We start from the raw sequence: 55,360 nt of genomic DNA, 5'->3' as shown, positions 1-55,360 counted from the left end.
GGCCGTGCTTCAACTCGCCGGCGGCGTAGCCCTCGGCGTGAATGTAGCTGATCTCCTTGAGCTTCAGCGCGCCCTCCATCGCCAGGGGGAACATGGCGCCCCGCCCCAGGAAAAGGACGTCGCGCGCGCGCGACAGATCGTGCGCCACGGCGCGGATCTGACCATCCATCTGCAAAGCCTCGGCGATCAGGCGCGGCGCCTCGAACAGGGCCCTGACCAGTTCGGCCTCCTGCACGGCGTCGATGCGCCCGCGGGCCACACCGGCGGCGACCGCCAGGGCGAGAAGAGCGGACACCTGGGCCGTGAAGGCCTTGGTCGAGGCGACGCCGATTTCGGGACCGGCATGGGTCGGCCACAGCAGTTCGGCCTCGCGCGCCATGGATGAGGTGTGGACATTGACCACGGCGGCCGTCTTCAGCCCCTGCGCCTTGCACCAGGTCAGGCTGGCCAAGGTATCCGCGGTCTCGCCGGACTGGCTGACCGCGACGGCCAGCGTGCCGGGCGTCAGGGCCGGGGAGCGGTAGCGGAACTCCGATGCGATCTCGACGTCGCACGGCAGGCCGGCGTATCGCTCGAACGCATAGCGGCCGATCTGGCCAGCGTAGAAGGCGGTGCCGCAGGCGACGATCTGGATGCGGTCGATCGTGGCGAAGTCGACCTCCTGAGCCTTGGCGCGAGCCGTCACCAGATCCAGGTAGTGCGACAGGGTGTGCTGGACGCTGTCGGGCTGTTCATGGATTTCCTTTTCCATGAAGTGGCGATAGGCGCCCTTCTCGACCATGGCGGCAGAGGCCGAGACCTGAACGATCGGCCGGTCGGCCAGTGCGCCGGCGGCGTCGAACAGGGTCGCGCCCTCGCGGGTCAGGGCGACGAAATCACCCTCTTCCAGATAGCTGATCTTCTGGGTGAAGGGGCCGACGGCCAGGGCGTCGGAGCCCAGATACATTTCGCCCTCGCCCCAGCCGACGACCAGGGGGCTGCCGCGCCGCGCGCCCAGGATCAGCCCATCCTCGCCCTCGATCAGCACGGCCAGCGCATAGGCTCCGGTCAACCGGTCCAGAGTGGCCTTGAACGCCGCCAGCGGGGCAAGACCCGCAGCCAGCTGGTGATCCAGCAGATGGGCGACGACCTCGGTGTCCGTCTGGCTTTCGAACACACGCCCCTCGACCTCCAGCTCGGTCTTGAGCTCGGCGAAGTTCTCGATGATGCCGTTGTGGACCAGACACACGCGGCCCGCCTTGTGCGGGTGGGCGTTGGGCACGGTCGGCGCGCCGTGAGTGGCCCAGCGGGTGTGGCCGATGCCGACGGTCCCTTCCAGCGGCTCGGCCCTCAGCACCGCCTCCAGGGCCGCGATCTTGCCCTTCGCGCGACGGCGCTCGATCCGACCGCCCATGACGGCGGCGACGCCGGCTGAATCATAGCCGCGATACTCCAGCCGTTTCAGGCTTTCGATCAGACGGGGAACGGCCGGTCCCTGGCCGGTGACGCCGATGATGCCGCACATGGGAAGGCTCCTGGACTGACCCGCGACGCTTTCCGCAGGCTCACTGACGGTCTATGCCGACGTTGAACCCCGCGCTGTAGGAGAAGTCGGCTTCCCGCGCACTTGAAAAGGGGTTTCGCAAGGTTTCCCGGCCAAGAGGATCATCGATGGGCGAGCGCAAATATTTCGGCACCGACGGCATTCGCGGCCGCGCCAACGCCCATCCGATGACCGCCGAAGTGGCGCTGCGCGTCGGTCTGGCCGCAGGCAAGCTGTTCAGCACGGCGGATGACCGCCGCCACCTGGTCGTGATCGGCAAGGACACCCGCCTGTCGGGCTATATGATCGAGCCGGCCCTGGTGGCCGGTTTCGCCTCGGTCGGCATGGACGTGCTGACGTTTGGCCCCGTGCCGACACCGGGGGTAGCGATGCTGACCCGCTCTATGCGCGCCGACCTGGGCGTGATGATCTCGGCCTCGCACAACAACTACGCCGACAACGGCATCAAGCTGTTCGGCCCCGACGGCTACAAGCTGTCGGACGAGATCGAGATGAAGATCGAAGCCATGATGGACCAGGCCCTGGGCCAGGGGCTGGCGCCGTCCGATGGGCTGGGCCGGGTCAAGCGGATCGATGACGCCCAGGCGCGCTATATCGAAATCGCTAAACAGGCCTTCCCCAAGGGGCTTAGCCTCAAGGGCCTGCGCATCGCCATCGATTGCGCCAACGGCGCGGGCTACAAGGTCGCCCCCACCACCCTGTATGAACTGGGGGCCGAGGTCTGTTCCGTCGGCGTAGAGCCGAACGGGCTGAATATCAACGCCGACTGCGGCTCGACCCATCCGACGACCCTGATCGATGCTGTGAAACGCTATCGCGCGGACATCGGCATCGCCCTGGACGGCGACGCGGACCGGGTCATCATCTGCGACGAGAAGGGTCAGATCGTGGACGGCGATCAGATCATGGCCCTGGTCGGCCTGGACTGGGCTCGGCAGGGCCGTCTGGCCGGCGGGGGCGTGGTCGCCACCGTCATGTCCAACCTGGGCCTGGAGCGCAAACTCAAGGGCGAGGGGCTGACGCTGGAGCGCACCAAGGTCGGCGACCGCTATGTCATGGAGCGGATGCGTCAGGGCGGCTTCAACATCGGCGGCGAACAGTCGGGACACATCATCCTGCACGATCACGCCACGACCGGCGACGGCCTGATGGCGGCGCTGCAGGTGCTGGCCGTGCTGGTGGAGTCCGGCCAGCCGATGAGCGAGCTGGCGCGCCAATTCGACCCGGTGCCGCAGCGGCTGGAGAATGTGCGCTACACAGCCGGCAAGCCGCTGGAGGACGCGACCGTCAAGGCCGCCATCGCCGACGCCGAAGCCGCGTTGAACGGCTCGGGCCGACTGCTGGTGCGGCCCTCAGGCACGGAGAAGCTGATCCGCGTCATGGCCGAGGGCGACGACGCGGGTCTGGTCAAGCGGGTGGTTTCGGACGTGGCGGCAGCGGTGAAGGCGGCGGGCTGACCCGCCGCCCCAGCCTTTTAGATCTTCGACAGAATCAGCGTGCCGTTGGTGCCGCCGAAGCCGAAGCTGTTCGACATGACGTGCTTCAGCTCGCCGTCGTGGCGCTCGCGCAGGATCGGCATGCCCTCGAACTCTGGGTCCAGGTTTTCGATGTGCGCGCTTTCGGCCGCGAAGCCGTGGTTCATCATCAGCAGGCAATAGATCGCCTCCTGAACGCCCGCGGCGCCCAGGGAATGGCCCGTCAGCGACTTGGTCGAGGAGATCATCGGCAGGTCGTCGCCGAAGACGTTGCGCACCGCGCCCATCTCCTTGCTGTCGCCGACCGGCGTCGAGGTGCCGTGCGGGTTCAGATAGTCGATGCGCGGATTGCCGGCCATTTCCAGCGCGATCTTCATGCAGCGCTCGGCGCCTTCGCCCGACGGGGCGACCATGTCGTAGCCGTCCGAGTTGGCGCCGTATCCGGTGACTTCGGCGTAGATGGTCGCGCCGCGCGCCTTGGCCCGCTCGTATTCTTCCAGCACCACGATGCCCGCGCCGCCGGCGATGACGAAGCCGTCGCGGTCCTTGTCATAGGCGCGCGAGGCCTTGGCGGGCGTGTCGTTGAAGTTTGAGGACATGGCGCCCATCGCGTCGAACATGTTCGACATGGACCAGTCGATGTCCTCGCAGCCGCCGGCGAAGACCACGTCCTGCTTGCCCCAGGCGATCTGCTCGGCCGCCGCGCCGATGCAGTGGGCCGAGGTCGCGCAGGCCGAGGAGATCGAATAGTTGATCCCCTTCAGCTGGAACCAGGTCGCCAGCACGGCCGAGGGGCCGGACGCCATGGCCTTGGGCACCGCGAACGGGCCGATGCGCTTGGGCGAGCCCTTGTCGATCGTGGTCTGGGCCGCCTGCAGGATGACCTGGGTCGAGGGGCCGCCCTCGCCGACGATCAAGCCGATGCGTTCGTCCTTGATCTCCTCGGCGGACAGGCCCGAATCCTTCAGCGCCTCTTCGAAGGCGATGTGGCCCCAGGCGGTGCCGTTGGCCAGGAAGCGGGCGGCGCGGCGGTCGACCTTGTCGGCCCAATCTGCGGCCGTGGCGCCCATCGACGGCGGCGCCCAGACCTGGGAGCGGAAGCCATGCTGGATGTGATCGGGCGCGGCCTGCACGCCCGACTTGGCGTCGCGCAGAGACGCAGCCACCTCGTCGGCGCCCGTGCCGATGGAAGAGACGATACCCAGACCGGTGACGACGACACGCCGCATGCGGTTTCCTTCAGACCTAGTGAAACAGGACCCGCGTTGGCCGCGGTGTTGTGTTGACGTCAGCCGCCGGCTTGCTCGGACGCGTCCTTGGAGGCGCCGAACAGGCCAACGCGCATGTCGTTCGCGGTATAGATGGGGACGCCGTCGGCTTCGAGAACCCCATCGGCGATTCCCATGACCAGGCGGCGGTTGATGACCCGCTTCAGATGGACCTTATAGACCACCTTCTTGACCTCCGGTTGGACCTGGCCGGTGAACTTGACCTCGCCGACGCCCAGCGCCCGGCCCTTGCCGGGGCCGCCGATCCAGCCGAGGTAGAAGCCCACCAACTGCCACATGGCGTCCAGGCCCAGGCAGCCCGGCATCACCGGATCGCCGATGAAGTGGCACTGGAAGAACCAGAGGTCGGGATGGATGTCGAGTTCGGCCTCGACATAGCCCTTGCCGTGGTCGCCGCCGTCCGCGTTGATCGTGACGATGCGGTCGAACATCAGCATCGGCGGCGCCGGCAACTGGGCGTTGCCCGGCCCGAACAGCTCGCCGCGGCCCGACGCCAGAAGCGCCTCATGATCAAACGACGAGGGGTATTTCGACTGGCTCACGCGGGTTCGGCTCCGGCAGGTGTAGCGGCCGGGTTACACTAGCGCGCGCAGGGGCTCAACCGGGTTGCCGGCTTCAGCGGGCGGCCAGCAGGCGGCCCGGGCCGGCGGGGCGGGCGGCGTCGCACAGGGCGCGGTCCTGGCTGCCGATGACGCGCGAGGCCTGAACCCAGCCGTTCAGCTTCCGCGCCCGGACCCGGCACCAGCCGTCCTCGCACTCGTCCAGGCTGACGATCGAGCGGGGCTGTAGGCGGGCGCGCACGCCCGATCCCTCCGACCGGCCGGAATGCACGGCTAGAGGCTCCGGCGACGGATTGAAGACGCTGCGGCGGCCTGAGGCGACGGTGCGGTGGATCCAGGCCACCGCACCGTCGGGATCGCAGATCTTGCGCCATTCGCGGGTCTCGGCGATCACCTGCACCGGCAGGTTGGCGGCGCGGTATTCCCACAGGATTTCATAGTCCAGGCCCGGCCCCTGACGCGCGCGCACCTGGGACGATTTAAGAGTGATCCAGCGCGGCACCTCAAGCCCCGTGGGCGTCGGCCGGCCGTCAGGCATGACCGCCTGGCCGCCGGCGCCGGCCATGATCGCGCCGCCCGAAACGACGGCGATGACCGCCAGCCTTTTGAAGATCAACGCTGCTTTGCTAGACACCCGGAACGACCCGTCGCAGTCGGGCGCTCGCCCGCTTCAGCCAAGGCCCGCAATGTCCGCCCGCAAGCTTAAGGTCGTGTTAACCAGACGCCTGCCCGACGCGGTCGAGACGCGCATGCGCGAGCTGTTCGACGCCGAGTTGAACCTGACCGACCGGCCTATGGATCGCGCCGCCCTGAGTGCCGCCGTTCAGCGCGCTGAGGTGCTGGTCCCCACCATCACCGACGTGATCGACGCCGAGCTGATCGCCTCGGCCGGGGATCAGCTGCGCATGATCGCCAACTTCGGGGCCGGCATCGACCATATCGACGTGGAAGCCGCGACCGCGAGAGGGATCATCGTGACCAATACGCCCGGCGTCCTGACCGAGGACACCGCCGATCTGGCCATGAGCCTGATCCTGGCCGTCAGCCGCCGCATCGTCGAGGGCGCGCAGGTTGTGGCGGAGGGCAAGTTCGAGGGCTGGACGCCCACCTGGATGTGCGGGCGCAAGCTGTGGGGCAAGCGGCTGGGAATCGTCGGCATGGGCCGCATCGGCCAGGCCCTGGCCCGACGCGCTCGCGCCTTCGGTCTGCAGGTCCACTATCACAACCGCAAACCCGTCTCGGACCTGATCGCCGAGGAGCTGGGCGCGACCTATTGGGATGACCTGGACCAGATGCTGTCGCGCATGGACATCATCTCGCTGAACTGCCCGGCGACGCCCCATACGCGCCACCTGCTGAACGCCGAGCGCCTGGCCCGGCTTCAGCCCCACGCCATCGTGGTCAACACCGCGCGCGGCGAACTGATCGAAGAGGCCGCCCTATCCGAGGCGGTGCGCGCCCGCGCCCTGGCCGGCGTCGGTCTGGACGTCTTCGAGCACGAACCGGCTATCCATCCGGGCCTGCTGAACCAGCCCAATGTCGTGCTGCTGCCCCACCTCGGCTCGGCCACGCTCGAAGCGCGCCAGGACATGGGTGACCGCGTCATCCTGAACCTGATGACGCTCCAGAACGGCCACCGCCCGCCGGACCGCGTGATCCCGGCGATGCTCTAGGCGCGTCCGCGCCACCTCCGCCGAGCCGTGAACCCCGCAAAAGACGCGAGGCTGGCCGGGATGGACAGAAGCGCGAGCAGGCCCACGCCGACCAGCATGAGCGGCCCGACGCCGGATTGGACCGCGATCACCGGCAGCTGGCCGAACATGACCAGCACGCCCCAGGCCCAGGGCTTGTCGTCGAAGATCCAGCCCGCGACCCCCGACAATGCGATCGCCGCCAAGCACCACCATGGGTAGGCGGGCGCATCCCACGGCTCCGGCGCAGCCATCGCCACACTGGCGGCTGCCCAGAAGACCACGCTCAGCGCGAACACGCCTGCGTATCGAGCGGCGTTTCTGAATGCGCTCATTGGCCCGCGCTGCACACTTCGCACGCCGGATCCGCCGCCACTCTGACTGTCCGGCTGGTTCCCGCCAGGCCATCGTAGATCAGCAGCCGTCCGGCCAGCGGCTCGCCCGCGCCGGTGATGAGCTTGATCGCCTCCAGCGCCGCCATGGACCCGATCACGCCGGCCAGGGCGCCGACCACGCCGACGCGGGCGCAGGTCTCGGCGTCGGGAGGAACCTCGGGAACCAGGCACTGATAGCAAGGGCGGCCGGTGAAGACGCCGACCTGGCCGGTCCAGCGGCCCAAGGCGCCCGACACCAGCGGCCGGCCCGTCGCCACGCAAGCGGCGTTGACCGCGTGGCGCGTGGCGAAATCATCGGTGCCGTCCAGCACCAGATCGAAGGCGGCGACGCGTTCGGCGGCGTTGTCGGGCGTCAGCCGCTCGGTGAAGGTCTCGACGGCGACATGGGGATTTAGGGCTGTCAGGCGGTCGCGCGCCGCCTCGACCTTGGTCCGTCCGATGTCGGCGGTCGTGAACAGCACCTGGCGCTGCAGGTTCGACAAAGCGACCGCGTCGTCGTCGATCAGGCCGAGCGTCCCGACGCCCGCCGCCGCCAGATACAGGGCCGCCGGCGCGCCGACGCCGCCGGCCCCCACGATCAGCACCCGCGCGCGTTTCAGAGCCTGTTGGCCCGGCCCGCCGATCTCGGCCAGCACCAGATGTCGGGCGTAGCGTTCGACCTCGTCGTCGGAAAAGGCCGGCGTGCTCCCCACCCCTAGAAGGCGCTCTGACCGGTGATGGCGCGGCCCAGGATCAGGGCATGGACGTCGTGCGCGCCCTCGTAGGTATTGACCGTCTCCAGGTTCATGGCGTGGCGCATGACGTGCATTTCGCCGGTGATGCCGGCGCCGCCGTGCATGTCGCGAGCCTCGCGCGCGATGCTCAATGCTTTGCCGCAGTTGTTGCGTTTCATCATCGAGATGGCCTCGGGCACCCAGGCGCCCGTGTCCAGAAGCCGGCCCAGCGCATAGGCGCCTTCCAGCCCCAGGAAGATCTCGGTCTGCATGTCGGCCAGCTTCTTCTGCACCAGCTGGCGCGACGACAGCGGACGGCCGAACAGCATGCGCTCGCCGACATAATCCCGCGAGGCGTGGAAGCAGAACTCCGCCGCGCCCATCGCGCCCCAGGCGATGCCGTAGCGCGCCTTGTTCAGGCAGCTGAAAGGACCGCGCAGGCCCGACACGCCCGGCAGCAGATTCTCTTCGGGCACCAGCACGTCGTTTAGGCCGATGTCGCCGGTGATCGAGGCGCGAAGGCTCAGCTTGCCGTCGATCTTGTCGGTGGTGAAACCGTCCATGCCGCGCTCGACGATGAAGCCGCGGATCTTGTCGTCCAACTTGGCCCAGACCACCGCCAGGTCGCAGATCGGCGAGTTGGTGATCCAGTATTTGGCCCCGTTCAGGCGATATCCGCCCTCGACCTTTTCGGCGCGGGTCTTCATCGAGGCGGGGTCGGACCCGCCGTCGGCCTCGGTCAGGCCGAAGCAGCCGATCAGTTCGCCGGCCGCCATGCGGGGCAGAAAGCGCATCTTCTGCTCCTCGGAGCCGAAGGCGTAGATCGGATACATGGCCAGCGACGACTGCACCGACATGGCGGAGCGATAGCCGCTGTCGACCGCCTCGATCTCGCGCGCGATCAGGCCATAGGCGACGTGGCTGGCGGCCGAGCCGCCGTACTGTTCGGGCAGCATGGCACCCAGGAAGCCCATCTCGCCCATCTCGGTCATGATTTCGCGATCGAACCGCTGATCCTCGAACGCCGAGACGACGCGCGGCAGCAGCTTGTCGCGAGCATAGGCGCGCGCGGAGTCGCGGATCATGGTCTCGTCGTCGGTCAGCCGGCCGTCCAGGCCCAGCGGGTCGTCCCAACGGAAGGTCTGGGCGGAGGCGGCGCCGTCGGCCATGGGCTCAAGTCCTTGATCTGCGGGGGCTCGCGGGCGCGTCACGCAGGCGTGACGATCAGCCCCCTGTTTCGTGGGCGGGTTTAGGCCAAAATGCGCGGGCGGGGTAGAGCCGAGGCCTCGCGCGGATTAAGCTTCGCCATGCGCCGAACCCTGTCCCGCCTGTTCGCCGACCACCCCAGAGAGGTGGGCGAAACCTATGTCGAGCACATGGGCGTGGCGGCCGGCACAGGGTTCAAGTTACTGCGGCTGGCGGGCGCCGCCTTCGTCCACGCCGTCGTGCCGGGCCTGTGCAAGACCACCGTTTCGGACGAGATAAAGGGCATGGCCCACAAGATGGGCGGCCGCGCCGATGAAGCCCGCGAATGCCGCATGCGCGACGCCGGCGCCTGGGATCCGGGCCTCTAGTCCGACGTCGGCGCCGGCTTGGTGTCGTCGCCGTAGGTCAGGGCCAGGAAGACGTCTTCCAGGTCCGGGTCCTCGGTGGTGATGTCGGCAATGGTCACGCCGGCGGCGCGCACGGCGGCCAGCACCTGTTCAACCGACGCCTGGCCCTTGCGATAGGTGACGACGAAGGCGCCGTTGGGCCGAGCCACGGCCTCGAACCCGTCCAGCGTCGGCAGACGGTCCAGCTCGCCTTCCGGCGTCACCACGACGTTGCGCGTGTCCAGCCGGCGCAGCAACTGGGTGGTCGGCTCGCAGGCCACGACCTCGCCACGGTTTACGATGGCGATGGTGTCGCAGAGCTCCTGCGCCTCTTCCAGATAGTGGGTCGTCAGCACGATGGTGACGCCCTCGGCGTTGATGCGGCGCACGTACTCCCACAGCTGGCGGCGCAGTTCGACGTCCACGCCGGCCGTCGGCTCGTCCAGGATCAGGATGGGCGGATTGTGGACCAGGGCCTTGGCCACCATCAGGCGGCGCTTCATGCCGCCCGACAGGGCGCGCACATAGGCGTTGGCCTTGTCCGATAGGCCCAGCGCGGCCAGCAGTTCGTCGGACCGCCGCTCGTCGGCCGGCACGCCATAGAAACCGGCTTGCACCTCCAGCGACTCGCGCGGGGTGAAGAAGACGTCGGCCACGATCTCCTGAGGCACGACGCCCAGCGCGGCGCGGGCGTCGCGCGGCTGGCGGTCGATGTCGCGGCCCCAGATCGAGACCTGGCCCTCGGACTTGTTCACCACGCCCGCAAGAATATTGATCAGCGTCGACTTGCCGGCGCCGTTGGGGCCCAGCAGGCCGAACATCGAGCCGCGCGGGATGATCAGGTCCACGCCCTTCAGCGCGGTCTTGGCGGGCGACTTCTTGGACGCGGCGTAGGTCTTCTTCAGCCCCCGGACCTCGATGGCGTTGTCAGGCAGGGCGGCGGCGTCGAACATCGGCGGGCGTCTCGGCTTGGAATGGAGGCGCGGCGGTTTGACCCGGTCCCGCGCGCGGCATAGGTATGCCCCCAACCCGTCAACGCCAAGGCCGCGTCACCGAAAATGCCGACCCGCTCCGCGCCCGTCCCCGCTCAGGCCCTCATTCCGCCGCCCGAGCGGATCGTCGTTCCCACCAAGCGCGTGGCCTGCGACGGCGGCGGCGGCGCCCTGGGTCATCCGCTGGTCTATATAGACATGGGCGAGGATGACTTCGTCGAATGCGGCTATTGCGACCGCCGCTTCGTGCTGGCCGCCGACGCGCATTCCGAGGACGAGTATCACGACCCCGCGGCGCGTCCGCCCGAGGCGCACTGAGCCGCGTCTGACGCAGCCGTTACGACATTTGAGCCCGCGTTTTCCGGGCGGCGCCGTATAGAACTGTCTCGTCGCCCCCTCCCCGGCCGGAGACTTCTCCATGCGCTATCTGCACACCATGGTCCGCGTGACGGACATCGACGCCTCGTTGCGCTTCTACTGCGACCTGCTGGGTCTTCAGGAAGTGCGGCGCATGGACAATGAGGCCGGGCGTTTCACCCTGGTCTTCCTGGCGGCGCCCAAGGATCTGAACCGGTCAGCCGCCGAGCGGTCGCCCGAGGTGGAGCTGACCTTCAACTGGGATCCCGAAACCTATTCCGGCGGCCGCAACTTCGGCCACCTGGCCTACAAGGTCGACGACATCTACGCCGCCTGCGAGCGGTTGATGGACGGCGGCGTCACGATCAACCGTCCGCCGCGCGACGGCCGCATGGCCTTCGTGCGTTCGCCGGACGGCATTTCGGTCGAGCTGCTGCAGGAAGGCGAACCTTTGGCTCCGGCCGAGCCGTGGGCGTCCATGGCCAATACGGGCGAATGGTGAGCATGCGTCGCCTCCTGCTGCTGGCGCCGCTGGCCGTGCTGGCGGCCTGCGCCTCGACGACCGAGACCCACCCGTCGAGGACCGCGACCGAACAGCTGCTGACGGCACGCGCCGCAGACCGCGCGGTCGAGGGCCTGACCATCCCGGCGCCCATCTCGGCTCGCGTCTTTGTCGACGACGCCTTTTTCCGCGCCGAGAACGCAGCCTACGCCGTCAGCGCCATCCGCGGCGCGCTTTCGGAGGCCGGCTATTCCCTGGCCAACAACCGCGACCAGGCCGACGTCATCTTCGAACTGCGCGCCGGCGCCCTTTCGCTGGAGCAGATGCGGCGCGTCTTCGGCATTCCCGAGATGCGGGTGCCGATCAACGACAGCTTCAACATCGTCTCCCTGCCCGAGCTGTCGATCTACAGCCAGCGCGACCGGGTCGGCGTCGCCGAATTCTCAGGCTTCATCTACGAGGCGCGCACGGGCGCTCCGCTGGGGGCCGTCACGCCGATGATCGGCCGCTACCGCATCCGCAGCCACAAGGTGCTGATGATGATCTCGTTCGGTCAGCAGCAGGCCCAGCCCGGAGAGCGGGAACCCGGATCGAGTTGGAAAGAGTTCTGATCGAAGGCGGCTGACGCGAGGCTTCCAGCCTCCTAGAGCGAAATCGGTTCAGATGCGATCGCATCTGTACTCAGATATTCGCTCTAAGCATTGATAATGGAGCATTTATCTGAGTTCGGATTGATTCAATCCGAACCGATAATGCTCTATGTTCGCCGCCATGACCGACGCCGCATCCGAATCCGCTGACCGCACCCTGACACAGGACGGCCCGCCGCTGCGGTTGTGGATGATCGACGCCTCGGCCTACATCTTCCGCGCTTATCACGCCCTGCCGCCCCTGACGCGCAAGTCCGACGGCCTGCCGGTCGGCGCTGTCCAGGGCTACTGCAACATGCTGTGGAAGCTGCTCAAGGACATGAAGGGCGAGGATGGACCGACCCATCTGGTCGCCATCTTCGACCATTCCGAAAAGACGTTCCGCAACACGCTGTACGACCAGTACAAGGCCCACCGCCCGCCGCCGCCCGAGGACCTGGTGCCGCAGTTCCCGCTGGTGCGAGAGGCGACGGCGGCCTTTGGCGTCCATTGCGTTGAACTGCCCGGCTATGAGGCCGACGACCTGATCGCCACCTATGCCTGCAAGGCCCGCGACGCCGGCGGCGAGGCCGTCATCGTCTCGTCCGACAAGGACCTGATGCAGCTGATCGGGCCGACGGTGGTCATGTACGACCCGATGAAGGACCGTCGCCTGGGCGAAGAGGCGGTGATGGAGAAGTTCGGCGTGACGCCGGACAAGATGGTCGATCTGCAGGCCCTGATCGGCGACAGCGTGGACAACGTGCCCGGCGCGCCCGGCATCGGCCCCAAGACCGCCGCCCAACTGCTGGACGAATACGGCGACCTCGATACGCTGCTGGCGCGCGCCGAAGAGATCAAGCAGCCCAAGCGGCGTCAGACCCTGATCGACTTCGCCGACCAGATCCGTCTGTCGCGCGAGCTGGTGCGCTTGACCTGCGACGCGCCGGCGCCGGAGGCCATCGACGACTTTGTCGTGCGCGACCCCGATCCCGAGACCCTGGGCGCCTTCCTGGAAAAGATGGAGTTCCGGGGGCTCAGCCGCCGGGTGGGCGACGGCAAGGCGCCGGCGCGCGAGGGCTCGGCCTTTGTGCGTCAGCCGACGGCCCCGGTTCTGACCCCACGCTACGCCCCCGCCGAGGTGGCGACGCCGGCCGAGCCGCAGTCGTTCGACCACGACGCCTATGAGTGCGTGCAGACCCTCGAGGCGCTGGACGCCTGGATCGAGCGGGCGCGGGCGTCGGGCGTGGTCGGCTTCGACACCGAGACCGACGCCCTGTCGGCCACCCACGCCGGCCTGTGCGGCGTGTCCCTGGCCGTCGGGCCCAACCAGGCCTGCTACATCCCCCTGACCCACGAGGCCGAGCCGACCGGCGACGGCGGCCTGGACTTCGGCGGGGACGTCAACGCGGACGGCGGCGGCTGCGCGGCGGTCCTGACCCAGATCGACAAGGCCGAGGCCCTGGCCCGGCTCAAGACCCTGCTGGAGGATCCGTCGGTCCTGAAGGTGGGTCAGAACATCAAATACGACCTCGCCGTCATGGCCCGGCGCGGCATCCGCGTGTCGCCGATCGAGGACACCATGCTGGTGTCCTATGTGCTGGAGGGTGGGCTGCACGGTCACGGCATGGACGAGCTGGCGCGCCTGCACCTGGGCCACGAGCCGATCACCTTCAAATCCGTGGCCGGAACCGGCAAGAGCCAGAAGAGCTTCAAGCACGTCGAGCTGAAGCCGGCGACGGGCTACGCCGCCGAGGACGCCGACGTGACCCTGCGCCTGTGGCGGCTCCTGCGGCCGCGCCTGGCCGCCGAGGGCCTGACCACCGTCTATGAGACGCTGGAGCGGGGAATGCCCGCCGTCCTGTCGGACATGGAGCTGGCCGGCATCCGAGTGGACCCCGAGCGTCTGCGCCGCCTGTCGTCGGAGTTTGGGCTGAAGATGGCCGAGCTGGAGGCCAAGGCCCACGAACTGGCCGGTCGGCCGTTCAACGTCGGCTCGCCGCGCCAGATCGGCGAGATTCTGTTCGGCGAGCTGAGCCTGCCCGGCGGCAAGAAGACCGCCTCCGGCCAGTGGGGCACCGACGCCTCGGTGCTGGAAGATCTGGCCCTGACCCACGACCTGCCGCGCGCCATCCTGGACTGGCGCCAGCTGTCCAAGCTGAAAGGCACTTACACAGACGCCCTGTCGGCCGCCGCCGATCCCAAGACCGACCGGGTCCACACCTCCTATCAGCTGGCGGCCGCCACGACGGGCCGCCTGGCCTCGTCTGATCCCAACCTTCAGAACATTCCGATCCGCACCGAGACGGGCCGTCAGATCCGCCAGGCCTTCATCGCCGCGCCCGGCCATGTGCTGATCTCGGCCGACTACAGCCAGATCGAGCTGCGCCTTCTGGCGCACATCGGCGACATCCCCGAGCTGAAGCGCGCCTTCAAGGCAGGGCTCGACATTCACGCCGCAACCGCCAGCGAGATGTTCGGCGTGCCGGTCGAGGGCATGCCCGCCGAGACGCGCCGACGCGCCAAGGCCATCAACTTCGGCATCGTCTACGGCATCTCCGCCTTCGGCCTGGCCAACCAGCTGGGCATCGATCAGGGCGAGGCCGGGGCCTATATCAAGACCTATTTCGAGCGCTTCCCCGGCATCCGAGAATACATGGACCGCACCCGCGCCGAGGTGCGTCAGGCGGGCTTCGTCTCGACCCTGTTCGGCCGCAAAATCCACATTCCGGCGATACACTCCAAGTCGGGCGCTGAGCGTCAATTCGGCGAGCGGGCGGCCATCAACGCCCCGATCCAGGGGGCGGCCGCCGACATCATCCGCCGCGCCATGATCCGCATGCCCGGCGCGCTGCGGGACTCGGGCCTTGAGACGCGCATGCTGCTTCAGGTCCACGACGAACTGGTGTTCGAGGCCCCCGAGACCGAGGCCGAGGCGGCGCGCGTGTTGATCCGCTGCGTCATGGAAACCGCCGCCGAGCCGGCCGTGGCGCTCAGCGTGCCGCTGGAAGTCGAAGCCAAGGCCGCCGCCAACTGGGACGAGGCCCACTGACGCGTCGGCGAACTGCAATCAGGGCGTGAGCGCCTAGTTGGTCAGCCGCGTGGGCCCGCCGCCGGTCGCCCGATTGCCCACGCCTCCGGGCACGGGAACCGAGGAAGAGGCGTAGTCGGCGTTGATCGCGAGGCGACGCCCGCCTTCGACGCGCAGCTCGCGCGACACCACCACCGTCCACGGCGTGGTGTCGTTGGAGTTCTGCCCACCCGGCACGATCAGGCGCGTGCCTGGCGCATAGACCACGCCCTCGAGCCGCTCGATATTGTTGAAGTCCAGCTTGAAATCTTCCGTCCGCGCGGGATCGATAGCCAGCACGAAGCCCGCCCAGCCCTGAAGCTCCAACAGGCCGCCCTGATTGCCGGTCAGCGACAGCCGATCAACACGGCCGTCGGAGAAGTCCACCTTCATGTTTTTCCAGATCACCAGGGTGACGTTGTCGCCCTCGATCTTGGCGTTCTTTTTCAACTGAAGCTCGCCGGACTTGAAGTGATGGACCCCCGGCATGAAGCGCAGCGTGCCGTTCTCGATGTCGAACTTGCGGCAGTGGACGCCCGGCAGAACCGGCCAGACTTGCCCCGCCTTGTCCACTTTCACATCCGTCACCCCGGTGCACAGGGCCGGCGCGCCTCCGGCGAAGACGCCGGCCAGGGGATCGGGCACCAGAGGCGCGTTCGATCCGGTCTGCCCCGAGGCCCCGCCGCCCTTGATGTTGCCCGACGCCTGCACGGCGGCCGCGTCGATCAGGCCCTTGGGATCGAGTTGAATGTCGCGATTGGAATGGGTCAGGCAGGAGCGCGCGATGATCTCGCCGTCCTTCATGTGCAGGGCGTTGCCGCTGCTCTCGCTCAGCATCAGCACGCACAGCGGCGTTGCGCCCAGCTGCTCGGCGATCGCCTCGGCCTTGATGACGAATCCGCCGGGCGGCAGCAGGTTGCCGAAGAAGGACGTGCGGCGAGCCACCAGATTCACCTTGACGCCCGATCGCCCGTCGCGCGCCTCGATGAACCGAAAGTCGGCGGTTTCCAGCTTGGCCGTCAGGTCGTCGGCCTGTTCCACGACGCCCGCGCGCGCGCGCGTCAGCAGCTGTTGGTTGGCGCCGATGCGCATCTGGCCGGCGGTGTTCAGGGCGGCGGTGTCGGCCAGTTCCTGGAGGCGGCCGCGGTCGTTCGTCAATGAGCGAAGTTCCACGGCCACCAGCACGATCAGGATGACGGCGGGCACCGACAGGCCGAAGATCAGCGCGACCGAACCCTCGGTGCGACGGCAGAGGCGACACAGGAGGGCGGCGAGATGGCTCGTCATCGGCATCCGACGCTTACAGGAACTGGAACTCTTCTAAGCCGTGGAAAATGAACAATTCCCTCCCGCCTGACCGAAACTTGACCGAATTCGGGCGTCGTGCGCTAAGGGCGCGATGAAGCCTCAGATCCTGGATGTGCTGGTCGTCGGCGCCGGCGCGGCCGGCATGATGTGCGCCATAGAGGCGGCTCGTCGCGGCCGGCGCGTGCGCATTGTCGATCACGCCCGCGCGCCGGGCGAGAAGATCCGCATCTCGGGCGGCGGCCGCTGCAACTTCACCAATCTGGGCACGGGGCCGGCCAACTTTCTGGGCGAGAACCCCCGTTTCGCCACATCGGCGCTGCGCCGCTACACGCCGCGCGACTTCATCGCTCGCTTGGATAAGGCCGGCATCGCCTGGCACGAGAAGACGCTGGGTCAGTTGTTCTGCGACGACAGCGCGCGCCAGATCGTCGACCTGCTGGTTGGCGACCTGAAGCAGGCGGGCGCCACGCTCAGCCTGTCGACCGGCGTGCACTCGCTGGAGCGGCGCGGCGAGGGCTGGCGCACCACTCTTTCCGACGGCTCGACCGTCGAGGCCGCGTCTCTCGTCATCGCCACCGGCGGCAAGTCGATCCCCAAGATGGGCGCCACCGGCTGGGCCTATGACACGGCGCGCGCCCTGGGCCTGCGGGTCACCGAGACACGGCCGGCGCTGGTTCCGCTGACATTCGAGCCCGGCCTGCTGGAGCAGACGCGCGAGTTGGCCGGCGTCTCGGTCGACGCCGTCACCGGCCACGGCAAGACCCGCTTCCGCGAAGGCCTGCTGTTCACCCACCGCGGCCTCAGCGGGCCGTCGATCCTGCAGATCTCCAGCTACTGGCGCGAGGGCGAGGCCATCACGGTCAGCCTGGGGCCTGACGCCGCTGTGTTTGATGCGCTTCGCGCCGCTAAGGCCAGCAACGGCCGACAGGCCGTGCACACCGTCCTCGCCGGCCTCGTGCCCCGCCGCCTGGCGGAATGGATCGTCCAGCGCGAGGGCGTGGCCGGAAATCTGGCGGATCAGTCAGACAAGACGCTGCGTCGGCTGGACGAGGCGGTGAACGGCTGGACGCTGAAGCCCGTCGGGTCCGAAGGCTATCGCACGGCCGAGGTGACGCTGGGCGGGGTGGCGGTGGACGAGTTGGATCAGCAGACCATGCAGTCGCGTCATCAGCCAGGCCTGTTCGTTATCGGCGAGGCCGTCGACATCACCGGCTGGCTGGGCGGCTATAACTTCCAGTGGGCCTGGGCTTCGGGCTGGGCGGCCGGCCAGGCCTGCTGAGCCGCGGCCTTCTGACGCGCGCGCTAATGTCTGCTTGATGCATGACGGCGCGGCCGTTCTATCTGAGCGTGCACCTTGATCGGCGACGGAGCTTCCTGCCTGACCCGAGCTCGGAGCCGGGCGCGCCCCGGCCGTCACGCTGGCCCAATCCGGCTGGTCGCGGGCCGCCCACCTCCCTCACGCAACTTGCGACGCCACGACGCATTTTCGCCGCTGGAGCCAGGCCTCATCTGCGAGGCTTAAGCCACGGAAAGGCGACCCATGCCCCTGTTGATGTGTCCCAACGACAATGCGCCGATGCAGACCCTGGATCGATCCGGGGTCCAATTCGACATGTGCCCGACCTGCCGCGGGGTCTGGCTGGATCGCGGCGAACTGGAAAAGCTGATGGCCTCGGCGACCGAGGAAGGCCGCGCCTCGGCGCCGGCCGCTCAGCCCGCGCCCCAGCCGGCCCCGGCGCCCTACCCGCCGGTGCAGCCCCACGCTCAGCCGTGGGGGCAGCCTCAGGGCTATCGCGACGACCGCCGCTACAAGGACGAGCGTTATCGGGACGACGACTACCGCTACAAGAAGAAGAAGCGCGACAGCATCTTCGACATCTTCGACTGACGGGTCGCGGATGCAAAAAGGGCCCCGGCGGATCGCCGGGGCCCTTTTCGTTTGCGGATCGCGCCGCGCCTATTCGCGCTGGCCCAAGAAGGCCAGGAGGAATTGGAACAGGTTGATGAAGTTGATGAACAGGCTCAGCGCGCCGAAGCCGGTCGCCACGCCCATCGCCGCCTGGTCGCCGCCCAGGGCGTAGTAGGTCATCTTCAGACGCTGGGTGTCATAGGCGATCAGGCCCGAGAAAAGCAGCACGCCCACGCCCGAGATGATCAGGTACATGACGCCCGACTGGATGAACATGTTGACCACCATGGCGATGACCAGACCGATCACGCCCATGATCAGGAAGGTGCCCATGCCCGTCAGGTTCTTCTTGGTCGTGTAACCAAACAGGCTGAGGCCGCCGAAGGCCGCCGCCGTCACCAGGAAGGTCGAAGCCACCGAGGCGCCCGTATAGCGCAGGAAGACGATGCCCAGGCCCGCGCCGATCGTAGCGACCACGGCCCAGTACAGCAGGTTCACCCCGCCGGCCGTCGGATTCTTCATGAAGAACATGGAGCCGAACAGCATGACCAGCGGCGAGAACTGCACGATCATGCCCAGCGGCGTCAGGGCCACCCGGCCATCCGGCGCCAGGGCGAACAGATACTGCTGCACCGCGGGCACATTGCCGGTCAGATAGGCCAGGCCGGCGGCAACCAGCAGGCCTAGCGCCAGCTTGTTGTAGATGCCCAGCATGAAGGCGCGCAGGCCCGCGTCCACAGACATGTCGGCGGTCTGCGGAAGCGGCCGGGCGTAGCCGTTGTTGAAGTCGCTCATGGCGATATCCGTCTCCTTGGCCGGAGCAACCTCCGGTCTTGGCGCAAATATCGGGGTCTGTGCGTCCCCGTGCAAGCGCAACGGCCCTTCCGGCCTCCGGTTTCCGCCGCTACCAAGGGTCGCATGGTGCGATTGTTCACGGCTCTCGAAATCCCGCCCGACGTCGCCGAGACCCTGGCGCGTCGCCAATCCGGCCTGCCCGGCGCCCGCTGGCGGCCGGCCGAGGCGCTGCACGTGACCCTGGCCTTTTATGGCGAGGTGTCCGAACACACGGCCGATGATCTGGCGGCGGAGCTGTCGCGCATCCCCGCCGGCCGGTTCGACATCACCCTGAAGGGCGTCGGCGCCTTCGGCGACGCCCACCGCAGCCACACCCTGTGGGCCGGGCTGGAGCGCAGCGAGCCCTTGGCGACCCTCGCGGCGCGCTGTCGGGCGGCCGGAAAACGGGCTGGCATAGAGATGGACGCCCGCGATTACCGCCCTCATGTGACGCTGGCCTATCTGAAGCCTCAGACCAACCCAGACCGGATCGGCGCCTGGATCACGGGCCATAACCTGTTGGCCTCGCCGCCGATTCCGGTGCTGCGGTTCGGCCTGTATTCCAGCGTGCTGACATCGGACGGCAGCCAGTACGCGCTCGAGAGGGAGTATCCGCTTTGATCGCGCCTGGCCCCACGCTTGAGACCGAACGCCTGATCCTGCGCCCCACGGCGATAGAGGACTTTCCGCGCTGGGCGGAGTCCATGGCGGATGAGAGCGCCCGTTTCATCGGCGGACCAATGGGGCCCGAGGCCGCCTGGCGCGGCTTCATGACCATGGCCGGCGCCTGGGCGCTGACCGGCGTGTCGATGTTCTCGATGATCGACAAGGCGTCCGGACTGTGGATAGGCCGCATCGGACCGTGGCGTCCCGAAGGCTGGCCGGGCAACGAAGTCGGGTACGGCGTCCATCCCGAGGCCCGGGGCAAGGGCCTGGCTTTCGAGGCGGCCGTGGCGGCGATGGACTACGCCTTCGAGGTGCTGGACTGGCGCGACGTCATCCACTGCATCGACCCGGCCAACGTCGCGTCCCAGGCGCTGGCCAGGCGTCTGGGGTCCTCACTGATCGGGCCGACGAAACTGCCGCCGCCCTACGATCATGTCCCGTCCGACATGTGGGGCCAGACGCGAGAGCAGTGGCGCGCCCGCCGCTCCGCTTGATCAGAGAACGGAGCCGGAACATAAGAGCGGCATGCCCGCCGCCGCCGTCCATCTGGAACTTGTCTTCTCGCGCCCCGAAACCACGCTGGGCGTGACGCGCGGCGCCGCGCGGCTGCTGATGGACATGGGCTATGCGCCGCTGACCGAGGTCTGTCTGCCCAATGGACGGCGCGCGGACGTCATGGCGATCGGCAGGCGCGGCGACATCGTGATCTGCGAGGTGAAGTCCGGGGTCGAGGACTATCGCGTTGATCGCAAGTGGCCCGAATATGCGCCCTTCTGCGACGCCTTCTTCTTCGCGGTCGCGCCCGAGTTTCCCGAGGGCGTCCTGCCTGACGAGCCGGGCCTGATCGTGGCCGACGGGTTCGGCGGCGCGGTCGTGCGGGAAGCGCCGGTCAACGCCCTGACGCCGGCGCGCCGCAAGGCCCTGACTCTGGCCTTCGCCCGCCTGAGCGCCCTGCGCGCGATGCGCTGCGACTGAACGAAAAGGGCCCCCCGCAGAAGCGAGAGGCCCTGACCTTGTCGGCGCTGCGCGCGGTTTCAGACCGCGACGACTTCCGAGGCTTCCTCGGCCAGGATGGTCAGGCCCTGGGCGTTCACGTCGGCGAAGCCGCCCTTGACCGCGAAGACGCGGCGAGCCGCGCCTTCATAGATGGTGACCGCGCCTTCGCGCAGGGTGGTCATGAAGGGCGCGTGGCCCGGCAGGACGCCGAAGTCACCCTCGACGCCCGGCGCATCGACCTGGTCCACGAGGCCGGTGAAGACCTCGCGTTCCGGGGCGACCAGCGAGAAGTTAAGTTTTCCGGCCATCAGGCTTCCGACGCCATCTTCTGAGCCTTCTCGACGGCCTCTTCGATCGCGCCGACCATGTAGAAGGCGGCTTCCGGCAGGTGGTCGTATTCACCGGCGACGATGCCCTTGAACGAGCGGATCGTGTCTTCCAGCGAGACGAACTTGCCGGGCGAGTTGGTGAACTGCTCGGCCACGAAGAACGGCTGCGACAGGAAGCGGCTGATCTTGCGGGCGCGCGAGACGACCAGCTTGTCCTCTTCCGACAGCTCGTCCATGCCCAGGATGGCGATGATGTCCTTCAGGCCCTTGTAGGACTGCAGGACTTCCTGGACCGAGCGGGCCACCTGATAGTGTTCTTCACCGATGACCAGCGGGTCCATGATCCGCGAGGTCGAGTCCAGCGGGTCCACGGCCGGGAAGATGGCCTGGGCGGCGATGTCGCGGCTCAGAACGGTCTTCGCGTCCAAGTGGGCGAACGAGGCGGCGGGCGCCGGGTCGGTCAGGTCGTCGGCGGGGACGTAGATGGCCTGGATCGAGGTGATCGAGCCCTTCTTGGTCGAGGTGATGCGCTCCTGCAGGTTGCCCATCTCGGTGGCCAGTGTGGGCTGATAGCCCACGGCCGAGGGGATGCGGCCCAGCAGAGCCGACATTTCCGAGCCGGCCTGGGTGAAGCGGAAGATGTTGTCGACGAACAGCAGCACGTCCTTGCCTTCCTCGTCGCGGAAGTATTCGGCCTGGGCCAGTCCGGTCAGGGCGACGCGGGCGCGAGCGCCGGGGGGCTCGTTCATCTGGCCGTAGACCAGGGCGCACTTGGAGCCTTCGGTCGAGCCGCCGTTCTTGGTCGGGTCCACGTTCACGTTGGACTCGATCATCTCGTGATACAGGTCGTTGCCCTCGCGGGTGCGCTCACCCACGCCGGCCAGAACCGAGTAACCGCCGTAGGCCTTGGCGATGTTGTTGATCAGCTCCTGCATGGTCACGGTCTTGCCGACGCCGGCGCCGCCGAACAGGCCGGTCTTGCCGCCCTTGGTGTAGGGGCACATCAGGTCAATGACCTTGATGCCCGTGACCAGGATTTCCGACGAGGTCGACTGCTCTTCGAACGAAGGCGCCTCGCGGTGGATCGGGCGGTACATGTCGGTTTTGATCGGGCCCTGCTCGTCGATCGGCGCGCCGACGACGTTCATGATGCGGCCCAGCGTGCCCGGACCGACCGGCGCTTGAATGGAGCCGCCGGTGTCGATCACGGCCTGACCACGGGTCAGACCCTCGGTCGTGTCCATGGCGATGGTGCGGACCATGTTCTCACCCAGGTGCTGGGCGACTTCCAGGACCAGGGTGAAGGGCTCGCCCGTCTTCTGGTCGACGTTCTGGGTCTGCAGGGCGTTCAGGATCGCCGGCAGGTGACCTTCGAACTCGACGTCGACGACGGCGCCGATGACCTGGGCGATCTTGCCCGTGCCGACGGCGGAGACGGGGGCGCCGGGCGCGGCGGCCTTCTTGGCGGCGGGCTTGCGGGCGGCGGGCTTCTTGGGGGCGATGGCGTCGGTCATGGGGTGCGTCCGGTTCGGAATGTCGGTTCGGTCGGGATCAGAGGGCTTCGGCGCCGGCGATGATCTCGATCAGCTCGGTGGTGATCTGGGCTTGGCGCTTGCGGTTGTACTGCAACGTCAAGGCATTGATGAGGTCGCCCGCGTTGCGCGTGGCGTTGTCCATCGCCGCCATCTGGGCGCCGAAGAAGCCCGCCTGGTTCTCGTACAGGGCCGCCAGGATCTGGGTGGTGATGTTGCGCGGCAGCAGGGTCTCGAGGATTTCCTCTTCCGAGGGCTCATATTCGTAGACCGCGCCGTTCAGGTCGATCGGCTCGGCGCCGCCTTCGACGACGGCCGGGACCAGCTGCTTGGCGGTCGGCACCTGCTGAATGACCGACTTGAACTGGCTGTAGAACAGCGTGACCACATCGGCCTCGCCGGCTTCGAACGCCTCGGCGATCAGTTCGGCAACGGGCTGGGCGGCGGGCAGACCCAGGGTCTTGTGCTCGCTCAGCTCGAATGTGCGGACCACCTTGTCGCCGTACAGGCGGGTCAGCTGGTCGCGCGACTTGCGGCCTACGGCCACGATCCGCACGTCCTTGCCCGAGGCGATCAGGCTGTTAATGCGCTCGCGCGCGGCGCGGATCACATTGGTCGAGAAGCCGCCCGCCAGGCCCTTGTCGGCCGTGGCGACCACGATCAGGTGGCGCTGGTCCGAGCCGGTGCCGGCCAGAAGGCGCGGCGCGCCTTCGCCCGACACGCCGGCGGCCAGATTGGCGATGACCGAGGCCATGCGCTCGGCGTAGGGCCGGGCGTTCTCAGCCTGGTCCTGGGCGCGCTTCAGCTTGGCCGCGGCGACCATCTGCATGGCTTTCGTGATCTTCTGCGTGGCCTTCACGCTTCCGATCCGATTGCGCATTTCCTTGAGACTGGCCATCCGGCTTTGCTCTTCCTCTAACTAACCGGTCGGGCTCAGGCGAAGGTCTTGGCGAAGGCGTCCAGGATGCCCTTGAGCTCGGCTTCGAGCTCGGGCGTCAGGGCCTTCTTGGTGCGGATGCCGTCCAGCAGGCCGGCGTGATTGCCGTGGACGCGGACCAGCAGCTCGCGCTCGAAGCGGCCGACGTCGGCCACCGCGATGCCATCCAGGTATCCGCGCGTGCCGGCGTAGATCGACACCACCTGCTCCTCGACCGCCAGGGGCGAGTACTGCGGCTGCTTCAGCAGCTCGGTCAGGCGGGCGCCGCGCGCCAGCAGCTTCTGGGTCGAGGCGTCGAGGTCCGAGCCGAACTTGGCGAACGCGGCCATCTCGCGATACTGCGCCAGCTCGCCCTTGATGGTGCCGGCCACCTGCTTCATCGCCTTGATCTGGGCCGAGGAGCCCACGCGCGACACCGAGATGCCGACGTTCACGGCGGGGCGGATGCCCTGATAGAACAGGTCCGATTCCAGGAAGATCTGGCCGTCGGTGATCGAGATCACATTGGTCGGGATGTAGGCCGACACGTCGTTGGCCTGGGTCTCGATGATCGGCAGGGCGGTCAGAGAGCCCGAGCCGTTGTCCTCGTTCAGCTTGGCCGAACGCTCCAGCAGGCGCGAGTGCAGGTAGAAGACGTCGCCCGGATAGGCTTCGCGGCCCGGCGGACGGCGCAGCAGCAGCGACATCTGACGATAGGCCACAGCCTGCTTGGACAGATCGTCATAGACGATCAGGCCGTGCATGCCGTTGTCGCGGAAATACTCACCCATGGCGGTGCCGGCGAACGGCGCCAGGAACTGCAGCGGGGCCGGCTCCGACGCGGTCGAGGCCACGACGATGGTGTATTCCAGCGCGCCCGACTCCTCGAGGGTCTTGACGATCTGGGCCACGGTCGAACGCTTCTGACCGATGGCGACGTAGATGCAGTAGAGCTTGGCGCTCTCGTCGTCAGTCTGGTTGACGTTCTTCTGGTTCAGGATGGTGTCGACGGCGACGGCGGTCTTGCCGACCTGACGGTCGCCGATGATCAGTTCGCGCTGGCCGCGGCCGACGGGGATCAGGGTGTCGATCGCCTTCAGGCCGGTCTGCATCGGCTCGTGCACCGACTTGCGGGGAATGATGCCCGGCGCCTTGACGTCCACGCGGCGACGCTCGGTGAACTGGATCGGGCCCTTGCCGTCGATCGGCTCGCCCAGCGGGTTGACGACGCGGCCCAGCAGGCCCTTGCCGACCGGCACGTCCACGATCTCGCCCAGGCGGCGAACCTCGTCGCCCTCGGCGATGGCGGCGTCGGCGCCGAAGATCACCGCGCCGACGTTGTCGCGTTCCAGGTTCAGGGCCATGCCCTTCACGCCGGCCTTGGTGAACTCGACCATCTCGCCGGCCTGGACGTTGTCCAGACCATGGATGCGCGCGATGCCGTCGCCGACTGACAGCACCTGGCCGACGTCGGAAACGTCGGCTTCGACGCCGAAGTTGGCGATCTGCGACTTGAGGATGGCCGAGATTTCAGCGGCGCGGATGTCCATGTGGATCTCTCTGTCTTCGTCTTTCGGGCGCGCCGTGAAGGCGTGCTGCATTCTTGTTGTCGGTGCGGGCTTACGCCCGCTTGAGGGCGAACTTCATCTGGTCGAGCTTGGTCTTCAGCGAGGCGTCGAAGAGCTTCGAGCCGACCTTGACCTTGAGGCCGCCCAGGATCGACGGATCGACGCGGGCGGTGAGTTCGGGATCGCGGCCCAGCGCCTGGCGCAGCGCGGACTGGATCGATTTCGACTGGGCGGCGCTCAGCGGCTGGGCCGAGACGACCTCGGCGGCGACCACGCCCGTTTTCTTGGCGTACAGGACCTCAAACCCGGCGATGACGGCGGGCAGGTCGCGGGCGCGATGGTTCTGGCCCAGCAAGCCCAGGAAGTTGCGGGTCGAGCGATTGAAGCCGGCCGCGTCGGCGATGGAGACCAGCGCCTTGCGCTGATCATCGGCGGAAATGATCGGGCTGGTCATGGCGCGGCGCAGGTCGGCGCTCTCGCCCCAGGCGGCGCGCAGGCTCTTCAGATCGGCGCGCACGGCGTCCAGAGCGCCGGTTTCCTCGGCCAGGTCGAACAGCGCCTGAGCGTAGCGTCCGCCGACTTCGGTCGTTCTGAAAAGATCAGCCACTTATATAGTCCGCCACAGATAAGCGTTGGGTCGCGCCGGCGAATGCTGTCGCGACGATCTCAGGGGCTTGAAATGCTTGCAGAAAGCACGCCGGGGACGCGCCTTGCGACGCGCCCCTCGGCTAAGCCGGGCGCCTGATAGCACGCGACCCATGCCCCCGCAACCGAGGCAGCGCGCCACACCCGACCCCGTTGCAGCGAAGGGAACCGACACGGTAGAAGGCGCGTTCGGCGCCCGCCGACCCCTCCATCTGGATCCCCACACATAATGTTCGATATCGCACCTCTCGTCACCGACCCGGCGGCTTGGGCGGCTCTGATCACGCTCATCGTCATGGAAGTCGTGCTGGGCATCGACAACCTGATCTTCATCTCGATTCTGTCGAACAAGCTGCCGCCCGAGCATCGCTCGCGGGTGCGGCGCATCGGCATTTCGCTGGCGCTGATCATGCGCCTTGCCCTGCTTTCGACCATCGCTTGGATCGTGACCCTGACCGCCCCGGTGTTCAGCGTCATGGGCAACGCTTTCTCGTGGAAGGACATGATCCTAATCGCGGGCGGCCTGTTCCTGGTCTGGAAGGCCACCAAGGAAATCCATCACACCGTCGATCCGACGCCGTCCAAGGACCTGCTCGAGAAGGACAAGAAGGACGTTGTGATCAACAACGCCGGCTCGGCGATCTTCCAGATCATCCTGCTGGACCTTGTGTTTTCGGTGGACTCCATCCTGACCGCTGTGGGCATGACCGAGCACCTGCCGATCATGGTCATCGCCGTGCTGGTGGCCATCACCGTCATGCTGGTCGCCGCCGACCCGCTGGGCGACTTCATCGACAAGAACCCGACCGTGGTCATGCTGGCTCTGGGCTTCCTGCTGATGATCGGCATGGTGCTGATCGCCGAAGGCTTCGGCGCCCACGTGCCCAAGGGCTACATCTACGCCGCCATGGCCTTCTCGGCCGGCGTCGAGGCGCTGAACATGTGGAGCCGCCGATCGTCGGCCAAGAAGACGGCCGCCGAGGAAGCCCTGCTGGCGCGTGCCGAAGCCGACCAGGCCGAAGCAAAGGCCCAGCAGGCTGAGGAAAAGGCCGCACGCGAAGCGACCTGATTTGTCAGAGCGGCGCGGTCGGCGATACGCCGCGCCGCTCTGACGCAATTTCGCCACAGAGCAGGAAAAGCGAAAGCTTGGCCATTGCCCCCTCTTGCTCCTTTCGGTCGGCGCGGCATGCTGTTTGCGTGAAGAACACCGGGGGGGCGTTCAAACCGGGACAGCAGCAGATGGCCAGCACCGACAAGGACAAGGGAACCGCACCCGACCTGCGGCTGGTCGCGGCCGAGTCCGAAATTTACGATCTGATGAAGGCGCCCGAGAGCACCGCCGACCGCGTCAGGCGGCTGCAGTTGGAGGCGCGCGCCCTGGCCCTCGAAGAGGTCGAGGCGCTGGCCACGCTGCTGAACCAGGCTGCGGCCAAGGCCCGCGAGATCGCTGAAGGCGGCGACGCCTATCCGGTCGGCGCGCGCGAGATCGCCGCGCGCCTGGCCTCGGACCTGCCGGCCAAGGCCGAAAACATCCACGCCGTCACCGCCAAGGCGCCTCTGACCGGACGCTGACGTTCGGGAACAAGCCTCCCCGCGCGGGGCTTCCTGCTTCCTGTCCCCGGAAGCGAAGGAGCCCCCCATGGCCGAGAGCCGAGAAGACCGCGCAGAGGCGGTCGCCGAACACGAACGCAAGATCGAGGCGCCGATCGAGGCCTCCGACGCGGCGCAGTCTGGCGACAAGAACGACGCCGTCCAGGCCGGCGCGCGCGCCTATCCTGTCCCGCCCTTCCCAAAACAGCACCAGCCCAAACCCGGCGATGAAGCCGCCCTGGACCCCGCGCCGATGTATGACGCGCCCTTCTGGAAGGGCTCGGGCAAGCTCGAGGGGATGGCCGCCGTCATCACCGGCGCCGATTCCGGCATCGGGCGCGCGGTGGCCGTGCTGTTCGCGCGCGAAGGCTGCGACATCGTCATCGGCCATCTGGACGAGGCGGCGGACGCCGAGATCACCAAGACGGCGGTCGAGGCCGAGGGCCGACGCGCCGTAATCGTCCAGGGCGACGCGGCCGATCCGGCGGTCAGCGAGGCGACGGTCAAGGCCTGTCTGGACGCCTTCGGCCGCCTGGACGTCGTAGTGCCCAACGCCGCCTTCCAGGAGCATGTGAACGCGCTCGAGGAGCTGACCTTTGAGCATTTCGACCGCACGCTGAAGACCAATCTGTACGGCTATTTCAACCTGGTGAAGGCGGCGACGCCGCACATGAAGGCCGGCGGCGCCATCGTCATGACCGGCTCGGTCACGGGGCTGCAGGGCAAAAAGGACCTGCTGGACTATTCGCTGACCAAGGGCGGTATCCATGCCTTCGCCCGGTCGCTGGGCACGCATCTTGCGCCGCGCGGCATCCGCGTGAACGTGGTCGCGCCCGGCCCGGTCTGGACCCCGCTGAACCCTGCCGACAAGGACGCCGAGGCGACGTCGAAGTTCGGGTCCGAAACCGTGATGAAACGCCCCGCCCAGCCCGAAGAGATCGCCCCCGCCTACGTCTTCCTCGCCTCGCCCCAGATGTCGAGCTACATCACCGGGGAGATCCTGCCGATCATCGGCGGGTATTCGGGGGGCTAGACCACCACGTCGTGATAGTCGCGATGGCGCTTCAGCCAGGCGACGGCGTAGCCGCAGACCGGCTGGAGCTTCAGCCCCTCGGCGCGGGCATGCTCGGCCAAAGCCTGCATGAACTGGCCCGAGGCGCCCGAACCGCGCAGCGCCGGGTCGGCCTCGACATGCAGGATGGCGCGGGTGTCGCCCTGAACCGCATAATCGGCCCAGACGCGGCGCATCTCGCCGTCAGCGTCGGCGAAGCCCTGTTCGAATCGTTGTTCGGACTGAACATCGCGAAGATCGGTCATTGGGGCGGCTCCTTGAGGCTGTCCCTGACCAACCGCCCGCCGCTGCACCCGTTCCTCGATTAAGCGGGGCGGTCGCTCAGCAGACGCAGCAGGCCCAGCACGCTCTTGACCGTGAACCAGATCGTCAGCAGCAGCAGCGCCAGGCCGAAGACGAAGGCCAGCGGGATCAGGATGATCGTGATCGCGCAGATGAAGATCAGCACCCACAGGGCGATCGTCCACCAGAAGACCGACCAGAACAGCGCGATCTGCGCATCCATGTGCTGACGCGCCAAGCCCGTCGACCCGCCCCGCGCGGCATAGGCGACAACCAGCCCGACGATGACCAGCAGGTTCGCGCTGGGAAGCGACAGCAGATACAGCACCCAGACGGCGAAGGCGGCCATCCGGCCTTCTTCGCGAGGGCGGTCCAGGGTCTCGGTCATCGTGCGCCTTTCAGATCAGCCAGGTGTCGGGTCGGTCTATGGGGCGTCCGGCCTTGAGGCGCAGCACCCCGGCCACGCCCCGCGACAGCGTCCACAGCATCATCAGAAACAGGACGAAGACGCCGAGGTTCACCAGGATCAGCACCAGCCCGGCCAGGCCCGCGATCGCCGCGCCATAAAGGGTCCGCTTCTGATAGGCGAAATGGCTGGCCGCCACCGGGTCCAGCGGCGCGTCCCGGCGGTAGACGGCGGCCAGGCCGATCACCGCCCCGACGCCCAGGGTCGGCGCGGCCGCGAGGATCAAGACGTAGAGGGCGTAGAGGAAACTGACATCAGCGACCGGATCGGCGGCGGATCGGGACGACTCGCCGACCAGCCCTGCCCGCGCCGCCCCGGCCAGGGCGGCGACCGAGGCGAAGCCGACCTCGGCGTCAGGGTCGCCGGGCGTATGGGTCGTTCGGTCGGCGGGGGTGCGGGGGTCGGAAGCCATGATCTCCTCGGAATGGTCGGACAATGGCGGGCCGGCCCAGCCGACGCAACCGTATCCGCCTCTAGCGGACGTAGACGACTTCGCAGCCGGGGGCGGTCTCGCCGCCCAGGGCGCCCGGCTTGGCCACGCGCACGGCGGCGCGGGTGACGCGCGGATCGTCCAGACAGGCCAGGGCCAGCCGTTGGGCGAAGGTCTCGACCAGGCCGACATGACCCTCGGCGACGATGGCGCGGGCGGCCGAGGCGACGGCCTCATAATTGACGGTGTCGGCCAGCGCCTCGACCGGACGCGGCTCCAGCGTCAGGTCCACGTCGATGACTAGCCGCTGCAGGCGGCCATGCTCGTGGTCGTAGACGCCGATGCCCGCGTCGACGATCAGGTTGCGCACGAAGACGCTGAGCGCCTGCATCTGGGGCTGCGGCACGGCGGGAAAGGGCACGGCGCTCATGCGGGCTCCTGGATGTCGGGGGTCTTCCAGGCCAGGTGCTGGCCGCCGTCGACGGCGATCATCTGGCCGGTGACCAGATCGGCGCGAGCCAGCCAAAGGACCGCCTGGGCCACCGCTTCGGGACTGCCAGGACGGGCCAGAGGCGTAGCGGCGGCCTCGGCGGCGAACTCGGCCTCGGTCTGATGGATGGACGGCAGGGTCGGGCCCGGCCCGACGCCGTTGACGCGGATGCCGGGCGCCAGGGCCTGGGCCAGGGTCTGGGTCGCCCACCACAGGCCGGCGCGCGACAGGCTGTAGGAAAAAAACCGCGGATCGGGCTTCAACACCCGCTGATCCAGCAGGTTGACGACCGCCGAGCGGTCGGGCGCCTGGGCCGCAAAGGCCTCGGCCAGCACGATGGGCGCGCGCAGGTTGGTTTCCAGGTGCAGGTCCCAGCTATCGCGCGACAACGTCCCGACCCGATCGTCCTCAAACACCGATGCGTTGTTGACCAGCAGCGTCAGCGGCCGGCCCAGGGCCTTGGCGGCCTGCGGGACCAGATCGCGCACCTCGGCTTCGACCGACAGGTCGGCGCGCACGATTTCGGACCGACGTCCAAGGGCGCGCACCTCGTCGGCCACCGCGCGCGCGGCGTCCTCGGAGCCCCGATAGTGGACGGCTATGTCGTAGCCCGCCTTCGCCAGCGTCAGGGCGATGGCGCGGCCGATGCGCTTGCCCGCGCCGGTGACCAGCGCGGCCGGGGCGTCAGTCAACCGAGCCGAACTCGAAGAAGTTGAAGGCGGCGAGGACGGCGACAAATCCGAGAATGATGGCGATGGCCAGCATGGGGAGACTCCTGGTTCGAGGTTGGCCATACGGCGACTGGCCGCGCGGTTCAAGCCGAGGCCCCTTCCCCGTCGATGCAGTCCTGCTAGTGGAGGATGATGAACCCCGCGCTGATTTCCATGATCGCCATCGTCCTGGCTGGCGGCGCGACCGCGCTTCAGGCGCCGACCAACGCCAAGCTGATGACGGCGGTGGGCAGCCCCGTGAACGCCGCCTTCATCTCGTTCGCCGTGGGGACGGCGGCGCTGGGCCTGCTGGCCCTGATGTTCCAGAGCCGCCCCGACTGGGCGGCGGCGCGGGGCCTGCCCTGGTACGCCTGGATCGGCGGGCTGTACGGCGTGATCTTCGTGGTGGCCGCGACCTGGGGCGTGCCTCGTCTGGGCGTCGCCCTGACCATCACCCTGATGGTGGCGGGCCAACTGCTGATCAGCCTGATCCTGGACCATTTGGGCGCATTCGGCGCCCCCAGGCAGCCGATCAACTGGGGTCGGATCGGCGGCGTGGCCCTGGTCATCGCCGGGGTGGTGATGGTCCGGCGCTTCTGACCCTATATTGGCTGCGTGACGCCCGCTGACGATTCCCCCGCCCCCGCCCTGGTCGCCGCGGACCTGATCCGCGACGAGGCCAAGCGCGCGCCCGACAAGCCGGGCGTTTATCGCATGTACGGCGAGGACGGCGCCTGCCTTTACGTCGGCAAGGCGCGCAGCCTGAAGAAGCGCATCGTCCAGTATGCGCAAGGCCGATTCCACACCCAGCGCATTGGCCTGATGGTGTCGCTGACCCGGTCGATGGAGCTGGTGGTCACGGCGTCCGAGACCGAGGCGTTGCTGCTGGAATCCAACTTCATCAAGAAGCTGAAGCCGCGCTTCAACGTGGTGCTGCGCGACGACAAGTCCTTCGCCGAATTGATGATCCGGCGCGATCACCGCGCGCCCCAGGTGAAGAAGCATCGCGGGGCCCACACCACGCCCGGCGACTATTTCGGCCCCTTCGCCTCGACCTGGGCGGTCAACCGGACCCTGACCACGCTGCAGAAGGCGTTCCTGCTGCGGTCCTGCTCAGACAGCGTTTACGAGACCCGCACGCGGCCCTGCATGCTGCATCAGATCAAGCGCTGCTCGGCGCCCTGCACGGGCCTGATCAGCCTTGAGGACTATGGTGAACTGGTCACCGAGGCCGAGCAGTTTCTGCGCGGCAAGTCGCGCGCGGTGATCGGGCGTCTGTCCAAGGACATGCAGGCGGCGTCGGACGCCATGGATTTCGAGCAGGCGGCGCGGGTGCGCGACCGCATCCGGGCGCTGTCGGCCATCGCCATGGAGAACTCCGTCGCCGCCGACGGCGTGGCCGAGGCCGACGTCTTCGCCCTGCATGCCGAGGGCGGCCAGGCCTGCGTCCAGGTCTTCTTCTATCGCGGCGGCCAGAACTGGGGCGGGCGCGCCTACTTCCCGCGCGTGGACAAGGCCGACACCGATCCGGAAATCCTGGCCGCCTTCCTGGGCCAGTTCTACGAGGACAAGCCTGTCCCGCGTCAAATCCTGTCCAATGTCCGCCCGCACGAGAAGGAACTGCTGGAGGAGGCCTTTTCCATGAAGGCCAAGCAGTCGGACGGCCGCCGCGTCGTGACCATCGAAAAACCCCTGCGCGGCCAGCGGGCCGATCTGGTGCGCCACGCCCACACCAATGCGCGCGAGGCCCTGGGCCGGCGTCTGGCGGAAGGGTCGGCGCAGGGCAAGATCCTGGACGAAGTGTGCGAGGCCTTCGGCCTGGAGGCCCGGCCCGAGCGGATCGAGGTCTATGACAACGCCCACATTTCGGGCTCGAACGCGGTGGGCGGCATGATCGTCGCCGGTCCCGAGGGCTTTCAGAAGTCGCAGTACCGCAAGTTCAACATCCGCGGCGAAGACCTGACCCCCGGCGACGACTACGGCATGATGCGCGAGGTCATGCGCCGCCGCTTCGCCCGCCTGGTGAAGGAAGAGGAGGCCGGCGAGGACGTGGTGCGGCCCGACCTGCTGCTGGTCGACGGCGGCGCGGGACAGCTGGCCGAGGTGCTGGCGGTCATGGCCGACTTGGGGGTGGACGACATCACCGTGGTCGGCGTGGCCAAGGGGCCGGACCGCGACGCCGGCCTTGAGCGGTTCTTCATGCCCGGCAAGCCGCCCTTCATGCTGCCGCTGAAGTCGCCCGCCCTCTATTATCTGCAGCGGCTGCGCGACGAGGCGCACCGGTTCGCCAACGGCGCCCACGCCAAGCGGCGCTCCATGGACATCAAGAAGAACCCGCTGGACGAGATCGACGGCGTCGGCCCCGGCCGCAAGCGCGCCCTGCTGCACGCCTTCGGCTCGGCCAAGGGCGTGGGCCGCGCCTCGGTCGTGGACCTGGAGAAGGTCGAAGGCATCAACCGCGCCCTGGCCGAACGCATCCACGCCTTCTTCCGCAAGGCGTGATCCAAACTCAGTCTTGAGACAACCCCGGGTCGTGCTAGACCATCAGGCAAACGGGGGTTTTCCAATGGTGATGTGGCGCCTGGCCGTGATTGCGGCCGTCTGGCTGATTCCTGCGACGTTCGCAGCCGCTCAGGAAGTCGAGCGCGCGCCGACGCCCGCGTGGGTCCTGCCGATGCCGCATTCCGATCGGACGCCGGCGGCCGATGACGCGCCGATCCGACTGCTGGCGTCCGACCAACAGGTCCGTTTCGAGGCCGACGGCGTCCACAACTACACGCTTCGCCGCTCGCGCATTCAGACCAGCCAAGGGCTCAGCTACGCCAGCGTGGTCAACGCCGTCTGGAACCCCTCGCGCGAGAGCGTTCAGGTCCACGCCGTGCGCATCATCCGCGGGGATCAGGTCATCGACCCACTTGAAGGCCAGACCTTCGAAGTCCTGCGTCGAGAGAACAATCTCGAACAGTCGATGCTGGACGGGACTCTCACCGCGACGCTGCAACCCCGCGATCTGCGGGTTGGCGACATCCTCGAGACCGCCTTCACCATCCACGACAAGGGCGGCGTCTTGGCGCCGCACCGAGAATTTCTGACGTCTGGGGCCTCCGCCACGACGATCGACCGCTACCGGCTGCGTGTCAGCTGGCCGGAAGGTCAGCCCGTGCGCGCTCAGGTGACGGCGCCCTGGGCGGACATCCAGACGCGCCGCGTCGGCCGCGACCGCGTGTTCGAGGTTGATGTGGCCGACCTGGCGCCCGATCGTTTTCCCAGCGATCTGCCGACCCGGTTCCAGCTGGTGCGCATGGCTCAGTTCACCGATTTCCAAGGCTGGGCCGACCTGTCTCGCCTGATGGCGCCCCTCTATGCAGAGAGCGCCCGGCTGGAAGACGGCTCTCCGCTTCAGGCCGAGATCGAGCGGATCCGGGCCGCCTATTCCAGCGACGCCGAGCGCGCGGCGGCCGCCCTGCGGCTGGTGCAGGACCAGGTCCGCTACGTCGCACTGTCGATGGGATCGGGGGGCTATGTCCCGGTCGCCGCCGACGAGGTCTGGCGCAGCCCGTTCGGCGACTGCAAGGGCAAGACCGCCCTGCTGATGGCGCTTCTGAAAGGTCTGGGCATCCACGCGGAGGCCGTCCTTGTCAGCACCCAGCTGGGCGACGGGCTTTCGGATCGCCTGCCGCTGGTCAGTTGGTTCGATCATGTCATCGTCCGCGCGGAGATCGACGGCCAGACCTATTGGATGGACGGAACGGGCAACGGCGACCGCGCCCTGGCCGATCTGACGCCGCCCGGCTATCGCTGGGCCCTTCCGGTTCGCGAAGACGGCGCTGACCTGGTTCCCATCGAACAGCCCGCGCCCTTGACCCCCAACCTCACCGCAACCGTGGAGGTCGACGCCTCTGCCGGGCTGGACGCCGAGGCGCCGATGGTCGTCACCTTCGCCTATGCGGGCGACATGGCCGTGGCCATGCGCAGCCAGGTGGGCGCCATCCCCCGCGATCAGCTTGAAGCCATGATGACGTCCATGGTGGACGCCGACGACACCTCGACCATCGACGCCGTGGAAACCCGCTACGACGACGACGCCAACGTCTTCCGCATGGTGATGCGCGGCAAGACCCGGCTGGCCTGGATCAACAACACCGGCGGCCGCCTGATGTCGCTGGACGGCACCGCGCTGGTCACGCCCACCGGCGAAGAGCGGCGGGGGCTTTTCGCCGCCTTCAAGGACCACCCCTACGCCATCTCCCATCCCTTCATGAGCCGCAGCATCTTTCGGGTGGCGCTGCCAAACGACGGTCAGGGCTTCAGGCTCGAGGGCGGCGATCAGACGATCGAAGATACAGGCTTCCGGCTGACGCGCGTTTCGAGGATCGAGCAGGGCGTGGCCGAGTCGGTCGTCACTCAGACCAGCCTGACGCACGAGATGTCGGCTGCGGATATGGCGGCGGCGCGCCGACGCGGCGAGACGTCGACCACGGTCGCCGTGCGTCTGCGTGCGCCCGCCGGCTACTCGGCCACAGCGGCGGACCGCGCGCGTCTGGAGGCTGGCGACAGCGACGTCGAGGATCTGATCAAACGCGCCGAGCAACTGGCCCAGGTCGGCGATTCGGCGGGCGCCACGATGCTGCTGGAGAGCGCCCTCGAACGCTCGCCGGACAACAGCGACGCCTTGAAGGCGCGCGCGGCGGCGCGTTTGGGCATGCGCGACTACGCCGGCGCAGCCGCGGACTACGACCGCGCCGTCGATCTGGACCCCGCGGACGCTGACGCCATCGTCGGCCAGGGATGGATCGCGCGCGTTCAGGGCCGGCACGCCGACGCCGTCGTCAGCTATTCGGTCGCACTGAGGCTCGATCCGAACAACGTCGAGGCGCTCTCGGGCCGGGGGTCATCCTATTATCACCTGGGCCGCTGGGACCGATCTCTGGCCGACTATCGCGCGCTGAAGTCGGCATATCCCGCCAGCGGGGTCGGCCTTTACGGCGAGCTTCGCGCCTTGCGGCGACTGCAACGGAACGACGAAGCCCGTACGCTGATCCAAGTCCGGCTTCAGGCCGAGCCCACGGATGCGACGGCTCTTACAGCGATGGTTCGGGCTGCGCGCGGCGCAGATTCAGCCCCCGAAGCCCTGGCCGCTCTGGATGCTGCCCTGGACGCCGCCCCGGACGCCGACGCCCTGCTGTCGCTTCGAGCTGAAACCCGCGCCTTTGCGGGGGACGACGCCGGCGCACGGGAAGATTACGCCACCGTTCGGCGCTGGGCCGCCGGCGATCCCGCGCTGTTGAACAATCTGTGCTGGAGCCAGGCCGTTTCCGGATTCGATCTGGAGCGCGCGTTGGCGGACTGCGAAGCGGCCGCCGCATCGGGGGAGGCTGCCAGCCTCGACAGCCGGGCGATGGCCTTGCTCCAACTCGAACGGTTCGAAGACGCGCGCGCCGCCTATGGCGAAGCCCTGGCGCTGGAGCCTTACCAGTCAGCCTCGCTCTTCGGACAGGGGCTGGCGCGACGCGCCTTGGGCGATGACGCCGGCGCCGAAGACATCCGACGCGCCATCGCCATCGACATCGACGCCGCCGAGGACTTCGAGGTCTTGCTGGAGCGCCATCCCGAGCTAAGGCCCTGACGCCAAGCTATGGCGGCGGACTGGCGCAAAACCTTTTCCTGAGGCATGAACCCGGCCATGCCCGATCTGACGAACGACCCGCTGCTGAACGGCTATCACCGCTTCCGCGACACCCGCTGGCCTGAAGCCAAGGCCGAGTATGAGTCCTTGGCGAAAGGGCAGAAGCCGCACACCCTGATCGTCGCCTGTTCCGACAGCCGCGCCGATCCGGCCCTGATCTTCGACGCCGCGCCGGGTGAGCTGTTCGTGGTGCGTAACGTCGCCAATCTGGCCCCGCCCTATGAGCCCGACGGCCGGCTGCACGGCGTCTCGGCGGCGCTGGAGTTCGGGGTCAAGGTGTTGGAGGTGTCGCGCATCGTGGTCATGGGTCACGCCCACTGCGGCGGGGTGAACGCCATGGTCAACGGCGCGCCCGACAGCTGTCAGGACTTCGTCGCGCCCTGGGTCGGCATGGCCGCGCCGCGTGTCCGTGAAGAGGTCCAGGGACTGGCCGCCGATCAGGTCGAGCAGGCGTCCGAAGAGGCCAACGTCCGGCTGTCGCTGGAGAACCTGCGCACCTTCCCCTGGATCGCCGAGCGCGAGGCGGCCGGCAAGCTTGAGCTGATCGGCCTGCATTTCGGCATCGCCCAGGGCGAACTGCGCCTGCTGCGCAAGACCGGCCGTTTCGAGATCATGGACTGAGACCCCGCGCCCTCGCCTATCGCGGCGAACCGTGGCAGACCGGGCGACAGTTTCGGAGCCTGTCCATGACCGCCCATCGCGCCAACCCCATCCCCAACATCCTGACCGCCGCGCGTCTGCTGGCGGGGGTGGTGATGTTCCTGATCCTGGCCGGGGCGACCAGCGGCTTTCCGTTCGCCTCGGCCTATCTGAGCCCTGACGACCAGTTCGCCCTTTATCGGACCGCCTTCTGGATCTTCGTCATCGCGGCCTCGACGGATTGGATCGACGGCTTCCTGGCGCGGCGCTGGAACGCCGAGACGCGCTGGGGCGCCATCCTGGACCCCATCGCCGACAAGATCCTGGTGACCGGCGCCATCTTGGGCGTGCTGACCAGCGGCTCGGTGCCGCAGATCATCATTCCCTGCGGCCTGATCCTGTTCCGCGAGTTCGCCGTCTCGGCCCTGCGCGAAACCACCGCGGGCGAGGTCGAGTTGCCGGTCACCCTGCTGGCCAAGTGGAAGACGACGCTGCAACTGGTGGCGCTGGGCTTCCAGCTGTTCGCGCGCAACTGGGACGGCTTCGGCCTGTCGTTCGACTGGCTGCCGACCTTCCAGTTCATCGCCGACGCCCTGATCTGGCTGGCGGCCGTGATCACCCTGTGGACCGGCTGGCAGTATTTCCGCCAGGCGCAGAAGCAGATGGGCGGCTGAGGCCGCCCTAACCGCGTAGTTCGAAGGCGCCTTCCAGCCCCGTCTCGGCCGAGGGCGCGATCCAGACGGTGAAGCGGCCCGGTTCGGCGATCCACTGCAGGTCGCGACCGACGAACTCCAGATCCTTGCGGGTCAGGGTAAAGGTCACACGTCGGCTTTCGCCGGGCTGGAGCGCGACGCGCTGGAAGGCCTTCAGCTGGCGGATCGGGCGGGTCACCGAGGCGGCGCGGTCGTGGATGTACAGCTGCACGACCTCATCGGCCGCGCGCGCGCCGGTGTTGGAGACCTCGGCCGAGACCCGCAGCGCGCCGTCCCAGGCCATGACGCCGTCGCCCACGTCCAGATCGGCGTAGTCGATGCGGCCGTAGGTGAGGCCGTGACCGAACGGCCAGGCGGCGATGTTCAGCGTCTCGCGATAGCGCGCCTTGAACTCCTCGCCGTGCTCGAGGCTGAGCGGAGGTCGGCCGGTGACCTTGCGGTCGTAGTAGAAGGGCGATTGGCCCGTATGGCGCGGGAAGCTGACCGGCAGGCGGCCCGACGGCGCATGATCGCCGAACAGGATGTCGGCCACGGCATGGCCCGTCTCGGCGCCCAGGAACCAGGCGCACACGATGGCCTCGGCCGACTGGGCCGCGCCGTCCAGCACCAGGGCGCGGCCGGACTTCAGGATCAGGACGATCGGCTTGCCGACGGCGGCGACCGCCTCGACCAGGGCGCGCTGCGGCGCCGGCAGGCCGATGTCGATGCGCGACTGGGCCTCGCCCGACATACGCTCGCCTTCGCCCACGACCAGAACCACGACGTCGGAGGCCTGGGCCGCCTGGACCGCCGTGTCGATCCCTCCGTCGATGGCGATCTCCGCCTCACAGCCCTTGGCGACTTTCAGCGCCTGCGGGTCGGCAAGGGCTGCGCGCAGGCCGTCCTCGATGCTGACCGCGTATTTCGGATGGCCAAACAGGACCCAGGGGCCGTTCAGATGGTCGGGGCCGTCGATGAAGGGGCCGATCAGGGCGATGGTCTTGCCCGACTTGGGCAGGGGCAGCAGGTCGCCCCGGTTCTCCAGCAGCACCATGGAGCGCCGTCCGGCCTCGCGGGCCAGTTCGCGGTGCGCGGGCTCGTCGGTCGTTTCGGCCAGCGCCGGCGTCATGCGGTTGAATGGGTCGTCGAACAGGCCCAGCGCCTGCTTCAGCTTGAGCACCCGCCGCACCGAGGCGTCGACCTCGGCTTCGTCCACCTCGCCCGAGCGGACCAGATCGGGCAGGTGCTCGGCGTAGAAACCCGACGACATGCTCATGTCCACGCCGCCGTTGAAGGCCAGGCGCGCGGCGTCGCGAGCATCCTCGGCGAAGCCGTGAGCAATCAGCTCCATGTCGCCGGTGAAGTCCGACACCACGAAGCCCTCAAAGCCCCACTCGCCCTGCAGCACCGTCTTGGTCAGCCAGGGATTGGCGTGGCACGGCACGCCGGCCAAGTCGTTGAAGGCCGCCATGGTGGACAGGGCGCCGGCCCGGAACGCCGCCTGGAAAGGCGGGAAATAAACTTCGCGCAGCGTGCGCTCGGACACGTCGACGGAGTTGTAGTCCAGGCCCGACACCGCCGCGCCGTATGCGGCCAGGTGCTTGGGCGTGGCCAGCATGGACTGGGCGTCGGCCAAACCCTTGGCGCCTTGAAAGCCGCGCACCCGCGCCTCGGCCAGGAGGCAGCCCAAGAACACATCCTCGCCCGCCCCTTCCACGCCGCGGCCCCAGCGGGCGTCGCGCGAGATGTCGACCATCGGGGCGAAGTTCCAGGCGATGCCGGTGGCGGTCGCCTCGACCGCCGCGGCGCGCGCCGTGCGCTCGGCCAGATCGGCGTCGAAGGCGGCGGCCTCGGCCAGGGGCGTGGGGAAGATGGTGCGGAAGCCGTGGATCACGTCAGCGCCGAACAGCAGCGGAATCTTCAGCCGCGACTCCTCCACCGCGACACGCTGCATCTCGCGGTGCCAGGTCGCGCTGTCGCCGTTGAACAGGGCGCCGACGCGGCCTTCGCGGACGGCCTGGGCCTGTTCCTCGATCGAGCCGGGCACCGCCTCGGGATTGGCCGCCGTCGCCGGGGCGGGCGCAAGGGCGGCGGGCATGACTGTCAGCTGGCCCGCCTTCTCCTCCAGCGTCATGCGCGCGATTAGGTCCTCGATCGGATCGAGCCCGGCGTCGGCGGCGATGGCGGAGGAGAGAGCTTGGGTCATGAGGCAGGCACGCAATTGTAAACGGTTACATCCGCTATCGACCATTCCGCGCGGCCAAAGGCAATCGCGAAATGGCCGCGCGGCGTTGCAACCGGAGCGCGTTGGTCAGGGTTCGCGGCGCCCAGGCAGAGTTTCGACGGCGCGAACCATCTGCACGAAGGCGGCCCGATCGCCGTAGGGATCGTCGCCCCGCGCGCCCTGCGCCTGATCGATGATGCGATCCCAGCCGTAGTCGGCGGACATCCAGGGATCGCCCCTCAGCTTCTGGCCAAAGGCCGCCACGGCCAAGGCCCAGCGGGTCGATTCCGGCGGCTGGGCGCTGACGCGGCCTGCTGCGCGGTTGGCGATCACCTGCTGGATCAGCTCAGAGCGCGCCTGCCCCGGTTGTTTGTAGCGCACCTGAACGAAGCCGATCTCGCCCGACGGGTCGCCCCCGCCCCGGCCAATCCGGTTCTCAAGGTAGCGGCGCTCGCCCATCTGAGTCGGACCGCCGACGGGCGTGATCTCGTATAGCGCCGTGACGCTGGCCCCCGAGCCGACCTCGCCCGCGTCCACCGCGTCATTGGCGAAGTCTTCTTCGTTCAGCAGGCGCGTCTCGTAGCCGATCAGCCGCCACTCCGCGACGCGGGCCGGATTGAACTCGACCTGGATCTTCACGTCGTCGGCGATGGGAAAGGCGCCCTTGTCGAACTGCGGCCCGAACAGGCGACGCGCGTCATTCAGGTCCCCGACATAGCCCGCCACACCGTTGCCGGCCTGGCTGATCGCCTGCATCCGCGCGTCCTGATAGGTGCCGCGCCCGAAGCCGTAGACCGACAGATAGATGCCGGTCCCGCGCTTCTCGGCGACGTAGTCCTCCAGCCGCTTGTCATCGGTGACGCCGACGTTGAAGTCGCCGTCGGTGAACATGAGGATGCGGTTGACCCGATTGCGCGCCAGATTGGCCTCGGCCTGTTCATAGGCGTTGGTCATGCCGCGCGCCCCGGCCGTGCCGCCGCGCGCGATCAGGCTCTCGACCGCGCAACGCATCTTCAGCTTCTGCGAGCCGGGCGTGGGCGCCAGCGTCGTGCCGGCCCCTTCGGCGTAATAGGTGACCGCCACCGTGTCCTCGGGCCGCAGCCGGTCGATGACCAGGTTCATCGACCGCTTGGCCAGTTCCAGCTTGTCGGCGCTGGCCATCGAGCCGGAGACGTCGACCAGGAAGGTCAGGTTCAGCGGACGGCGCTCACTGGCCGGTAGCTCATAGCCCTGCAGGCCGACATGGACGATCTGGCGACCGTCGGACCAGGGCGCGGCGACCACCGCCGTGGTCACGGCGAAGGGTTCGCGCGACGACAGCGGCCGGGCGTAGCCGTAATCGAAGTAGTTGATCATCTCCTCGACGCGCACGGCGTCGCGCGGCGGCGCCCGGCCCTCGTCGATGAAGCGCCGGACGTTGGCGTAGCTGGCGGTGTCCACATCGGCCGAAAGGGTCGAGACCGGCTCGTCGGCCGTGCGTTTGACCGGGTTTGGCGTGGCGGAGGGATAGCGCTCGGTGTCGGGCTGCGGCGGGACGTAAGCGCCGGGCGTTCCGCGAGTGATCCGGGAACCGGTGACGACCATCTCCTGCGAAGGCGATGTGGCCAGCGCCGGTGGGGGCGGCGGAGGTGGCGGAGGTGGCGGCGGAGGCGGAGGTGGAGGCGGTGCGCCTGGGGCGACCCGGTCCGACTTCACCGTCGGCGCAATCGGCATAGGCGGGCCTGGCCGCGTGACTGGCGGCCGAGGCGGGGCGGGCGGCGCCAGGTCGAAACCCAGAGGCGCGCACGCCGCAGCGGTGGGGGTTCCGTCCAGCGGCTGCAACGGCGCGGCGGGCGCAGGCGCGGCGCCCGGCAAGGTCAGACCCAGCCCCAGCCCGATCGCCACTCCACTCTTCGCGCGCCGTGTCAGCATCATCGTTCCTCCCGGTTGCGACGCTATCGGGCGGACGCGGTTCGGCGAAACTGTGGCGAAGCGGCGTTTCGTCGCGGCGATCCCTCGCCATCGTGTCCTTTCGGGCCCACTATGCGGTGACGCTTAGTGGGAAGACGCCATGGCCGATCCGCACACTGGTTTGAACCTGGGCCATGCCGCCGCCCTGCTGCTGGCCGGCGTCGTGGCGGTGCCGATTTTCCGCAAGCTGGGGCTGGGGTCGGTGCTGGGCTATCTGGCCGCTGGTCTGGCCATCGGGCCCTTCGGCCTGGCCATCATCGGCGAGCCGCAGACCATTCTGCACGTGGCCGAGTTCGGCGTGGTCATCTTTCTGTTCATCATCGGGCTGGAGATGCGGCCGCGAAGGCTGTGGAATCTGCGGCGAGAGATCTTCGGCCTGGGCGCGGCCCAGGTGGCGGTGTGCGGCCTGCTGCTGACGCTCACCGCCATGGCCTTCGGCGTCGCCGCCCCGATCGCCTTCATCGGCGCCATGGGGTTCGTCCTGTCGTCCACCGCCGTCATCATGCAGATGGTCGAGGAGCGCGGCGAGCTGAGCTCGCCGTCGGGCCAGCGCGCCGTGTCCATCCTGCTGCTGGAAGACCTGGCCATCGTGCCGCTGCTGGCCCTAGTCGCCGTCCTGGCCTCGGTGACCGGCGTATCGCACGAGACGGCCCCGCCGCTGTGGAGAACTATCGTCCTGGCCCTGGCCGCCGTCGCCGGGGTGCTGGTCGCCGGGCGCTGGCTGGTCAATCCGATGTTCCGATTCCTGGCGCGCAATGGCGGACGCGAGGTGATGACGGCCGCCGCCCTGCTGGTGGTCGCAGGATCCGCCTGGGCCATGCAGATGGGCGGCCTGTCCATGGCCATGGGCGCCTTCCTGGCCGGGGTGCTGCTGTCGGATTCGACCTTCCGGCATCAGCTGGAGGCCGACGTCGAGCCGTTCCGCGCCATCCTGCTGGGCCTGTTCTTCCTCAGCGTCGGCATGTCGCTGGACATGGCGGTGGTGATCGCCGACTGGCGCTTCGTCATCGGCGGCGTCATCGCCTTCATGATCGTCAAGGCGATCGGCATCTATGTCATTGCCCGCCTGTTCAAGGCGTCCAACCGCGAGGCGATCGAACGCGCAGCGTTGTTCGCGCAAGGGGGCGAGTTCGCCTTCGTCCTGTACGCCGCGGCCCTGACCGCCGGACTGTTCGACGCCCGCACCGGCGCAGCCCTGACGGCCATCGTCATCCTGTCCATGGCCCTGACGCCGCTGACCACGCTTTTGCTGCGCTTCCTGCCCGAGGAGCGCGACGTCTCGCTCGATCACGTCGATGGGGTGGAACCACCGCCCGACGGCTTGAAGGGGCGGGTGCTGATCATCGGCTTCGGTCGCTTCGCCCAGGTGGTGTCCCAGCCCTTGCTGGCGCGCGACGTGGACGTGTCGATCATCGAGAACGACGTGGAGATGATCCAGGCCGCCAGCCAGTTCGGCTTCAAGGTCTATTACGGCGACGGCACCCGGCTGGACACGTTGCGCGCCTCGGGCGCCGAGCGCGCGGAGGCCGTGCTGGTCTGCGTCGACAAGCCCGAGGCCGCCGACCGCATCGTCGAACTGGTCAAGGAGGACTTCCCCCACACCCGCCTGTTCGTGCGCGCCTTTGACCGCGGCCACTCGATCCGCCTGATCCAGGCCGGCGTCGACTACCAGGTGCGCGAGACCTTCGAATCCGCCCTGCGCTTCGGCCAGACGGTCCTGACCGAACTGGGCCTGGACGAGGAAGAGGCGGCCCAAGCCATCGCCGAGGTGCGCCGCCGGGACGAGGCACGACTGGATCTGCAGCTGACGGGCGGCCTGCAGGCGGGCCGCCAGCTGATGCGCGGCAACATGGTCACGCCGCAGCCGGCGCCCTACGTCACCCCGCGCCGCGAGGGCCGGCTGCTGAACGAGGAAGAGGTCGAGGCAGCCGAGACCTAGGCCGCCATTCCCTTAGGCAGCTTGGGCCAGCCCCTGCTCCGCCTCGGCGATCAGGGCGCGGTCATCGGTCTGCCACGGGTGAAACCCCGGCCGGTAGAAGCCAAGGTAGTCGGCCAGTACAAGTCGATACAGCCCCGGCTTCAGCCACAGCCACTTAAACAGCTTGAGCCGGGCGCGCACGCCCGTGATCCCGTCCTGGGCCAGCAGCATCAGCGTCGTCTTGCGCACGGTCGAGGTGAACAGCAGCGTGCTCAGCACCATGGCCCGACGCCGTAGATTCCACCGCTTGAACGGCGACAGCTCGGCCAGGGCGTGCATCAGCACGTCATAGGCCACCGCCTTGTGCTCGATCTCCTCGATCGAGTGCCAGCGCCACAGCCGCGCCAGTGCGTCGGGCGTGTCCCTCAGCAGTTCGGGCCGCGCCAGGAGGGCGTGGGCGAAGGCGGCGGTGAAATGCTCCAGCGCCACGGTCGCGGCCAGCTGGGCGATCGGCGGGCGCGAGCGGGCTAGGGCCAGCCGCGCCTCGACAAAGGCCTCGGCCGCCTCGGTGTCGTATCCGGCCTGGCGGGTGATGGCGTTGAAGGCGATGTGCTCGCGTGTATGCGCTCCCTCCTGCACCACAAAGGCGCGGACCTGCTCGCGCAGTTCGGGCGGGCAGTCCTTTTCGAACCGGCGCACCGACTGGATGAAGAACCGCTCGCCGTCCGGGAAGGTCAGGCTGAGCGCATTCATCACCGCCGTGCCGACCGGATCGCCCATCCACCACCGCGGCGTGGACGGCTCGCGCTCGATTCTGAGCGGCCGGGGGGTTATCTCCAGATCGGCGGGTGAAACGTGAACCGTCATGACGGGCCTTTCGAAACAGGCCGCCACAATGGGATTAGCTGACATCAATGTCAACTAAACAGAGCCCCGCCCCGCGTCGCCGCGGCGCCGTCGCGCGCGAAGAGGCCATCGCCGCCGCCCGCGACCTCGTCATCGAGGGTGGTCCCTCGGCCATGACGCTGAAGGCGGTGGGCGAGCGCATGGGCGTCGGCCACGCCAATCTGATCCACCATTTCGGCTCGGCGGCGGGCCTGCAAGGCGCGGTGATGGACGCGATGATGCGCGACCTGGCCGAACGGCTGGGCCCCGAACTGGACATGCGCGAGCCGGGCGTGGGCGCCCAGCGCCATCTGCTGGATGCGGTGTTCGAGGCCTTCGACGGCGGCGGCGCGGCCCAGGTCGCCGCCTGGCTGGCCCTGGCGCGCGAGACGGAGCGGTCCGAGTCCTTCGCCGCCGTGGTGCGCGACCTGGCCGAACGCCTCGCCCGGCTGGGCGGCGACGACCCCGCCGCCCGCGATAAGGCCCGCCGCCTGGTCCTGATCGCCGCCTACATGGCCTTCGCCGACGCCCTGATCGGCCCGGCCCTCAAGACCATGCTCGACGCCCCCGCCGAAGAACCCCGCGACCTGGCCCTGGCGGCGGCGAGGGGCGTGATCGAAGGGGGTTAAGCTGACCTTTCCAGCGATCTAGGTAGCCGAACCCGTGATTGAGGATGGACGGCGACAGAATCAGCAGTACGCTTTTGAGATGCGCTGGATTCTTTTGTCGCTGGTATTCTTCTGGGTGCTGGCTAGTCATGCCGACGCAGCGCCTCGCGCTTGGCGGGACGAAGACCTCGGTCAGGCTATCATCGAGGGCGTGGCCGATGCTGAGAACATCTGGCTGAGAGGCAGCACCGGAAAAGTGGTCCGGTTCGTGCGGTCAACGGGTGATCGCGTCGTCGTAGCCGAGAACGTGATCGATCTTCTGCGTGACAACGACCACCTCTGGGCGCTCGCTCGACGAGGGGAGACAGACAGCTATTACGTGACTGATCTGCTCGATCCCGAAAGCGCAGCCGCCATTCGATCGGACAGACGGCAGGGCGATACCTATCTGCACTCGGGGGAGGACGCCGAAGGACAGGTGCTTGGCTTGGCCATTTGGCCCGGACTAGACCGTCCTGTGATCGTGAGCCAACGCGGCGTCGTCCCCCTCGCTTCAGGTGAATCACGGCAGAGATTCGCCGCTTCGCTCAGTGGGTATGGTCATCTCACTGCTGTAGACAGGCAGACCCTTTACGTCGGGTACAATCGCGGTGAATGGGGGGGCGGCCTTCGACGCGTAGATTTGCAGAACGGCGCCATCTCGTTCGTCACCAAAAATGCGGAAAGACCCTGCGAAGGCGTCTTGAATCCGGCATGTGCGCCGATCGTTGGGCTCTTCCCAGATCGTCAGACCCCTGGCTGCCTGATCGTGGGCTCCGGCATCTCGCACCTCGGATCAAGCAGAGGCGAGGTTTATCGCGTTTGCGCCTCTACGATTGAGGCTGTGTTCTCCACACCGACGCCAGCCGTTGGAGATCGATGGATGATGGGACCGCAGCCTTGGCCGCTCGATGGTCTGTTTGAAGTCTCTAACGGCTGGGTGGGCACCAGCCGTGACAGATATTTCCGATCCTATGGAACGCGCGTCGAGGAGCGGCCGATGCCGACATTCCGGGAGTGGGCTGGCCTGCAGATCAGCGATGAGCAGGACGGCGTCTTGTTTTTGGTGTCGGCCTGCTGTTGGGGTTCTACTGACGCGATCCTCTATCGGGCAATCGCCGTTCCCATCAGTTAGTGGCGGCGTGCACAGCTCACCATAGCGTCGGTGTCAGCTCGCCCTTCCCCCCGCCTTCGCCCGTCGCCGCCACTCCGTGAGCAGGAACTCCGTATAGCCGTTGGGCTGGGTTTCGGCCTTGAGCACCAGGTCCCGGGCGCACCTGAAGGCGGGGCCGTCGAAGGCGGGGGCCATCGGGCGATACAGCGGGTCGTCGGCGTTCTGGCGGTCGACCACCACGGCCATCCGCTTCAGCGCCGCCAGCACCTCGGCCTCGGTGGTCACGCCGTGGCGGATCCAGTTGCCAAGATGCTGGCTGGAGATGCGCAGGGTGGCCCGGTCCTCCATCAGCCCCACGTCGTGGATGTCGGGCACCTTTGAGCAGCCGACGCCCTGGTCGATCCAGCGCACGACATAGCCCAGCACGCCCTGGCAGTTGTTCTCGATCTCCTGGCGCAGCGCCTCGGGTTCGAAATTGCTTTCGGCCAGCGGCGGGCTCAGCAGGGCCGACAGCGGCGGGGCGGCGCGGTCGCGCAAGCCCGCCTGCACCTCGGCCACGTCCACGGCGTGATAGTGCAGCGCGTGCAGGGTCGCCGCCGTCGGCGACGGCACCCAGGCGGTGGAGGCCCCGGCGCGCGGGTGGCCCAGCTTCTGCTCCAGCATCTCGGCCATGCGGTCGGGCGCGGCCCACATGCCCTTGCCGATCTGGCCCACGCCCTCCAAGCCCGTCGCCAGGCCGGCGTCGACGTTGCCGTCCTCATAGGCCTTGATCCAGGCGGTCTGGCGCATGGCCTCCTTGCGCACCACCGGCCCGGCCGCCGTGACCGAGCGGATCTCGTCGCCCGTCCGGTCCAGGAAGCCGGTGTTGATGAAGACGATGCGCCGGCGCGCGGCGTGGATGCAGGCCCTCAGATTGACGCTGGTGCGCCGCTCCTCGTCCATCACCCCCATCTTCAGCGTCAGGGGCGGCAGGCCCACCATCGCCTCGACCCGGTCGAACAGGGCGTCGGCGAAGGCGACCTCTTCGGGCCCATGCATCTTGGGCCGCACCACATAGACCGAGCCCGCCGAACTGTTGCGGACGTCCGGCGCGCGGTTTAGATCGATACGGCCGATCAGGCCGACGATGGCGATGTCCAACAGGCTTTCGGGGATGTCGCGCCCTTCGGCGTCCTTCACCGCATCGGCCATCAGATGAAGGCCGACGTTGCGCACCATCAGAAGCGCCCGGCCCTTCAGCGTCAGATCGCCCCCGCCCGGCGCCCGATAGGTCCGGTCCGCATTCATCCGCCGCGTCAGGGTGCGCCCGTCCTTGACCAGATCAGCCGACAGGTCGCCGCGCATCAGCCCCAGCCAGTTGCGATAGACCAGCGCCTTGTCCTCGGCGTCCACGGCCGCGACGCTGTCCTCGCCGTCGGCGATGACGCTGAGCGCGGACTCGACCATGATGTCGGCCACCCCCGCCGCATCGTCGCGCCCGATGCGGTGCGCGCGGTCGATCACGATCTCCAGGTGCAGGCCGTTGTGGACCAGCAGCACGGCCTCGGGCGCGTCCTCGCTTCCGCGCCAGCCAGCCAGGGCGGCCGCGTCCTTCAGGCCCGCCTCACCCCACGGCCCTTCGACCACCAGCCGTCCGTCCGCGATGCGATAGGCCGTCGCCTGGGCGTGCGAGCCCTGGCTCAGCGGCGCCGCCTCATCCAGCAGGGCCCTGCCCCGCGCCACGGCCCTGGCCCCCCGCTCGGGATCATAGGCGCCCGCCGGCGGCGGCCCGCCCAGCGCATCGGTGCCGTAGAGCGCGTCGTACAGGCTGCCCCAGCGCGCATTGGCGGCGTTCAGCACATAGCGGGCGTTGGTCAGCGGCACGATCAGCTGCGGCCCCGACAGGCGCGCCACCTCGTCGTCCACGCCCGTCGTCTCGACGCGGAAGTCGCCGGGCGCCTCGGTCAGATAGCCGATCTTGCGCAGGAAGGCCTGGTAGGCCTGGGGCTCAGGTGCGCCCGACTGCGCCCCATGCCAGTCGTCCAGCTGCGACTGAAGCTCTGCGCGGCGGTCCAGCAGCGCGAGGTTGCGCGGCACGAACTCGGCCAGAAGCTGGGCGAAGCCGCTCCAGAAGCCGTCCGCCGTCACGCCGGCCTCCGGCGCGATCTCGTTCACCAGCGCCGCGATTTCGGGCGCGATCGTCAGTCCGTGCGTCGTGTCAGCCATGTCATCCCCGGGGAGGCGGTTCGACAAACCCTAGCAGCCTGCCCCGGCGTCAACTGAAATAAAAAGTGATAATGGCGGCTCGACCTTGATCGAATTCGCACCAAGACCCCGCCCGGTGTAGAGAGCGCGCCTGATGTCCGACCTCGCATCCTCGCCCGATCCGCTGGCCCGCGCCCGTCGCCTGTCTGTCGCCCCGATGATGGACTGGACCGATCGGCATTGCCGCGCCTTTCACCGCGCCCTGTCGGCCGAGGCCCTGCTCTATACCGAGATGGTGACGGCCCCGGCGGTGATCCACGGCGATCGCGAGCGGCTTCTGGGCTTCGACGCGCTGGAGCATCCCGTGGCGTTGCAGCTGGGCGGGTCGGACCCGGCGCAGTTGGCTGAAGCCGCCCGCATCGGCGAGGACTTCGGCTACCACGAGATCAATCTGAACGTCGGCTGCCCGTCGGACCGGGTGCAGTCCGGCCGTTTCGGCGCCTGCCTGATGCGCGAGCCCGAACTCGTGGCCGAGTGCATGGCCGCCATCGGTGACGCCGTCTCGATCCCCGCGACCGTCAAATGCCGCATCGGCGTGGACGATCAGGATCCCGAGGTCAGCCTGTTCGCCACCGTCGACGCCTGCGCCGCCGCGGGCGTCTCGGTCTTCATCGTCCACGCGCGCAAGGCCTGGCTGAAAGGTCTGTCGCCCAAGGAGAACCGCGACGTGCCGCCGCTGGACTACGCCCTGATCCGCCGGCTGAAGCGCGAGCGGCCGCATCTGTCGATCTCGATCAACGGCGGCGTCGGCTCGCTGGACGAGGCCGAGACGCATCTGGATGCGGCTGACGGCGTCGCGCTGGATGGCGTCATGATGGGCCGCGCCGCCTATCACGAGCCGGCCCTGCTGGGTCAGGTCGATCGCCGACTGTTCGGCGGCGCGCGCGACATCGACGCCTTCGAGGCGCTAGAGCGCTATCGCCCCTATCTGGCCGCCCGCCTGGCCGAGGGCGTCGCCCTGCCCGCCATGACGCGGCACATGCTGGGCCTGATGCACGGCCGGCCGGGCGCGCGCGCCTTCCGGCGCATCCTGACGGTCGAATCCATCGCGGCCGGCGCCGGTCTAGAGGTGATCGACCGCGCCGCCGAGGCCGTGCGCGAAGCCGAAGCCCGGCGCGAGGCGGCGTGAGCCTGGATCTGATCGGCGAATACGCCCTGCTGATGATCGCCCTGGCCGGCGCGGGCGCCGTGGCCGGGGTCATCGGCGGCCTGTTCGGCGTGGGCGGCGGCACGGTGCTGGTGCCCGCCCTGTTCTACGCCTTTTCGGTCATGGGCGTGGGCGGCGAAAGCAATCTGCACGTCGCCATCGGCACCTCGCTGCTGACCATCGTCGCCACCTCGTGGCGGTCGCTGGCGACCCACCGGACGCACGGCGCGGTGGACGAGGTGGTGCTCAAGACCTGGACGCCTTGGGTGGCTTTCGGCGGCCTGGTCGGCGCCGCCATCGCGGGCCTGGCGTCCATGGAGGGTCTGGGCCTGGTTTATGGCGTCTGCCTGATCCTGGTGGCCGCGCAGATGGGCCTGCTGCCCGAGCGATTCGTGCTGCGGCGGGACCTGCCCCAGCGCTGGGGCCGTCGAGCGGTCGCCACGGCCATCGGCCTGCTGTCCGCCATGATGGGCATCGGCGGCGGCAGCCTGGGCGGCATGACCCTGACCCTGTGCGGCCGCCCGATCCACCAGGCAGTCTCAACAGCTGCGGGCTTCGGCCTGGCCATCGGCGCGGCGTCCGCCGTCGGCTTTGTCTTCTTCGGCTGGGGCGCGGACGGCCGCCCGCCCCTGTCGCTGGGCTATGTGAATGTGCCGGCCGCCGTCATCATGGGCCTGCTGACCGCGCTGACCGCCCCGATCGGGGCCCGCCTGGCGCACCGGCTGAACAAGACCGTGCTGCGCAAGGCCTTCGCCGTCTATCTTCTGCTGGCGGCGCTGTCGGTGGTCATCAAGGCGCTTTGATCATGCGGCCCGCGAGGCCTCGTTCCTGTCGGCCGTGGTGGCCGCGCTCTGGCGCCACCGGATCGTCGCAAAACCATCACCCTCATGTGACGCCCGCATAACGCATCTGGCGGACAAGCCTGCGCCAGACAGGAGCACGTCTTTCATGCTGAACCTTGATCGTCGCAGAATCCTGACGGGCGGCGCGGCCGCCCTGGCCTTTGGCGGCCTCAGCCGTCACGCCCTGGCGCAAGGGACCGAGTCGTATGTCAATCAGATCGCCGGCTACGGGCCGTTGCAGGTCGATCCGGCCGGCGTGATGGATCTGCCGCATGGCTTTTCCTATCGCGTGATCTCACGCCTGGGCGAGGTCATGGGCGACGGCCTGCTCGTGCCCGGCCAGTTTGACGGAATGGGGTGTTTCGCGCTGGACGACGATCGAGTCACCCTGGTGCGCAACCACGAACTCAAGCCGGGATCACGATCGCACTGGACGCGCTCGGCCTGGTCGGACGGCGAAGGCCGTATGGCGCGCCTGGATGCGTCCAAGGCCTATGGCCAAACCGCTTCGGGCCAGATCGTGCCGGGCGGAACGACCAGCCTGATCTATAATCTGAAGACCGGTCGAACCGAGCGGCAGCATCTCAGTCTGATCGGCACCAGCGCTAACTGCGCCGGCGGCGTGACGCCGTGGGGCAGCTGGCTGACCTGCGAGGAAACGGAAGAGCGGCCCGAGACGGCGTCGGTGACCCGTCCGCACGGCTATGTGTTTGAAGTGCCGGCCTCGGCGTCGGGGCTTGTCGAAGCCGTGCCGCTCAAGGCCATGGGCCGCTTCTATCATGAGGCGGTCTGCGTCGATCCCGCCACGGGCGTGGTCTATCTGACGGAGGACAAGACCGACGGCCTGTTCTACCGCTTCCTGCCGAACACGCCGGGCGAGCTGAGCCAGGGCGGCCGGCTGCAGGCCTTGGCGATCCGCGGCGCGGCGGGCGCCGACACCACCAATCATCAGATGCGATTCTGGGCTGTCGGCGACGAACTTTCGGTCGACTGGATCGATCTGGAGGATGTCGACAGCCCCAACGACGACCTGCGCGTCCGTGGCCGAGCGTCGGGGGCGGCCATCTTCGCGCGCGGCGAAGGCGTGCATTGGGGCGACGGCGAACTGTATTTGACCGCGACGTCCGGCGGACCGATCGAGCGCGGCCAGATCCTGCGCTATCGACCCTCCTCTGCGGAGGGCCGTCCCCAAGAGGCCGCCTCGCCTGGCCGTCTTCAGCTGATGGTCGAAAGCGCCGACGAGCGGGTCATGAACATGGCCGACAATCTGACGGTCGCCCCTTGGGGTCACCTGATCGTCTGCGAAGACAACTATTCCCCCACGATCCGAAACCACCTTAAGGGCGTGTCGCCCGAGGGCCAGGTCTACACCCTGGCGCGCAACGCAACCGACGCGAACTCCGAGTTCGCCGGAGCCTGTTTTTCGCCTGACGGATCGACGCTGTTCGTCAACTATCAGCACCCGGGCCTGACGTTTGCGATCACCGGGCCGTGGGACCAACTGCGAGCCGCTTGAGGCCCAATCCGTCTTGAGTCCGGCCGCGGGAGCCGAGCGCCTCTAGCCGCGTTGACGTGGCCGGAGGGACGCCTTGACCAATCCACGCGCCACGATCGACGCTCTGCTGAGCCCGCTGCGGCCCGCCCGCAAGCGCCAGACCCGCATGCAGATGCTGCTCGAGGCGGCGGCGCGGTTCGGCTACGCCGCCCGGGGCTTCGTCTATCTGTCGGCGGGCATCCTCACCCTCCTTGCGGCTCTGGGCCCGACGGAGGGAGCGTTCGGGGCCGGCGACACGGGCGTGTGGCTGCTCGACCAGCCCTTCGGGCGGCTGTGGTTGATGCTCTTGGGCGTGGGGCTGTGGGCGTTCGTCGGCTGGCGGGTGCTGCAGGCGGTCTTCAACGTTGATCACGCATCGAAAGATATGAAGGGCATCGCCGCGCGTGCCGGCCAGGCGATGAGCGGCCTCTTCTACGGCCTGCTGGCGTCCAGCGTGTTCGAGGTTCTGGACGAGGCGCGAGAACTGGCGTCCCGCTCGGCCGAGCGCGCTGAAAGCGTCGCCGAAAACCAGCAGAAGGCTCAGCAGGTTCTGGCCCTGCCCTTTGGGCCAAGTCTGCTCATGTTGGCCGGCGCCGTCGTCTTGGGCATCGGGATCGCGAACCTGGTGCGAGCCTGGCGCGAAGATTTCCTGTCCAGCCTGGATTGCCCGAAGGCCATGTGCCCGACGGCCGAATTCCTTGCGCGTGCTGGCTATGCGGCGCGCGGATTCGCCTATCTGCCCCTGGGTGGCTTCATAATTCTCGCCGGCATGAGAGCCAGCGCCAGAGAGGTCACGGACACGGCAGGCGCGCTCGCCGCCCTGCAGGCTCAGCCCGGAGGCACGTGGGCTCTGGCCGCGACAGGAGCGGGCTTCGCGGCCTTCGGCGCCTTTGCCTTTGTCGAAGCAAGATGGCGGATCATTCGGCCGCCGCGAAAGCTGGCCCCGTGACGCGCGTCCGACGGCTTGTCAGCTTGAGAGTTGGAAGCTGAGCCTTAGCGCGCCGTTGATCCCCTTCACCCCCATCCGCATGCATAGAGAACGCAGATGCGCTCTCACGGTATGGACCGACATGTCCAACTGGCGGCCGATTTCCTTGGGCGCCTCGCCGCCGGTCAGGTGAACCAGGACGGCGGTCTCGGACCGCGTGAGGCCGAACACGGTCTGCAGCATCTCGATACGCTCTGCAGGGATCGGCTTGATGGGGCAGACCGCGGCGAAGACCCGATCGGGCGCGCCGGGCGTGGTCAGCAGCTTCAGCACGCACCAGTCATCATCACCGGCGCGGAAAAGCATGCGCCCGTCGGTCTGCCGCCCTTGGCTGAGCCGAGCCAGCATCTGATCCAGCTCTGGCCGGCTTCGGTGGGTGGCGCACATGAACAGCCCCCCAGCGCCAACCCGGCCGGACCGCGACAACTCCCGCCCGCACCGATTGGCCCGGAGGACGCGGCCCTCGAAGTCAAGGACGAAGCGAGCCACCATATCATCCTCGAACCAGGCCTGGGCCTCGGCATGAGGTGCGTTTTGGGGCGCGCCCTGAAGTCTGCGGATGGCGTTGGACGTCTTGGATGGCGACAGCAGGCGCAGCCCCGTGAGAGCAGCCTTCGCACCACCGTCTTGTGAACCGGACGCGCCGGACGGTTGTCGATACGTCATGTCTCTGCTCCTGACCGCACAGCCCAGGCGATCGTCGCGGCCGCGACAAGTCCCCTTCCCAGCGGTTGCGGCCGGTCGCAAAGATTCCCCACATATCCACAAACATCAAGGCATTTGTGGAAAATCACAGTTTTCGCCACATGAACGATACACATCCCGACGCTCAATATAGAGAGAACAGCTCCATGCAGAGATATTATAGTATATCCATGCAATGCCCCATGAAGCATCTGCTTAAAAGATATTCGGATCTTAACTACCAATCTATTATATTGAATCTCAGAATATATAGATTTCCATTTTTGATACAAAATTAGTCGGGCGATATGTCTATCGTGATCAGATCCGCATATCGACCTGCCGCACGTCCCGCCACCTGGCCAAGGGTCAAGGTCATGGGCAGGGACAGACCCTGAAGGTTGCGTCGAGGATCCACGATCCGAGACCAGACGGCGGTCAGATCAACGGACTGGCCGTCCAGATCGACGGCGTAGGGGATCGACGGCGCACCCTCCACGACCTCGGTCCGCTGCAGCACGCCGGAGTGTTCGGACTTGATGGTCAGGGTCGAGCGGGCGTTGGCGCGGACCTGGACGAAAATCTTTCGCGTGGCGCCGGTCACCGCCTCGCCGAAATCGATCACCTCGACGCTTGAGCCCGAGCCGAACACGCCGGCGGCCCCGGCCAGGTTAAGCTGGGCGCGTGGCGTGGCGCTCAGCACCAGCCGCACCGGGATCGGCGCGGTCAGCGTCTGACCCGCGGCGTCCTTGACGATCAGCTTGAGATCGACTGCATATTCTCCGGCCTCGGCCACCGCGTCGCGCAACACCGCCGCGTCCAGTTGCGCTTCGCCCGTCGCCCCCTCGGCCAGGGTGAAAAGGAAGACGCCGGGCTGGGCCGGCGCCTGGGTGACGCCGGACGATTCACGCGGCCTGAACTGCAGCGCGACTCCGCCCATAACCACCTGGGTCGCCTCCTGCCCGGCATCGTCAGTGAACGAGAGGCGCAAATCGCAAGCCGCCTCTCCCCGGTTCTGGAACTTCACATCCAGCGGCCCTGCGGGCGAGCCGATGGCGAAGGGATTGTAGTCGATGCGGGTCGGCGTCGGAGCCTGGGTCACGGCGAGGTCGCATGCCTGGACGGCGCTGCTATACAGCCAGGCCGCAGCCAGGGCGGTCAGCGCGAGGACGTGCGCTCTGTTCCGCCGATCAGGGTTGCGGCCGACGCGTTCTGATTTCGCCGACATCGACAATTCCTTCCACGTTCCGGGGGATGACGAATTCGCCGAGGCTTTCGCCCCCGACCATCAGCCGATAGCGCCCGGGCGCCAGGCCGTCGGCGATGAAGCGGCCGCCTCGATTGGTGAAGAACGGCTTGCCGACCGCGTCGGTCGGATCGTCTGCGGCCTGGATCACGCCGCCGATCAGGGCGACGGGGCCGTCATCCGAGATCAAAACGCCACGCGCCGTCAGGGAGGCCTCGCTGCCCACCATCACCCGATAGCCGTCGCCAAAGCCGGGGAAGGCGTTGATCAGGCCGCTGCCCAGGTCATAACCCTGCGGCAGGGGATCGACCTCGATCTCGTAACGCCGCACGCCATAGGCGCGATCGACGCCCGCCAAGGCGGGGCCGA

The 55,360-nt window shown here is 68.1% G+C and carries 53 protein-coding genes and 1 pseudogene (1 of these 54 cut by a window edge); 27 read left to right on the top strand and 27 right to left on the bottom strand.

What is annotated here, in order from left to right; all coding sequences use genetic code 11:
* Positions 1–1,504: the 5' portion of a glutamine--fructose-6-phosphate transaminase (isomerizing) gene (gene glmS / locus ACK4I0_RS08045; RefSeq protein WP_409609749.1), read on the bottom strand. The gene continues 311 nt to the left of window position 1, outside the view; only the first 1,504 of its 1,815 coding nucleotides appear in the window; it begins with the start codon at positions 1,502–1,504; its stop codon lies beyond the left edge, outside the window.
* A gap of 146 nt (positions 1,505–1,650) precedes the next feature.
* Between glmS and glmM the strand changes: the two genes are divergently transcribed.
* Positions 1,651–3,000: a phosphoglucosamine mutase gene (glmM, locus tag ACK4I0_RS08040; RefSeq protein WP_409609747.1), complete on the top strand. Its 1,350-nt coding sequence runs from the start codon at positions 1,651–1,653 to the stop codon at positions 2,998–3,000.
* A gap of 17 nt (positions 3,001–3,017) precedes the next feature.
* On the opposite strand, the gene fabB is transcribed toward glmM, so the two are convergent.
* From fabB to ACK4I0_RS08025, 3 genes are all read right to left on the bottom strand, one after another.
* Positions 3,018–4,247, bottom strand: coding sequence for a beta-ketoacyl-ACP synthase I (gene fabB / locus ACK4I0_RS08035; RefSeq protein ID WP_409609745.1), 1,230 nt, complete (start codon positions 4,245–4,247; stop codon positions 3,018–3,020).
* Positions 4,248–4,306: 59 nt separating this feature from the next.
* The gene (gene fabA, locus ACK4I0_RS08030) at positions 4,307–4,849 is read right to left on the bottom strand and encodes a 3-hydroxyacyl-[acyl-carrier-protein] dehydratase FabA (RefSeq protein ID WP_409609743.1); all 543 of its coding nucleotides are present in this window, start codon (positions 4,847–4,849) and stop codon (positions 4,307–4,309) included.
* Between the two features lie 73 nt (positions 4,850–4,922).
* Positions 4,923–5,483 (bottom strand): SH3 domain-containing protein, encoded by a 561-nt coding sequence (locus tag ACK4I0_RS08025; RefSeq protein WP_409609741.1) that lies wholly within the window; start codon positions 5,481–5,483, stop codon positions 4,923–4,925.
* 70 nt (positions 5,484–5,553) lie between these two features.
* On the opposite strand from ACK4I0_RS08025, the gene ACK4I0_RS08020 reads away from it, so the two are divergent.
* A complete protein-coding gene (locus tag ACK4I0_RS08020) occupies positions 5,554–6,540 on the top strand; it encodes a 2-hydroxyacid dehydrogenase (RefSeq protein WP_409609739.1) in 987 nt (328 codons plus the stop codon).
* Here ACK4I0_RS08020 and ACK4I0_RS08015 read toward each other — a convergent pair.
* The 3 genes from ACK4I0_RS08015 to ACK4I0_RS08005 are packed head-to-tail and all read right to left on the bottom strand — an operon-like array spanning position 6,537 to position 8,835.
* Positions 6,537–6,893 carry a hypothetical protein gene (locus ACK4I0_RS08015; protein ID WP_409609737.1) on the bottom strand — a complete coding sequence of 119 codons (357 nt, stop codon included), beginning with the start codon at positions 6,891–6,893 and terminating at the stop codon, positions 6,537–6,539. The genes ACK4I0_RS08020 and ACK4I0_RS08015 overlap by 4 nt on opposite strands.
* Complete coding sequence (locus ACK4I0_RS08010; protein ID WP_409609735.1) at positions 6,890–7,645, bottom strand: HesA/MoeB/ThiF family protein; 756 nt, start codon at positions 7,643–7,645, stop codon at positions 6,890–6,892. The genes ACK4I0_RS08015 and ACK4I0_RS08010 overlap by 4 nt, the downstream gene beginning before the upstream one ends.
* A gap of 2 nt (positions 7,646–7,647) precedes the next feature.
* Positions 7,648–8,835 (bottom strand): acyl-CoA dehydrogenase, encoded by a 1,188-nt coding sequence (locus ACK4I0_RS08005; protein ID WP_409609733.1) that lies wholly within the window; start codon positions 8,833–8,835, stop codon positions 7,648–7,650.
* Positions 8,836–8,973: 138 nt separating this feature from the next.
* On the opposite strand from ACK4I0_RS08005, the gene ACK4I0_RS08000 reads away from it, so the two are divergent.
* The gene (locus ACK4I0_RS08000; protein WP_409609731.1) at positions 8,974–9,240 is read left to right on the top strand and encodes a DUF6356 family protein; all 267 of its coding nucleotides are present in this window, start codon (positions 8,974–8,976) and stop codon (positions 9,238–9,240) included.
* On the opposite strand, the gene ACK4I0_RS07995 is transcribed toward ACK4I0_RS08000, so the two are convergent.
* On the bottom strand, positions 9,237–10,211 hold the full coding sequence (locus tag ACK4I0_RS07995) for an ABC transporter ATP-binding protein (protein WP_409609729.1): 975 nt from the start codon (positions 10,209–10,211) through the stop codon (positions 9,237–9,239). The genes ACK4I0_RS08000 and ACK4I0_RS07995 overlap by 4 nt on opposite strands.
* A gap of 105 nt (positions 10,212–10,316) precedes the next feature.
* Between ACK4I0_RS07995 and ACK4I0_RS07990 the strand changes: the two genes are divergently transcribed.
* From ACK4I0_RS07990 to polA, 4 genes are all read left to right on the top strand, one after another.
* A complete protein-coding gene (locus tag ACK4I0_RS07990; protein ID WP_409609727.1) occupies positions 10,317–10,568 on the top strand; it encodes a zinc-finger domain-containing protein in 252 nt (83 codons plus the stop codon).
* A 100-nt stretch (positions 10,569–10,668) separates the two neighbouring features.
* Entirely contained in the window at positions 10,669–11,109 is a 441-nt protein-coding gene (locus ACK4I0_RS07985) for a VOC family protein (protein ID WP_409609725.1), read from the top strand.
* Between the two features lie 2 nt (positions 11,110–11,111).
* Entirely contained in the window at positions 11,112–11,720 is a 609-nt protein-coding gene (locus tag ACK4I0_RS07980; protein ID WP_409609723.1) for a DUF6655 family protein, read from the top strand.
* 160 nt (positions 11,721–11,880) lie between these two features.
* Positions 11,881–14,790 (top strand): DNA polymerase I, encoded by a 2,910-nt coding sequence (gene polA / locus ACK4I0_RS07975; RefSeq protein ID WP_409609721.1) that lies wholly within the window; start codon positions 11,881–11,883, stop codon positions 14,788–14,790.
* 33 nt (positions 14,791–14,823) lie between these two features.
* Here the strand turns inward: polA and ACK4I0_RS07970 are convergent, their stop codons facing one another.
* The gene (locus ACK4I0_RS07970; RefSeq protein WP_409609719.1) at positions 14,824–16,095 is read right to left on the bottom strand and encodes a TadE/TadG family type IV pilus assembly protein; all 1,272 of its coding nucleotides are present in this window, start codon (positions 16,093–16,095) and stop codon (positions 14,824–14,826) included.
* A 112-nt stretch (positions 16,096–16,207) separates the two neighbouring features.
* On the opposite strand from ACK4I0_RS07970, the gene ACK4I0_RS07965 reads away from it, so the two are divergent.
* Both ACK4I0_RS07965 and ACK4I0_RS07960 read left to right on the top strand, forming a co-directional pair.
* The gene (locus tag ACK4I0_RS07965) at positions 16,208–17,395 is read left to right on the top strand and encodes an NAD(P)/FAD-dependent oxidoreductase (protein WP_409609717.1); all 1,188 of its coding nucleotides are present in this window, start codon (positions 16,208–16,210) and stop codon (positions 17,393–17,395) included.
* A 261-nt stretch (positions 17,396–17,656) separates the two neighbouring features.
* Complete coding sequence (locus ACK4I0_RS07960) at positions 17,657–18,004, top strand: zf-TFIIB domain-containing protein (protein ID WP_409609715.1); 348 nt, start codon at positions 17,657–17,659, stop codon at positions 18,002–18,004.
* 69 nt (positions 18,005–18,073) lie between these two features.
* On the opposite strand, the gene ACK4I0_RS07955 is transcribed toward ACK4I0_RS07960, so the two are convergent.
* The gene (locus ACK4I0_RS07955; RefSeq protein WP_409609713.1) at positions 18,074–18,820 is read right to left on the bottom strand and encodes a Bax inhibitor-1/YccA family protein; all 747 of its coding nucleotides are present in this window, start codon (positions 18,818–18,820) and stop codon (positions 18,074–18,076) included.
* Positions 18,821–18,943: 123 nt separating this feature from the next.
* Between ACK4I0_RS07955 and thpR the strand changes: the two genes are divergently transcribed.
* Genes thpR through mmcB form a run of 3 tightly spaced genes read left to right on the top strand, consistent with a single transcriptional unit; the run spans position 18,944 to position 20,500 of the window.
* Complete coding sequence (gene thpR, locus ACK4I0_RS07950; RefSeq protein WP_409609711.1) at positions 18,944–19,480, top strand: RNA 2',3'-cyclic phosphodiesterase; 537 nt, start codon at positions 18,944–18,946, stop codon at positions 19,478–19,480.
* Positions 19,477–20,019 carry a GNAT family N-acetyltransferase gene (locus ACK4I0_RS07945; protein WP_409609709.1) on the top strand — a complete coding sequence of 181 codons (543 nt, stop codon included), beginning with the start codon at positions 19,477–19,479 and terminating at the stop codon, positions 20,017–20,019. Before thpR ends, ACK4I0_RS07945 begins: the two co-directional genes overlap by 4 nt.
* A gap of 31 nt (positions 20,020–20,050) precedes the next feature.
* Positions 20,051–20,500, top strand: a complete 450-nt coding sequence (mmcB, locus tag ACK4I0_RS07940; protein ID WP_409609707.1) for a DNA repair putative endonuclease MmcB — start codon at positions 20,051–20,053, stop codon at positions 20,498–20,500.
* A gap of 59 nt (positions 20,501–20,559) precedes the next feature.
* Here the strand turns inward: mmcB and ACK4I0_RS07935 are convergent, their stop codons facing one another.
* The 5 genes from ACK4I0_RS07935 to ACK4I0_RS07915 form a co-directional block, all read right to left on the bottom strand.
* Positions 20,560–20,829, bottom strand: a complete 270-nt coding sequence (locus ACK4I0_RS07935) for an ATP synthase F1 subunit epsilon (RefSeq protein WP_135061868.1) — start codon at positions 20,827–20,829, stop codon at positions 20,560–20,562.
* Positions 20,829–22,364, bottom strand: coding sequence for a F0F1 ATP synthase subunit beta (gene atpD, locus ACK4I0_RS07930; RefSeq protein WP_409609705.1), 1,536 nt, complete (start codon positions 22,362–22,364; stop codon positions 20,829–20,831). The genes ACK4I0_RS07935 and atpD overlap by 1 nt, the downstream gene beginning before the upstream one ends.
* 37 nt (positions 22,365–22,401) lie before the next feature.
* Positions 22,402–23,280 carry a F0F1 ATP synthase subunit gamma gene (locus ACK4I0_RS07925; protein ID WP_409609703.1) on the bottom strand — a complete coding sequence of 293 codons (879 nt, stop codon included), beginning with the start codon at positions 23,278–23,280 and terminating at the stop codon, positions 22,402–22,404.
* Between the two features lie 35 nt (positions 23,281–23,315).
* Positions 23,316–24,848: a F0F1 ATP synthase subunit alpha gene (atpA, locus tag ACK4I0_RS07920; RefSeq protein ID WP_409609701.1), complete on the bottom strand. Its 1,533-nt coding sequence runs from the start codon at positions 24,846–24,848 to the stop codon at positions 23,316–23,318.
* A 70-nt stretch (positions 24,849–24,918) separates the two neighbouring features.
* Entirely contained in the window at positions 24,919–25,473 is a 555-nt protein-coding gene (locus tag ACK4I0_RS07915; protein ID WP_409609699.1) for a F0F1 ATP synthase subunit delta, read from the bottom strand.
* A gap of 267 nt (positions 25,474–25,740) precedes the next feature.
* Here ACK4I0_RS07915 and ACK4I0_RS07910 point away from each other — a divergent pair, with 267 nt between their 5' ends.
* The 3 genes from ACK4I0_RS07910 to ACK4I0_RS07900 all read left to right on the top strand — a co-directional run bounded on the left by ACK4I0_RS07910 (position 25,741) and on the right by ACK4I0_RS07900 (position 28,134).
* Positions 25,741–26,580 (top strand): TerC family protein, encoded by an 840-nt coding sequence (locus ACK4I0_RS07910; protein WP_409609697.1) that lies wholly within the window; start codon positions 25,741–25,743, stop codon positions 26,578–26,580.
* A gap of 170 nt (positions 26,581–26,750) precedes the next feature.
* The gene (locus tag ACK4I0_RS07905) at positions 26,751–27,083 is read left to right on the top strand and encodes a hypothetical protein (RefSeq protein ID WP_409609695.1); all 333 of its coding nucleotides are present in this window, start codon (positions 26,751–26,753) and stop codon (positions 27,081–27,083) included.
* A 67-nt stretch (positions 27,084–27,150) separates the two neighbouring features.
* Positions 27,151–28,134 (top strand): SDR family oxidoreductase, encoded by a 984-nt coding sequence (locus ACK4I0_RS07900; protein ID WP_409609693.1) that lies wholly within the window; start codon positions 27,151–27,153, stop codon positions 28,132–28,134.
* Here the strand turns inward: ACK4I0_RS07900 and ACK4I0_RS07895 are convergent.
* From ACK4I0_RS07895 to ACK4I0_RS07875, 5 genes are all read right to left on the bottom strand, one after another.
* Complete coding sequence (locus ACK4I0_RS07895; protein WP_409609691.1) at positions 28,131–28,418, bottom strand: GNAT family N-acetyltransferase; 288 nt, start codon at positions 28,416–28,418, stop codon at positions 28,131–28,133. The two genes, ACK4I0_RS07900 and ACK4I0_RS07895, sit on opposite strands and share 4 nt — an antisense overlap.
* A gap of 59 nt (positions 28,419–28,477) precedes the next feature.
* Complete coding sequence (locus tag ACK4I0_RS07890; RefSeq protein ID WP_409609689.1) at positions 28,478–28,843, bottom strand: hypothetical protein; 366 nt, start codon at positions 28,841–28,843, stop codon at positions 28,478–28,480.
* A 10-nt stretch (positions 28,844–28,853) separates the two neighbouring features.
* Positions 28,854–29,333 (bottom strand): serine/threonine protein kinase, encoded by a 480-nt coding sequence (locus ACK4I0_RS07885; RefSeq protein WP_409609687.1) that lies wholly within the window; start codon positions 29,331–29,333, stop codon positions 28,854–28,856.
* Positions 29,334–29,394: 61 nt separating this feature from the next.
* On the bottom strand, positions 29,395–29,781 hold the full coding sequence (gene folB, locus ACK4I0_RS07880; protein ID WP_409609685.1) for a dihydroneopterin aldolase: 387 nt from the start codon (positions 29,779–29,781) through the stop codon (positions 29,395–29,397).
* Positions 29,778–30,533: an SDR family oxidoreductase gene (locus ACK4I0_RS07875; RefSeq protein WP_409609683.1), complete on the bottom strand. Its 756-nt coding sequence runs from the start codon at positions 30,531–30,533 to the stop codon at positions 29,778–29,780. The genes folB and ACK4I0_RS07875 overlap by 4 nt, the downstream gene beginning before the upstream one ends.
* A gap of 168 nt (positions 30,534–30,701) precedes the next feature.
* On the opposite strand from ACK4I0_RS07875, the gene ACK4I0_RS07870 reads away from it, so the two are divergent.
* From ACK4I0_RS07870 to pgsA, 5 genes are all read left to right on the top strand, one after another.
* Complete coding sequence (locus ACK4I0_RS07870; protein WP_409609681.1) at positions 30,702–31,151, top strand: DMT family transporter; 450 nt, start codon at positions 30,702–30,704, stop codon at positions 31,149–31,151.
* A 6-nt stretch (positions 31,152–31,157) separates the two neighbouring features.
* On the top strand, positions 31,158–33,053 hold the full coding sequence (uvrC, locus tag ACK4I0_RS07865) for an excinuclease ABC subunit UvrC (protein WP_409609833.1): 1,896 nt from the start codon (positions 31,158–31,160) through the stop codon (positions 33,051–33,053).
* Between the two features lie 64 nt (positions 33,054–33,117).
* The gene (locus ACK4I0_RS07860) at positions 33,118–36,177 is read left to right on the top strand and encodes a DUF3857 domain-containing protein (protein ID WP_409609679.1); all 3,060 of its coding nucleotides are present in this window, start codon (positions 33,118–33,120) and stop codon (positions 36,175–36,177) included.
* A gap of 57 nt (positions 36,178–36,234) precedes the next feature.
* On the top strand, positions 36,235–36,858 hold the full coding sequence (locus tag ACK4I0_RS07855; protein ID WP_409609677.1) for a carbonic anhydrase: 624 nt from the start codon (positions 36,235–36,237) through the stop codon (positions 36,856–36,858).
* Positions 36,859–36,923: 65 nt separating this feature from the next.
* Complete coding sequence (gene pgsA / locus ACK4I0_RS07850) at positions 36,924–37,550, top strand: CDP-diacylglycerol--glycerol-3-phosphate 3-phosphatidyltransferase (RefSeq protein WP_135062032.1); 627 nt, start codon at positions 36,924–36,926, stop codon at positions 37,548–37,550.
* A 7-nt stretch (positions 37,551–37,557) separates the two neighbouring features.
* Here pgsA and bglX read toward each other — a convergent pair whose 3' ends face one another.
* Both bglX and ACK4I0_RS07840 read right to left on the bottom strand, forming a co-directional pair.
* Positions 37,558–39,774, bottom strand: coding sequence for a beta-glucosidase BglX (gene bglX / locus ACK4I0_RS07845; RefSeq protein ID WP_409609675.1), 2,217 nt, complete (start codon positions 39,772–39,774; stop codon positions 37,558–37,560).
* 105 nt (positions 39,775–39,879) lie between these two features.
* Positions 39,880–41,376, bottom strand: coding sequence for a vWA domain-containing protein (locus ACK4I0_RS07840; RefSeq protein ID WP_409609673.1), 1,497 nt, complete (start codon positions 41,374–41,376; stop codon positions 39,880–39,882).
* Positions 41,377–41,842: 466 nt separating this feature from the next.
* Here ACK4I0_RS07840 and ACK4I0_RS07835 point away from each other — a divergent pair, with 466 nt between their 5' ends.
* Positions 41,843–43,681 (top strand): monovalent cation:proton antiporter-2 (CPA2) family protein, encoded by a 1,839-nt coding sequence (locus ACK4I0_RS07835; RefSeq protein ID WP_409609671.1) that lies wholly within the window; start codon positions 41,843–41,845, stop codon positions 43,679–43,681.
* A gap of 12 nt (positions 43,682–43,693) precedes the next feature.
* Here ACK4I0_RS07835 and ACK4I0_RS07830 read toward each other — a convergent pair whose 3' ends face one another.
* On the bottom strand, positions 43,694–44,527 hold the full coding sequence (locus ACK4I0_RS07830; RefSeq protein WP_409609669.1) for a metal-dependent hydrolase: 834 nt from the start codon (positions 44,525–44,527) through the stop codon (positions 43,694–43,696).
* A 47-nt stretch (positions 44,528–44,574) separates the two neighbouring features.
* Here ACK4I0_RS07830 and ACK4I0_RS07825 point away from each other — a divergent pair, with 47 nt between their 5' ends.
* Both ACK4I0_RS07825 and ACK4I0_RS07820 read left to right on the top strand, forming a co-directional pair.
* Positions 44,575–45,174, top strand: a complete 600-nt coding sequence (locus ACK4I0_RS07825; protein WP_409609667.1) for a TetR family transcriptional regulator — start codon at positions 44,575–44,577, stop codon at positions 45,172–45,174.
* Between the two features lie 79 nt (positions 45,175–45,253).
* Positions 45,254–46,327, top strand: coding sequence for a hypothetical protein (locus ACK4I0_RS07820; protein ID WP_409609665.1), 1,074 nt, complete (start codon positions 45,254–45,256; stop codon positions 46,325–46,327).
* 33 nt (positions 46,328–46,360) lie between these two features.
* On the opposite strand, the gene ACK4I0_RS07815 is transcribed toward ACK4I0_RS07820, so the two are convergent.
* A complete protein-coding gene (locus ACK4I0_RS07815; protein ID WP_409609663.1) occupies positions 46,361–48,511 on the bottom strand; it encodes a malate synthase G in 2,151 nt (716 codons plus the stop codon).
* A 133-nt stretch (positions 48,512–48,644) separates the two neighbouring features.
* Here ACK4I0_RS07815 and dusA point away from each other — a divergent pair, with 133 nt between their 5' ends.
* The 4 genes from dusA to ACK4I0_RS07795 all read left to right on the top strand — a co-directional run bounded on the left by dusA (position 48,645) and on the right by ACK4I0_RS07795 (position 53,022).
* Positions 48,645–49,679, top strand: coding sequence for a tRNA dihydrouridine(20/20a) synthase DusA (dusA, locus tag ACK4I0_RS07810; RefSeq protein WP_409609661.1), 1,035 nt, complete (start codon positions 48,645–48,647; stop codon positions 49,677–49,679).
* Positions 49,676–50,500: a sulfite exporter TauE/SafE family protein gene (locus ACK4I0_RS07805; RefSeq protein WP_409609659.1), complete on the top strand. Its 825-nt coding sequence runs from the start codon at positions 49,676–49,678 to the stop codon at positions 50,498–50,500. The genes dusA and ACK4I0_RS07805 overlap by 4 nt, the downstream gene beginning before the upstream one ends.
* 145 nt (positions 50,501–50,645) lie before the next feature.
* Complete coding sequence (locus ACK4I0_RS07800; RefSeq protein WP_409609657.1) at positions 50,646–52,055, top strand: alkaline phosphatase PhoX; 1,410 nt, start codon at positions 50,646–50,648, stop codon at positions 52,053–52,055.
* A gap of 73 nt (positions 52,056–52,128) precedes the next feature.
* Positions 52,129–53,022: a DUF1206 domain-containing protein gene (locus ACK4I0_RS07795; protein WP_409609655.1), complete on the top strand. Its 894-nt coding sequence runs from the start codon at positions 52,129–52,131 to the stop codon at positions 53,020–53,022.
* Between the two features lie 18 nt (positions 53,023–53,040).
* Here ACK4I0_RS07795 and ACK4I0_RS07790 read toward each other — a convergent pair whose 3' ends face one another.
* The 3 genes and pseudogenes from ACK4I0_RS07790 to ACK4I0_RS07780 all read right to left on the bottom strand — a co-directional run.
* Positions 53,041–53,727, bottom strand: a complete 687-nt coding sequence (locus ACK4I0_RS07790; protein ID WP_409609653.1) for a helix-turn-helix transcriptional regulator — start codon at positions 53,725–53,727, stop codon at positions 53,041–53,043.
* 313 nt (positions 53,728–54,040) lie between these two features.
* Entirely contained in the window at positions 54,041–54,973 is a 933-nt protein-coding gene (locus ACK4I0_RS07785) for a hypothetical protein (RefSeq protein WP_409609651.1), read from the bottom strand.
* Positions 54,936–55,360 (bottom strand): annotated as a pseudogene (locus tag ACK4I0_RS07780) (hypothetical protein); the annotation flags it as partial. The gene ACK4I0_RS07785 and the pseudogene ACK4I0_RS07780, both read right to left, overlap by 38 nt.

This window comes from Brevundimonas sp. (assembly GCF_046295775.1).
Lineage (GTDB): Bacteria > Pseudomonadota > Alphaproteobacteria > Caulobacterales > Caulobacteraceae > Brevundimonas.
This window is presented reverse-complemented; position numbering and strand designations above follow the sequence as displayed.

Excerpts from the sequence above, each read along its gene's own strand:
- ACK4I0_RS07935 (WP_135061868.1), bottom strand. The coding sequence starts at position 20,829 with ATGGCCGGAAAACTTAACTTCTCGCTGGTCGCCCCGGAACGCGAGGTC.
- ACK4I0_RS07885 (WP_409609687.1), bottom strand. The coding sequence starts at position 29,333 with ATGGCTTCCGACCCCCGCACCCCCGCCGACCGAACGACCCATACGCCC.
- ACK4I0_RS08000 (WP_409609731.1), top strand. The coding sequence starts at position 8,974 with ATGCGCCGAACCCTGTCCCGCCTGTTCGCCGACCACCCCAGAGAGGTG.
- glmM (WP_409609747.1), top strand. The coding sequence starts at position 1,651 with ATGGGCGAGCGCAAATATTTCGGCACCGACGGCATTCGCGGCCGCGCC.
- ACK4I0_RS07895 (WP_409609691.1), bottom strand. The coding sequence starts at position 28,418 with ATGACCGATCTTCGCGATGTTCAGTCCGAACAACGATTCGAACAGGGC.
- ACK4I0_RS07905 (WP_409609695.1), top strand. The coding sequence starts at position 26,751 with ATGGCCAGCACCGACAAGGACAAGGGAACCGCACCCGACCTGCGGCTG.
- ACK4I0_RS07870 (WP_409609681.1), top strand. The coding sequence starts at position 30,702 with ATGATGAACCCCGCGCTGATTTCCATGATCGCCATCGTCCTGGCTGGC.
- ACK4I0_RS07820 (WP_409609665.1), top strand. The coding sequence starts at position 45,254 with ATGCGCTGGATTCTTTTGTCGCTGGTATTCTTCTGGGTGCTGGCTAGT.
- ACK4I0_RS08020 (WP_409609739.1), top strand. The coding sequence starts at position 5,554 with ATGTCCGCCCGCAAGCTTAAGGTCGTGTTAACCAGACGCCTGCCCGAC.
- ACK4I0_RS07970 (WP_409609719.1), bottom strand. The coding sequence starts at position 16,095 with ATGACGAGCCATCTCGCCGCCCTCCTGTGTCGCCTCTGCCGTCGCACC.
- ACK4I0_RS07910 (WP_409609697.1), top strand. The coding sequence starts at position 25,741 with ATGTTCGATATCGCACCTCTCGTCACCGACCCGGCGGCTTGGGCGGCT.
- ACK4I0_RS07855 (WP_409609677.1), top strand. The coding sequence starts at position 36,235 with ATGCCCGATCTGACGAACGACCCGCTGCTGAACGGCTATCACCGCTTC.
- thpR (WP_409609711.1), top strand. The coding sequence starts at position 18,944 with ATGGTGCGATTGTTCACGGCTCTCGAAATCCCGCCCGACGTCGCCGAG.
- ACK4I0_RS07960 (WP_409609715.1), top strand. The coding sequence starts at position 17,657 with ATGCCCCTGTTGATGTGTCCCAACGACAATGCGCCGATGCAGACCCTG.
- fabB (WP_409609745.1), bottom strand. The coding sequence starts at position 4,247 with ATGCGGCGTGTCGTCGTCACCGGTCTGGGTATCGTCTCTTCCATCGGC.
- dusA (WP_409609661.1), top strand. The coding sequence starts at position 48,645 with ATGTCCGACCTCGCATCCTCGCCCGATCCGCTGGCCCGCGCCCGTCGC.
- ACK4I0_RS07825 (WP_409609667.1), top strand. The coding sequence starts at position 44,575 with ATGTCAACTAAACAGAGCCCCGCCCCGCGTCGCCGCGGCGCCGTCGCG.
- ACK4I0_RS08015 (WP_409609737.1), bottom strand. The coding sequence starts at position 6,893 with ATGAGCGCATTCAGAAACGCCGCTCGATACGCAGGCGTGTTCGCGCTG.
- atpA (WP_409609701.1), bottom strand. The coding sequence starts at position 24,848 with ATGGACATCCGCGCCGCTGAAATCTCGGCCATCCTCAAGTCGCAGATC.
- ACK4I0_RS07840 (WP_409609673.1), bottom strand. The coding sequence starts at position 41,376 with ATGGTCGTCACCGGTTCCCGGATCACTCGCGGAACGCCCGGCGCTTAC.
- ACK4I0_RS07990 (WP_409609727.1), top strand. The coding sequence starts at position 10,317 with ATGCCGACCCGCTCCGCGCCCGTCCCCGCTCAGGCCCTCATTCCGCCG.
- ACK4I0_RS07835 (WP_409609671.1), top strand. The coding sequence starts at position 41,843 with ATGGCCGATCCGCACACTGGTTTGAACCTGGGCCATGCCGCCGCCCTG.
- ACK4I0_RS08005 (WP_409609733.1), bottom strand. The coding sequence starts at position 8,835 with ATGGCCGACGGCGCCGCCTCCGCCCAGACCTTCCGTTGGGACGACCCG.
- ACK4I0_RS07900 (WP_409609693.1), top strand. The coding sequence starts at position 27,151 with ATGGCCGAGAGCCGAGAAGACCGCGCAGAGGCGGTCGCCGAACACGAA.
- ACK4I0_RS07800 (WP_409609657.1), top strand. The coding sequence starts at position 50,646 with ATGCTGAACCTTGATCGTCGCAGAATCCTGACGGGCGGCGCGGCCGCC.
- bglX (WP_409609675.1), bottom strand. The coding sequence starts at position 39,774 with ATGACCCAAGCTCTCTCCTCCGCCATCGCCGCCGACGCCGGGCTCGAT.
- pgsA (WP_135062032.1), top strand. The coding sequence starts at position 36,924 with ATGACCGCCCATCGCGCCAACCCCATCCCCAACATCCTGACCGCCGCG.
- ACK4I0_RS07995 (WP_409609729.1), bottom strand. The coding sequence starts at position 10,211 with ATGTTCGACGCCGCCGCCCTGCCTGACAACGCCATCGAGGTCCGGGGG.
- ACK4I0_RS07815 (WP_409609663.1), bottom strand. The coding sequence starts at position 48,511 with ATGGCTGACACGACGCACGGACTGACGATCGCGCCCGAAATCGCGGCG.
- atpD (WP_409609705.1), bottom strand. The coding sequence starts at position 22,364 with ATGACCGACGCCATCGCCCCCAAGAAGCCCGCCGCCCGCAAGCCCGCC.
- ACK4I0_RS07965 (WP_409609717.1), top strand. The coding sequence starts at position 16,208 with ATGAAGCCTCAGATCCTGGATGTGCTGGTCGTCGGCGCCGGCGCGGCC.
- mmcB (WP_409609707.1), top strand. The coding sequence starts at position 20,051 with ATGCCCGCCGCCGCCGTCCATCTGGAACTTGTCTTCTCGCGCCCCGAA.
- ACK4I0_RS07980 (WP_409609723.1), top strand. The coding sequence starts at position 11,112 with ATGCGTCGCCTCCTGCTGCTGGCGCCGCTGGCCGTGCTGGCGGCCTGC.
- folB (WP_409609685.1), bottom strand. The coding sequence starts at position 29,781 with ATGAGCGCCGTGCCCTTTCCCGCCGTGCCGCAGCCCCAGATGCAGGCG.
- ACK4I0_RS07785 (WP_409609651.1), bottom strand. The coding sequence starts at position 54,973 with ATGTCGGCGAAATCAGAACGCGTCGGCCGCAACCCTGATCGGCGGAAC.
- ACK4I0_RS07955 (WP_409609713.1), bottom strand. The coding sequence starts at position 18,820 with ATGAGCGACTTCAACAACGGCTACGCCCGGCCGCTTCCGCAGACCGCC.
- ACK4I0_RS07830 (WP_409609669.1), bottom strand. The coding sequence starts at position 44,527 with ATGACGGTTCACGTTTCACCCGCCGATCTGGAGATAACCCCCCGGCCG.
- ACK4I0_RS07925 (WP_409609703.1), bottom strand. The coding sequence starts at position 23,280 with ATGGCCAGTCTCAAGGAAATGCGCAATCGGATCGGAAGCGTGAAGGCC.
- ACK4I0_RS07860 (WP_409609679.1), top strand. The coding sequence starts at position 33,118 with ATGGTGATGTGGCGCCTGGCCGTGATTGCGGCCGTCTGGCTGATTCCT.
- ACK4I0_RS07985 (WP_409609725.1), top strand. The coding sequence starts at position 10,669 with ATGCGCTATCTGCACACCATGGTCCGCGTGACGGACATCGACGCCTCG.
- ACK4I0_RS07890 (WP_409609689.1), bottom strand. The coding sequence starts at position 28,843 with ATGACCGAGACCCTGGACCGCCCTCGCGAAGAAGGCCGGATGGCCGCC.
- ACK4I0_RS07790 (WP_409609653.1), bottom strand. The coding sequence starts at position 53,727 with ATGACGTATCGACAACCGTCCGGCGCGTCCGGTTCACAAGACGGTGGT.
- polA (WP_409609721.1), top strand. The coding sequence starts at position 11,881 with ATGACCGACGCCGCATCCGAATCCGCTGACCGCACCCTGACACAGGAC.